Origin of the sequence: Lentzea sp. NPDC020367 (assembly GCF_044387305.1) — a bacterium.
Lineage (GTDB): Bacteria > Actinomycetota > Actinomycetes > Mycobacteriales > Pseudonocardiaceae > Lentzea.
On record NZ_JBIRVV010000024.1, the window covers coordinates 1 to 56,877 of the forward strand.

The 56,877-nt window shown below is 69.5% G+C and carries 51 protein-coding genes (1 of these 51 only partly in view); 18 read left to right on the top strand and 33 right to left on the bottom strand.

Translation table 11 applies throughout. The annotated features are described in order from the left end of the window. Window positions 1–440 precede the first annotated feature (440 nt). Window positions 441–1,763 carry a cell division protein FtsZ gene (gene ftsZ / locus ACH413_RS44570; RefSeq protein WP_360048120.1) on the bottom strand — a complete coding sequence of 441 codons (1,323 nt, stop codon included), beginning with the start codon at window positions 1,761–1,763 and terminating at the stop codon, window positions 441–443. 320 nt (window positions 1,764–2,083) lie between these two features. Here ftsZ and ACH413_RS44575 point away from each other — a divergent pair, with 320 nt between their 5' ends. Continuing rightward, entirely contained in the window at window positions 2,084–2,968 is an 885-nt protein-coding gene (locus ACH413_RS44575; RefSeq protein WP_360048119.1) for an RICIN domain-containing protein, read from the top strand. Window positions 2,969–2,971: 3 nt separating this feature from the next. On the opposite strand, the gene ACH413_RS44580 is transcribed toward ACH413_RS44575, so the two are convergent. After that, window positions 2,972–3,466 (bottom strand): DinB family protein, encoded by a 495-nt coding sequence (locus ACH413_RS44580; RefSeq protein ID WP_360048117.1) that lies wholly within the window; start codon window positions 3,464–3,466, stop codon window positions 2,972–2,974. A 21-nt stretch (window positions 3,467–3,487) separates the two neighbouring features. Next, complete coding sequence (gene crtI / locus ACH413_RS44585; protein ID WP_360048116.1) at window positions 3,488–4,909, bottom strand: phytoene desaturase family protein; 1,422 nt, start codon at window positions 4,907–4,909, stop codon at window positions 3,488–3,490. Window positions 4,910–5,003: 94 nt separating this feature from the next. Here crtI and ACH413_RS44590 point away from each other — a divergent pair, with 94 nt between their 5' ends. Together ACH413_RS44590 and ACH413_RS44595 are read left to right on the top strand one after the other, a co-directional pair. Further along, the gene (locus ACH413_RS44590; RefSeq protein WP_281251341.1) at window positions 5,004–5,129 is read left to right on the top strand and encodes a hypothetical protein; all 126 of its coding nucleotides are present in this window, start codon (window positions 5,004–5,006) and stop codon (window positions 5,127–5,129) included. Between the two features lie 154 nt (window positions 5,130–5,283). Beyond that, window positions 5,284–5,754 (top strand): hypothetical protein, encoded by a 471-nt coding sequence (locus ACH413_RS44595; RefSeq protein ID WP_360048115.1) that lies wholly within the window; start codon window positions 5,284–5,286, stop codon window positions 5,752–5,754. Between the two features lie 4 nt (window positions 5,755–5,758). Here the strand turns inward: ACH413_RS44595 and ACH413_RS44600 are convergent, their stop codons facing one another. The 8 genes from ACH413_RS44600 to ACH413_RS44635 form a co-directional block, all read right to left on the bottom strand. Then, window positions 5,759–6,421 (bottom strand): FtsQ-type POTRA domain-containing protein, encoded by a 663-nt coding sequence (locus ACH413_RS44600; protein ID WP_360048113.1) that lies wholly within the window; start codon window positions 6,419–6,421, stop codon window positions 5,759–5,761. An 83-nt stretch (window positions 6,422–6,504) separates the two neighbouring features. Then, entirely contained in the window at window positions 6,505–7,872 is a 1,368-nt protein-coding gene (gene murC / locus ACH413_RS44605; RefSeq protein WP_360048112.1) for a UDP-N-acetylmuramate--L-alanine ligase, read from the bottom strand. Then, window positions 7,869–8,972, bottom strand: coding sequence for an undecaprenyldiphospho-muramoylpentapeptide beta-N-acetylglucosaminyltransferase (murG, locus tag ACH413_RS44610; protein ID WP_360048110.1), 1,104 nt, complete (start codon window positions 8,970–8,972; stop codon window positions 7,869–7,871). The genes murC and murG overlap by 4 nt, the downstream gene beginning before the upstream one ends. Before the next feature lie 31 nt (window positions 8,973–9,003). Continuing rightward, the gene (gene ftsW, locus ACH413_RS44615; RefSeq protein WP_396426012.1) at window positions 9,004–10,467 is read right to left on the bottom strand and encodes a putative lipid II flippase FtsW; all 1,464 of its coding nucleotides are present in this window, start codon (window positions 10,465–10,467) and stop codon (window positions 9,004–9,006) included. Between the two features lie 89 nt (window positions 10,468–10,556). Further along, the gene (murD, locus tag ACH413_RS44620) at window positions 10,557–11,930 is read right to left on the bottom strand and encodes a UDP-N-acetylmuramoyl-L-alanine--D-glutamate ligase (protein ID WP_360048109.1); all 1,374 of its coding nucleotides are present in this window, start codon (window positions 11,928–11,930) and stop codon (window positions 10,557–10,559) included. A 4-nt stretch (window positions 11,931–11,934) separates the two neighbouring features. Continuing rightward, complete coding sequence (gene mraY, locus ACH413_RS44625; protein ID WP_319977341.1) at window positions 11,935–13,020, bottom strand: phospho-N-acetylmuramoyl-pentapeptide-transferase; 1,086 nt, start codon at window positions 13,018–13,020, stop codon at window positions 11,935–11,937. Then, window positions 13,017–14,477, bottom strand: a complete 1,461-nt coding sequence (murF, locus tag ACH413_RS44630) for a UDP-N-acetylmuramoyl-tripeptide--D-alanyl-D-alanine ligase (RefSeq protein WP_360048108.1) — start codon at window positions 14,475–14,477, stop codon at window positions 13,017–13,019. Before murF ends, mraY begins: the two co-directional genes overlap by 4 nt. After that, window positions 14,474–16,000 carry a UDP-N-acetylmuramoyl-L-alanyl-D-glutamate--2,6-diaminopimelate ligase gene (locus tag ACH413_RS44635; RefSeq protein ID WP_360048106.1) on the bottom strand — a complete coding sequence of 509 codons (1,527 nt, stop codon included), beginning with the start codon at window positions 15,998–16,000 and terminating at the stop codon, window positions 14,474–14,476. The genes murF and ACH413_RS44635 overlap by 4 nt, the downstream gene beginning before the upstream one ends. A 276-nt stretch (window positions 16,001–16,276) precedes the next feature. Between ACH413_RS44635 and ACH413_RS44640 the strand changes: the two genes are divergently transcribed. Continuing rightward, window positions 16,277–17,026, top strand: coding sequence for a universal stress protein (locus tag ACH413_RS44640; protein ID WP_360048104.1), 750 nt, complete (start codon window positions 16,277–16,279; stop codon window positions 17,024–17,026). Here the strand turns inward: ACH413_RS44640 and ACH413_RS44645 are convergent. From ACH413_RS44645 to mraZ, 5 genes are all read right to left on the bottom strand, one after another. Beyond that, window positions 17,023–18,123: a putative glycoside hydrolase gene (locus ACH413_RS44645; RefSeq protein ID WP_360048103.1), complete on the bottom strand. Its 1,101-nt coding sequence runs from the start codon at window positions 18,121–18,123 to the stop codon at window positions 17,023–17,025. The genes ACH413_RS44640 and ACH413_RS44645 overlap by 4 nt on opposite strands. 247 nt (window positions 18,124–18,370) lie before the next feature. Next, window positions 18,371–20,281 carry a penicillin-binding protein 2 gene (locus ACH413_RS44650; protein WP_360048101.1) on the bottom strand — a complete coding sequence of 637 codons (1,911 nt, stop codon included), beginning with the start codon at window positions 20,279–20,281 and terminating at the stop codon, window positions 18,371–18,373. Continuing rightward, complete coding sequence (locus ACH413_RS44655) at window positions 20,281–20,859, bottom strand: hypothetical protein (protein ID WP_360048100.1); 579 nt, start codon at window positions 20,857–20,859, stop codon at window positions 20,281–20,283. The genes ACH413_RS44650 and ACH413_RS44655 overlap by 1 nt, the downstream gene beginning before the upstream one ends. After that, a complete protein-coding gene (rsmH, locus tag ACH413_RS44660) occupies window positions 20,856–21,809 on the bottom strand; it encodes a 16S rRNA (cytosine(1402)-N(4))-methyltransferase RsmH (protein WP_319977350.1) in 954 nt (317 codons plus the stop codon). Before rsmH ends, ACH413_RS44655 begins: the two co-directional genes overlap by 4 nt. A 167-nt stretch (window positions 21,810–21,976) precedes the next feature. Further along, window positions 21,977–22,408: a division/cell wall cluster transcriptional repressor MraZ gene (mraZ, locus tag ACH413_RS44665; protein WP_360048099.1), complete on the bottom strand. Its 432-nt coding sequence runs from the start codon at window positions 22,406–22,408 to the stop codon at window positions 21,977–21,979. A gap of 405 nt (window positions 22,409–22,813) precedes the next feature. On the opposite strand from mraZ, the gene ACH413_RS44670 reads away from it, so the two are divergent. From ACH413_RS44670 to ACH413_RS44680, 3 genes are read left to right on the top strand one after another with little or no spacing between them, the layout of a single operon-like run. Further along, entirely contained in the window at window positions 22,814–23,866 is a 1,053-nt protein-coding gene (locus ACH413_RS44670) for an AAA family ATPase (protein ID WP_396426017.1), read from the top strand. Between the two features lie 2 nt (window positions 23,867–23,868). Then, a complete protein-coding gene (locus tag ACH413_RS44675) occupies window positions 23,869–25,134 on the top strand; it encodes a DUF58 domain-containing protein (RefSeq protein WP_360048097.1) in 1,266 nt (421 codons plus the stop codon). A 1-nt stretch (window position 25,135) separates the two neighbouring features. After that, a complete protein-coding gene (locus ACH413_RS44680) occupies window positions 25,136–27,613 on the top strand; it encodes a transglutaminaseTgpA domain-containing protein (protein WP_360048096.1) in 2,478 nt (825 codons plus the stop codon). Window positions 27,614–27,680: 67 nt separating this feature from the next. Here ACH413_RS44680 and ACH413_RS44685 read toward each other — a convergent pair whose 3' ends face one another. After that, window positions 27,681–28,076, bottom strand: coding sequence for a DUF3040 domain-containing protein (locus ACH413_RS44685; RefSeq protein ID WP_093597478.1), 396 nt, complete (start codon window positions 28,074–28,076; stop codon window positions 27,681–27,683). Between the two features lie 282 nt (window positions 28,077–28,358). Between ACH413_RS44685 and ACH413_RS44690 the strand changes: the two genes are divergently transcribed. Continuing rightward, on the top strand, window positions 28,359–28,865 hold the full coding sequence (locus ACH413_RS44690) for a hypothetical protein (protein WP_360048095.1): 507 nt from the start codon (window positions 28,359–28,361) through the stop codon (window positions 28,863–28,865). Next, window positions 28,865–30,403 (top strand): alkaline phosphatase D family protein, encoded by a 1,539-nt coding sequence (locus ACH413_RS44695; RefSeq protein WP_360048094.1) that lies wholly within the window; start codon window positions 28,865–28,867, stop codon window positions 30,401–30,403. The genes ACH413_RS44690 and ACH413_RS44695 overlap by 1 nt, the downstream gene beginning before the upstream one ends. Before the next feature lie 153 nt (window positions 30,404–30,556). Here ACH413_RS44695 and ACH413_RS44700 read toward each other — a convergent pair whose 3' ends face one another. Further along, entirely contained in the window at window positions 30,557–33,712 is a 3,156-nt protein-coding gene (locus ACH413_RS44700) for a S8 family serine peptidase (protein WP_360048092.1), read from the bottom strand. Window positions 33,713–33,982: 270 nt separating this feature from the next. Here ACH413_RS44700 and ACH413_RS44705 point away from each other — a divergent pair, with 270 nt between their 5' ends. Together ACH413_RS44705 and ACH413_RS44710 are read left to right on the top strand one after the other, a co-directional pair. Further along, window positions 33,983–35,488, top strand: a complete 1,506-nt coding sequence (locus tag ACH413_RS44705) for a M48 family metallopeptidase (protein ID WP_360048090.1) — start codon at window positions 33,983–33,985, stop codon at window positions 35,486–35,488. Window positions 35,489–35,506: 18 nt separating this feature from the next. After that, entirely contained in the window at window positions 35,507–36,607 is a 1,101-nt protein-coding gene (locus ACH413_RS44710; RefSeq protein WP_360048088.1) for a DUF4034 domain-containing protein, read from the top strand. Between the two features lie 680 nt (window positions 36,608–37,287). Here the strand turns inward: ACH413_RS44710 and ACH413_RS44715 are convergent. The 3 genes from ACH413_RS44715 to ACH413_RS44725 form a co-directional block, all read right to left on the bottom strand. Further along, window positions 37,288–37,947, bottom strand: coding sequence for a hypothetical protein (locus ACH413_RS44715; RefSeq protein ID WP_360048087.1), 660 nt, complete (start codon window positions 37,945–37,947; stop codon window positions 37,288–37,290). 85 nt (window positions 37,948–38,032) lie between these two features. Beyond that, window positions 38,033–39,307 (bottom strand): DNA polymerase IV, encoded by a 1,275-nt coding sequence (locus ACH413_RS44720; RefSeq protein ID WP_360048085.1) that lies wholly within the window; start codon window positions 39,305–39,307, stop codon window positions 38,033–38,035. A gap of 35 nt (window positions 39,308–39,342) precedes the next feature. Beyond that, the gene (locus ACH413_RS44725) at window positions 39,343–40,440 is read right to left on the bottom strand and encodes an amidohydrolase family protein (RefSeq protein WP_360048084.1); all 1,098 of its coding nucleotides are present in this window, start codon (window positions 40,438–40,440) and stop codon (window positions 39,343–39,345) included. Between the two features lie 12 nt (window positions 40,441–40,452). On the opposite strand from ACH413_RS44725, the gene ACH413_RS44730 reads away from it, so the two are divergent. Beyond that, window positions 40,453–41,763 carry a glutamine synthetase gene (locus tag ACH413_RS44730; RefSeq protein WP_360048082.1) on the top strand — a complete coding sequence of 437 codons (1,311 nt, stop codon included), beginning with the start codon at window positions 40,453–40,455 and terminating at the stop codon, window positions 41,761–41,763. Here the strand turns inward: ACH413_RS44730 and shbA are convergent. From shbA to ACH413_RS44760, 6 genes are all read right to left on the bottom strand, one after another. Further along, window positions 41,744–42,235: an RNA polymerase sigma factor ShbA gene (shbA, locus tag ACH413_RS44735; protein ID WP_360048125.1), complete on the bottom strand. Its 492-nt coding sequence runs from the start codon at window positions 42,233–42,235 to the stop codon at window positions 41,744–41,746. The two genes, ACH413_RS44730 and shbA, sit on opposite strands and share 20 nt — an antisense overlap. Before the next feature lie 233 nt (window positions 42,236–42,468). After that, on the bottom strand, window positions 42,469–43,146 hold the full coding sequence (locus tag ACH413_RS44740) for a sigma factor-like helix-turn-helix DNA-binding protein (RefSeq protein WP_360048081.1): 678 nt from the start codon (window positions 43,144–43,146) through the stop codon (window positions 42,469–42,471). A 103-nt stretch (window positions 43,147–43,249) separates the two neighbouring features. Next, window positions 43,250–43,816, bottom strand: a complete 567-nt coding sequence (locus ACH413_RS44745) for a sigma-70 family RNA polymerase sigma factor (protein ID WP_360048080.1) — start codon at window positions 43,814–43,816, stop codon at window positions 43,250–43,252. An 85-nt stretch (window positions 43,817–43,901) separates the two neighbouring features. After that, the gene (locus tag ACH413_RS44750; protein ID WP_360048079.1) at window positions 43,902–44,618 is read right to left on the bottom strand and encodes a class I SAM-dependent methyltransferase; all 717 of its coding nucleotides are present in this window, start codon (window positions 44,616–44,618) and stop codon (window positions 43,902–43,904) included. Then, the gene (locus ACH413_RS44755) at window positions 44,615–45,184 is read right to left on the bottom strand and encodes a sigma-70 family RNA polymerase sigma factor (protein WP_360048078.1); all 570 of its coding nucleotides are present in this window, start codon (window positions 45,182–45,184) and stop codon (window positions 44,615–44,617) included. The genes ACH413_RS44750 and ACH413_RS44755 overlap by 4 nt, the downstream gene beginning before the upstream one ends. A 100-nt stretch (window positions 45,185–45,284) precedes the next feature. After that, window positions 45,285–46,004 carry a class I SAM-dependent methyltransferase gene (locus tag ACH413_RS44760; protein WP_360048077.1) on the bottom strand — a complete coding sequence of 240 codons (720 nt, stop codon included), beginning with the start codon at window positions 46,002–46,004 and terminating at the stop codon, window positions 45,285–45,287. A 33-nt stretch (window positions 46,005–46,037) separates the two neighbouring features. On the opposite strand from ACH413_RS44760, the gene ACH413_RS44765 reads away from it, so the two are divergent. From ACH413_RS44765 to ACH413_RS44790, 6 genes are read left to right on the top strand one after another with little or no spacing between them, the layout of a single operon-like run. Further along, the gene (locus ACH413_RS44765; RefSeq protein ID WP_360048076.1) at window positions 46,038–46,883 is read left to right on the top strand and encodes a ParA family protein; all 846 of its coding nucleotides are present in this window, start codon (window positions 46,038–46,040) and stop codon (window positions 46,881–46,883) included. Then, window positions 46,876–47,637 carry a DNA-formamidopyrimidine glycosylase family protein gene (locus ACH413_RS44770; RefSeq protein WP_360048075.1) on the top strand — a complete coding sequence of 254 codons (762 nt, stop codon included), beginning with the start codon at window positions 46,876–46,878 and terminating at the stop codon, window positions 47,635–47,637. Before ACH413_RS44765 ends, ACH413_RS44770 begins: the two co-directional genes overlap by 8 nt. 32 nt (window positions 47,638–47,669) lie before the next feature. Beyond that, on the top strand, window positions 47,670–48,908 hold the full coding sequence (locus ACH413_RS44775; RefSeq protein ID WP_360048073.1) for a cytochrome P450: 1,239 nt from the start codon (window positions 47,670–47,672) through the stop codon (window positions 48,906–48,908). 42 nt (window positions 48,909–48,950) lie between these two features. Further along, window positions 48,951–49,508: an RNA polymerase sigma factor gene (locus tag ACH413_RS44780; protein WP_360048072.1), complete on the top strand. Its 558-nt coding sequence runs from the start codon at window positions 48,951–48,953 to the stop codon at window positions 49,506–49,508. Continuing rightward, the gene (locus ACH413_RS44785; RefSeq protein WP_360048070.1) at window positions 49,505–50,026 is read left to right on the top strand and encodes a hypothetical protein; all 522 of its coding nucleotides are present in this window, start codon (window positions 49,505–49,507) and stop codon (window positions 50,024–50,026) included. The genes ACH413_RS44780 and ACH413_RS44785 overlap by 4 nt, the downstream gene beginning before the upstream one ends. Window positions 50,027–50,070: 44 nt before the next feature. Continuing rightward, on the top strand, window positions 50,071–51,048 hold the full coding sequence (locus tag ACH413_RS44790) for a quinone-dependent dihydroorotate dehydrogenase (protein WP_360048069.1): 978 nt from the start codon (window positions 50,071–50,073) through the stop codon (window positions 51,046–51,048). On the opposite strand, the gene ACH413_RS44795 is transcribed toward ACH413_RS44790, so the two are convergent. The 6 genes from ACH413_RS44795 to ACH413_RS44820 all read right to left on the bottom strand — a co-directional run. After that, window positions 51,029–52,243, bottom strand: a complete 1,215-nt coding sequence (locus ACH413_RS44795; RefSeq protein ID WP_360048067.1) for a glycosyltransferase — start codon at window positions 52,241–52,243, stop codon at window positions 51,029–51,031. The two genes, ACH413_RS44790 and ACH413_RS44795, sit on opposite strands and share 20 nt — an antisense overlap. A 171-nt stretch (window positions 52,244–52,414) precedes the next feature. Continuing rightward, window positions 52,415–53,599, bottom strand: a complete 1,185-nt coding sequence (locus ACH413_RS44800; RefSeq protein WP_360048066.1) for a solute carrier family 23 protein — start codon at window positions 53,597–53,599, stop codon at window positions 52,415–52,417. 236 nt (window positions 53,600–53,835) lie between these two features. Further along, the gene (locus tag ACH413_RS44805) at window positions 53,836–54,657 is read right to left on the bottom strand and encodes a hypothetical protein (RefSeq protein ID WP_360048064.1); all 822 of its coding nucleotides are present in this window, start codon (window positions 54,655–54,657) and stop codon (window positions 53,836–53,838) included. 28 nt (window positions 54,658–54,685) lie between these two features. After that, window positions 54,686–55,537 carry a PspA/IM30 family protein gene (locus ACH413_RS44810; RefSeq protein WP_093597530.1) on the bottom strand — a complete coding sequence of 284 codons (852 nt, stop codon included), beginning with the start codon at window positions 55,535–55,537 and terminating at the stop codon, window positions 54,686–54,688. A 359-nt stretch (window positions 55,538–55,896) separates the two neighbouring features. Then, complete coding sequence (locus ACH413_RS44815) at window positions 55,897–56,319, bottom strand: helix-turn-helix transcriptional regulator (protein WP_360048063.1); 423 nt, start codon at window positions 56,317–56,319, stop codon at window positions 55,897–55,899. 102 nt (window positions 56,320–56,421) lie between these two features. Continuing rightward, window positions 56,422–56,877, bottom strand: the 3' portion of a protein-coding gene (locus ACH413_RS44820) for a CinA family protein (RefSeq protein WP_360048062.1). Its footprint extends 24 nt past the window's final position; only the last 456 of its 480 coding nucleotides appear in the window; the start codon falls outside the window, past its right edge; the stop codon is at window positions 56,422–56,424.

The following is a 56,877-nucleotide window of genomic DNA, read 5'->3' on the forward strand; positions in this document are numbered from 1 at the left end:
CCGCCCAACGCAACAGGCGTGCCATCTACCCGCAGGCGGCGCCACCCCCCGATCAGATTGCCGGGGGTCTGGGGGCAGAGCCCCCAGGGGAAGCAAGCAAGGCAACCAGGCCGCCCGCACGGTGACCCACCCGCAAGGTCGCGACCCACCAACTCAACGCAAGGTCGCCGTCCGCAAGGTGACCACCCGCTAGGCCACCACCTGCACGGCCACCACCCACAAGCCCGCACCCAGCCCAAGCTGACGCAGGCGTCCCCCAACAGGAAGACCCCCTGAGCCCAAACGCTACTCAGGGGGTCCGACAAGATCATCGCCACAAGTCAGGGACCACAGCTCACGCAGCCAAGACCACAAGCCCCGCAGCCAAGACCACAGTTCACGCGGCCACAAGTCCCGCAGCCACAAGCCCCGCAGCCACAACTACCGCAGCCGCGCCAAACTCACCGCCGCATGAACGGCGGAACATCCACCTCGTCATCCGGGTCCTCAGTGACCGGCACCGGCCGAGAGGGCAACGACCCGTTGGGCGAAAGCGACCGAGGCACCGAAGGCACGTACCCGTTCCCCTGAGCCGGCGAGGGCTGCGGCGGCACAGTGGTCGGAGGCTGCTGCGCAGGCGGAGCCTGCCGAACCTCAGGCTGGTGCTGGACGGGCTGGTGAACCGGCTGCTGAACCGGAGGCGCCTGCACAGGCGGCGGAGTCTGCGCCACCGGCTGCTGCACGTGCGTGGGCACCGCAGAAGCAGAAGCAATGGGCCCGGTGGCCGTCCGCGGCTGCGAGGACAGCGCCGTCGGCTCCAGCTTCTTGTGCGTGGGGCCGCCGCTGTCGAAGCCGGCCGCGATCACCGTGACCCGGACCTCGTCGCCCAGGGAGTCGTCGATGACCGTACCGAAGATGATGTTCGCGTCCGGGTGCGCGGCCTCCTGGACCAGCGATGCGGACTCGTTGATCTCGAAGAGGCCCAGGTCGGAGCCGCCGGCGATCGACAGCAGCACGCCGTGCGCGCCCTCCATCGAGGCTTCCAGCAGCGGCGAGTTGATGGCCTTCTGCGCGGCCTGCACCGCTCGGCCCTCGCCCCTGGCCGAGCCGATGCCCATCAACGCCGAGCCCGCGCCGGACATGACCGACTTGACGTCGGCGAAGTCCAGGTTGATCAGACCAGGGGTCGTGATCAGGTCGGTGATGCCCTGGACACCGGAGAGGAGCACCTCGTCCGCGGACCGGAAGGCGTCCATCAGGCTGACGCCGATGTCACCGAGCTGGAGCAGCCGGTCGTTGGGGATGACGATGAGCGTGTCGCACTCGTTGCGCAGGGCCTGGATGCCGTCTTCCGCCTGCTTGGCGCGGCGCTTGCCCTCGAACGAGAACGGGCGCGTCACCACGCCGATGGTCAGTGCGCCGAGCTTGCGGGCGATCGAGGCCACGACCGGCGCGCCGCCGGTGCCCGTGCCGCCGCCCTCACCTGCGGTCACGAAGACCATGTCGGCCCCCTTGAGGACCTCCTCGATCTCCTCGCGGTGGTCTTCGGCGGCCTTGTGCCCGACCTCGGGGTTCGCACCCGCGCCGAGGCCACGCGTCAACTCGCGGCCGATGTCGAGCTTGACGTCGGCATCAGACATCAGCAAGGCCTGGGCGTCGGTGTTCACCGCGATGAACTCGACGCCCTTCAGCCCGACCTCGATCATGCGGTTGACGGCGTTGACGCCGCCTCCACCGATGCCGACGACCTTGATCACCGCGAGATAGTTGTGCGGGGGCGTCATCGGATCCGCCTTCCTGATCGTGGTCCGCGCTGTGCTGGGTGAGATGCACCCGGATTGAAACTCTCAACCTCTCGTCGAGGTCCAGAGTTATGTCAACCCCATATGTTCCTGCTGGACGGTAAGCACCGGCGGTGCGTCGGTCCAGCAGCCACGCCGTAGGGTCCCAACACTGTGCGCTACTACTCCCCGGTCGTGCCGTCAAGTAGTTGCGTACGATCCTGAGGACGACGCACCGCAAGCCTAGTCGGACGTCGAATCGGAGATCGTCTCGCCCGTCCTATCGACGTTTTTCTGTCGGTGGTGCCCGCTAGCTTCGGCTCATGGGGATGAAATTGCTGAGCGTCGCGCTGGCCGCGATCGCTCTGGGGGCAGTGATGGTGGCGCCCGCGAGCGCCACGACCGGGAACAACATCGTCGAGATCAGGAGCATGGCGTACGGCGAGTGCCTGCAGGCGGGCACCGAGCCGCACGACACCCAGATCGTTGCCTGCACCGGTGCGGACGAGCAGCGCTGGGAGGTCGTTCTGGTGGACGGGAACAGGCACCTGCTCCGCAACCTCGCGAACAGGGAGTGCCTGAGCGAGACGTACGGCTTCTACTGGTGCGACGACGAGCTCGCGCACGGATTCGCCGTGTCGATGCCGGACGCGCCTGGTGCCGTGCGCATCAGGTTCGGCGACGGAGAGGCCTACCTCACGGCCTTGACCTGGCAAAACGGTGAACGGGACGTGTTGATCCAAAGCCCGACCGACCGGGCCGAGCAGCGTTGGCTGGTGCGCACCGTCGGGATGACGCAGCCCTTACCGGACACCTCGGGTCAGGTCGTGCGCATCCGCGCGGCCGATGGCGCCCGCTTCGGCTGCATCAGCCTGACGGGCTCCAGCCTGGTGCCGGCTCCGTGCACGGACTCGCCGGCGCAGAAGTTCCAGCGGATCGAGGCCACCGGGGGCAGGACGGCGTTGCGCAGCGTCGCCAACGGCAAGTGCGTCGCCGTCGCGTCGGCCGAAGCCGTCGTGCCCGAGGTGGTGTCGGACTGCGTGCCCGGCGAGGTCCTGCAGCAGTGGTCGATCGAGCCGACCAAGCTCGGTTCGGCACGCCTGCGGCAGGTGGCCGCCGGGAAGTTCCTCACGCCCGGCACCGGCTGGATGTTCCTGACCACGCACTGGAGCGACACCTGGCAGCAGTGGGAGCTGCAGCCCGCCTAGGTCCTAGTCGCCGACGGTTCCGTCCAGCAGTTCCCTGACCACGTCCAGCTGACCGGCGTGCCGGGCGGTCTCCTCGATGACGTGCGCGAGCACCCATCGGGCCGAGACCGTCCGGTCACCCCGGAACGGCACCTCAGCGTCGAGCTCCAGACCGGCGAGGATCTCCCGGCTCTCCGCGCTCTGCGCGCGGTAGTCCGCGAGGAACCCGGCGAGGGTCTCGCCCTCCTCGACGCGCCAGTCCGCGTCGGGGTCCTCCATCGTGTACGGGGCCCGCGACGCACGTCCCGCGAGCACCACCTCGAACCAGTGGTGCTCGACCCACCGCACGTGCTTCAGCACACCGGCCGCGGTCGTCAGCTTCGACGGCAGCACAGCCCGTGCCGCGTCGCCCTCGGCCAGGCCCTCGACCTTCAGCGCGATCGTGGCGCGCAGGTAGTCCAACAGGGCCGTGTACGTCGCGCGTTCATCGGCGACGAGTGGTGGTGCGGTGCGTGTCATGCGGCGCAGCCTGCATGAGCGTCAACGCGACCGCATCGCATTTATCCGCTGCGCCGCCAGCCGTCCGGAGATCAGCACCGGCGGCACACCGACACCCGGTGTGGTTCCCGCTCCCGCCAGCGCCACGTTCTCGGCTCCCCGCACGACGTTGCGCGGCCGGAACGGTCCCGTCTGCGCGAAGGTGTGCGAGAGCCCGAACGGCGTCCCCGCCGCGTTGCCCCAGTCCACCGGCGTCACGAGCACCTCGTCCCGCACCGCCGCGCCGAACCCGTCCAGCCCGCGCGCTTCCAGCGTCCGCACCAGTTCGTCGCGGTAGCGGGGCCCGACGCGCGCCCAGTCGATCGGCCCGGTCCGGAGGTTCGGGCACGGCGCCAGCACGTAGTGCAGCCCGTCCTGCGCGTGCGTGACGAGCAACGACGGGTCGGACATCAACCGTCCCTTGTGGACGATCTCGTCGAACGTGCCCCGCCACGCCGCCCCGAACAGGATGTTGTGGTGCCCGAGGTCCCACGTGCGGTCCGTCGCGGCGTGCAGCACCACCGCGGACGGCGACCACCGATGCGGCAGCACTCGCTGCGGCGCCTTGCCGAGCAACCGATAGGCGTCCGGCAGCTCACACGCCAAGACCACCGCGTCACACTCGATGCGCTCCTCGGCGGTGTGCACAGCCGCGACGCGCGCACCGCGCCACTCCAGCCGTGTGACCGTTGCGTCGTAACGGAACTCCGCACCGTGCTTCGTCGCAGCAGCAGCCAACGCCTGAGGCACCGCGTGCATCCCGCCACGTGGGTAGTACACGCCCGCGATGGTGTCCATGTACGCGATGACCGCGTACGCCGCGAGAGCCTGCTGTGGCGGCACACCGGCGTACAAAGCCTGGAACGAAAAGAGTCTGATCAGCCGTTCGTCCCGCAAGAACCGCCGCAACTGGGGTTCCAGCCGTCCGAACCCGCCCAGCGTCGCGAGCTTCACGAGCTCCGGCCGCAGCAGGTCGAGCGGCGAGTCGAAGTTCGCGCCGATGAAGTGCTCGCGCTGCACCGAGTACAGCTCCCCGAGCCACCGCCGCAGCTCCCGGTACCCGGCCGCTTCCCTTGCCCCGCAGACGGTGCGGACCTCGTCCTCCATCGCGGCGGCATCGGTGTGCACCGCGATGCCCGACCCGTCCGCGAACCGGGCGCGATAGGCGGGATCGACCCGGTCGAGCGTCAGCCAGTCCGAAAGCCGCTCCCCCACGGCGTCGAACGCCTCGTCCAGGTACTCGGGCATCGTCAGCACGGTCGGCCCGCTGTCCGCGGTGAACCCGCCGACGCGAACGGTGCCGGCACGACCACCTGGGGCATCGGCCTTCTCGAGCACGGTGACCCGGCGACCGGTTCCCTGCAGGTGCAACGCGGCCGACAGTCCGGCGAGACCGGCGCCCACCACCACGACGTGGCCCGGCATGAGTACTTCCTTCGGGTGACAACGATCATTCTGGCTAATACCGCGAGTGGCTGTCCGATGAGCACGTTAGTCGTTCATCACCAGGAGGCACGTCTTGGCACCCGCACCCGCGTCCGTGCGTTCGCTCGTCATCGAGGCGATCGTGTTGGAACTCGTCACGAGCAGGCTCGGCAGCCTCGTCGTACGGGTCGCGATGGCGCGGCTGAAGCCGAACGGCTAGCCGGCGACCCTCAGGAGAATCCCTTGTGCTCCCAGCCGATTCCTCGGTCCCCGATCCGCCGGCCGCGCCGGATCCCGACACCGTCACGGCCGCCGGCACCACGCCGGTAACGCCCTCGAATTCAAGGACCGCAGTGGAACCATTTCCACCAGTAGTGACCGTAGGACCCGAGTTACCGCCGAAACGCAGGCCACCGTGGCTGGCGATCGGATTCGCACTGGTGGCGCTGACCGCGGGCGGACTCGGCTTCGGGCTGGGCAGAGCCACCGGTCCCGACCTGCTGCGCTCCGCCGACACGAGTTCGGCCGCGCCGTCCACCTCGGCCTCGCCCAACGTGTTCACGGTCAGCGGCTCGATGACCGTGAACGGCGTCTGCGGTTCGGGCGGCTACGCCGACATCGCCCTCGGCGGCCAGGTCGAGATCGTCAACCAGGACAACGAGGTGCTCGGCGTCGGCACGCTGCAGAGCGGTGCGGGAGCCCGATGTTCGTTCAAGTTCACCGTGAGCGGCATTCCCGAGGGCGAGCGGCTCTACGGAGCGAAGATCGGCAACGCCAACCGCGGTGTCATCTGGCACTCCGAGCAGGACGCGAAGCACCAGGGCTTCCACCTGACGCTCGGCTGAAAGGTCAGGAAACCGTCGCCAGGTCAGGAGACGACACGTCGTAGGTCTTGCCTTCCCGTGTGAGCAGCACGAGCAGCACAGCCCCCTTGCGAGCCGTGTCGTCGGAGCTGCCCCACTTCACCACGCGATCCCCCGTGAGCGTCAGCTTCACGTCCGCACCGGTCGTCGCCGACACCGACACCACCTCGGGCCGCAGCTTCTCCGGCAACCCGTTCACGACCCCGACCACGGCGCGAGTGGCCGGGTCCGAGGACGAGGGCAGCGTGAGCACCAGTTCGGGAACGCCCGGTGCGGCGGCCGGGAGGACCGCGTAGTCCTTGCCGGTGGAGTCGACCAGGTGGAAGCCGTCGGGCAGCTTCACCGAGCCGACCGGGGCGCGTTCGGTGATCAGCAGCCGGACCGTGCCGGGGAGCTGGCGTTCGACCTCGACCGCGGCGACGCGCGGGATGCCCGCGACGCGGTCGTGGATCTCCTGGAGGTCCAGGCGCACCAACGGGGAGCCGGAGTCGATCGCCGCGACGGCGCGGACCTCGTCCTCGGTCAGCGCCACGTTGCCGCGGACGTCGACCTGGCGGACGCCCAGCAACGGCGTGAAGAACACGCAGTAGGCCAAGGCCAGCACGGAAAGCACGCACAACAGCGCCACCAGGCGGCGGCGCAGGATCACCCTGCGCCGCGCCCGGTACTCAGCACTCTTCGGTCTCCGGTTCGCGGAGCGAACTCGCGTGGACCTGCCGCGAACCGGTGCGCTCATGACAGCGCGCTGACGATCTCGGGGCCGAGCATCGTCACGTCACCCGCGCCCATGGTCACCACCAGGTCGCCCTCCCGCACCAGCGACGCCACCAGCGCCGGCACGCGGTCGAACGACGGCTCGTAGTGCACGGAAGCCGTGACCTGGTCCGCGATCAGCGCGCCGGTGATGCCGGGCTCCGGCTCCTCGCGGGCGCCGTAGACGTCCAGCACGACGACCTCGTCCGCCAGCGACAACGCGGCGGCGAACTCGGTCGCGAACGTACGGGTCCGGGAGTACAGGTGCGGCTGGAACACCACGATCACCCGGCCCGCGCCCGCGACCGGACGCGCGGCACGCAGCTGTGCGTCGACCTCGGTCGGGTGGTGCGCGTAGTCGTCGTAGACCGAGACGCCGTTGCCGCGGCCCTTGAACTCGAACCGCCGCCGCACGCCACCGAAGGCGGCCAGGCCTTCGAGCAGCCCGGCCTGGTCTGCACCGAGTTCCAGACCGGCCAGCAGCGCGGCGATCGCGTTCAACGCCATGTGCTCGCCCGGCACCGCGACCCGGACCTCGACCGCCGCGCCGTCGATCTCGACCGACGCCAGGCCACCGGACTCGAGCGGCTTGTAGTCGACGAGACGCGCATCGGTGGCCGAACGTCCGTACTCGCGCACACGGATCCCACGCGCACGAGCCTCGGTGATCAGCCGCGCCGCACCGGGATCGTCCACACAGGACACCAGCACGCCGCCGGGCACGATCCGTTCCAGGAACGAGTCGAACACGGCCGTGTAGGCCTCGACGGTGCCGTGGTGGTCGAGGTGGTCGGCTTCGACGTTCGTCACGACGGCGACGGACGGCGAGAAGAACAGGAACGAGCCGTCGGACTCGTCCGCCTCGGCCACGAACACGCCACCGGTGCCCTGGTGGGCGTTGGCGCCGGACTCGTTCAGGTCACCACCGATCGCGAACGACGGGTCGACACGGCAGTGCTGCAACGCGACGGTGAGCATCGACGTGGTCGACGTCTTGCCGTGCGTACCGGCGACACACACGACGCGATGGTCTTCCATCAACGCCGCGAGAGCCTCGGCGCGGCGCAGCACGGTGATGCCGCGCTCACGGGCCGCCGAGTACTCCGGGTTCGTGTCCTTGATCGCGGTCGACACCACGACCTCGGTCGGACCGCCGACGAGCTGGTCCAGGTTCGAGGCGTCGTGGCCGACGGCGATCCGCGCCCCCTGGGCGCGCAGGGCCAGCACGGTCCGCGAGTCCTTGGCGTCCGATCCGGACACCTGCACACCACGGGCCAGCAGGATCCGGGCGATGCCGCTCATGCCGGCACCACCGATGCCGACGAGGTGAACTCGTTCGAGACTCACTTCTTGATCACCTCCAGCACGGAGCGGGCCAGGATCTCGTCCGCCTCGCGACGGCCGGTGCCGAGCGTCGCCGCGGACATCTGCGCCAGCCGGTTGCGGTCCGCCATCAGCGGCACCACCAGCGACGCGACCTTCTGCGGCGTCAGTTCCGAGTCCGGCACCAGCAGGCCACCGCCCGCGGAGACGACCGGACCGGCGTTCAACGCCTGCTCACCGTTGCCGATCGGCAGCGGCACGAAGATCGCGGGCAGGCCGACGGCCGACACCTCGGCGACGGTCATCGCGCCCGAACGGCACAGCACGGCGTCCGCGGCGGCGTAGGCGAGGTCCATGCGCTCCAGGTACGGCACCGGCACGTACGCCGGAGCGCCCGGAACCTGTTGCACCGCAACGGAGTTCTTCGGGCCGTACGCGTGCAGCACGCCCACGCCGGCACGAGCGAACTCGGCGGCCACCGGCGCCACGGCCTCGTTGATCGAACGCGCGCCCTGCGAACCGCCGAACACCAGCAGCACCGGCGCGTGCGGGTCGAGACCGAAGAAGCGGCGGGCCTCGTCACGCAGCGCGGCGCGGTTCAGCGTCGTGATCGACTGGCGCAGCGGGATGCCGATGATCTGCGCGTCGGTCAGGCCGGAGTCCGGCACGGCCGCGGCGACGTGGTCGGCGAACTTGGCGCCGACCTTGTTCGCGAGGCCGGCCTTGGCGTTCGCCTCGTGCACGACGATCGGGATGCGGCCACGCGCGGCCAGGTACGCGGGCAGCGCCACGTAGCCGCCGAAGCCGACGACGACGTCCGCGCCGACGCGCTCCAGCACCTCACGGGTCTGCTTCACGGCGCCACGCACGTTCAGCGGCAGTTTCAGCAGGTCCAGCGTGGGCTTGCGCGGCATCGGCACCGGCGGGATCAGCTCCAGCGGGTAGCCGCGGGCCGGCACGATCTTGCTCTCGAGGCCGCGCGCGGTGCCGAGCGCGACGACGCGCGCGTCCGGCCGCAGCCGCATGACCGCGTCGGCCAGCGCCAGTGCCGGCTCGATGTGACCCGCGGTGCCACCACCTGCGACCACGACGCACGGACCACTGGGGGCAGGGTGCCCGGTCAAGACTTCTCCCAATTCGTCGGCGAAGAGATGATCAGTTGTATCGCCCGCGACCGCGGGTCGACCGGCCTTGCTCTGAACGGCCCTGTGTCCGCCGCGATTCGCGGCGACGGTACTCCGAAGGCGGAGCGGAGCGTCCAGCCATACGACGTTCGTCGACGACCGGGAGTTGCGCGGTGCGCCTGCCCGGTGCGCGCGGAGGCGTGGACGGGCGGACCGGCTTGCGCTTGGCGGGCGGCTTGTACGCCTCGGGCGCGGGCAGCCTGAGCAGCCCGCCGACCCGTCCGGGACCGAGCGAACGCAGCGCCGCCACGGCCTCGGGCTCGTGCCGGGCGCAGTTCGCGAGGATGCCGAACACGACCATGGTCGTCACGATCGAGGTGCCGCCGGAGGAGATCATCGGCAACGTGAGGCCCGTGACGGGCAGCAGCTGCACGACGTAGCCGATGTTGATCGCGGCCTGCGCGACCAGCCACACCGTCAGCGTCGCGGACACGATCCGGATCCACGGGTCGGTGTTGCGCGACGCGATCCGCAGCCCGACCCACGCGAGCATGCCGAACAGGACCAGCACCAGCGCGCAGCCGACGAACCCGAGCTCCTCGCCGATGACGGCGAAGATGAAGTCCGACTCGACGTTGGGCAGGTACCGCCACTGCGAGCTGCCCCGCGCGAGCCCCTTGCCGAACAGCCCGCCTTCGGCGAGCGCGAACATCGCCTGACGCGCCTGCAGACCGGCGCCGTCGGGGTCGGCGTCGGGGTTGAGGAACGACGTCACGCGCTGCAGCCGGTACGCGGCACCGATCGCGAGCACGACGGCACCCGCTATCGCGCCGCCGGCGATCACGCCGAACAACCGCATCGGCGCGCCGACGAACCAGAGCAGGCCGATCAGCACCACGCCGAGCGTGATCGTGCCGCCGAGGTCGGGCTGCAGCATGACCAGCGCGAACACCAGCATCGCGACCGGCACGACGGGCACCAGCAGGTGCCGGTACTGCGAGAGCAACGCCCGCTTGGTGACCAGGACGTGCGCGCCCCACAAAGCCAGCGCGAGCTTCACGGCCTCGATCGGCTGGAACGAGATCGGCCCGACGGTGAACCACGACCGGGCGCCACCGCGGACGTCGCCCAGCGGCGTCAGCACCAGCGCCAGCAGCACGACGCCGATGGCCATCGCGGCCGTCGAGAAGTGCCGGAGCTTGCGCAACGGGAACCGCAACATCACCCAGAACAGCACGGCGCCGATGCAGACGTAGATCAGCTGCTTCTGGAACACGCTGTACGCGGACACGCCCGACGCGACCTGTCCGGGAGCCGACGCGGACAGCACCATCACCAGGCCGAGCACGGTGAGCATGCCGAAGATCGCGAGCAACAGGTGGAAGTCCGCCAACGGCCGGCTCATCCACGACGTCAGACCGCTGCGCAACGAGGCGACGCGGCCCGCGGGACGAACCTTCCGCTTGCTTCTCGGCTTGTCGGCGACGACGGTCACCAGATCATCGTCTCCTGTGTCAAGCGCTCGAACGGGGATTCCTGGGGCGTGTCGTCCCTTTCGCTGAGACGTCTCACCCCTTTCGAACCCTACCGGCCACCCGTGAGGCGCTTCACGGCGTCCGTGAACGCCTGCCCGCGGTGCGCGTAGTCGCTGAACATGTCCATCGACGCCGCCGCCGGTGCGAGCAGCACCGTGTCACCGGACTGCGCGAACTCCTGCGCGGTGCGGACGATCTCGTGCATCGGGTCCTCGTCGTCGGCGACGTCGAGCACCCGCACCGGCACGTCCGGCGCGTGCTTCGCCAACGCGTCCGCGATGATCTGCCGGTCCGCGCCGATCAGCACGGCACCCCGCAGGCGATGGGCCTCGGTGCGGACCATGTCCTCGACCGACGCGCCCTTCAGCAGTCCGCCGGCGATCCAGACCACGCTGTCGAACGCCCGCAGGGAGGCCACGGCCGCGTGCGGGTTCGTCGCCTTCGAGTCGTTGACGTACTTGACGTCCGCCGCGTCGACCGTGACGAGCACGGCGCGGTGCGCGGCCGGTTCGAACGCCTCCAAGCCCTCGCGCACGGCCTCGGACGGCACGCCGTACGCGCGCGCCAGGGCCGTGGCGGCGAGAGCGTCCGCGATGCCGGGAGGGCCTGCCGGGCGGATCTTCGCGATCTCGACCAGTGCCTCGTCGTCGGCGAACGCGCGGTCGACCAGCCAGCCGTCGCGCACGCCGAGCTGACCGTCCTCCGGTTCGTCCAGGGTGAAGCCGATCCGGTCCCGCGCGGGCGAGGCCTCCAGCAGGTCGCCGACGAGTTCGTCGTCGAGCCAGCCGATCGCCACCTCGCCGGTGAGGATCTGGGCCTTGGCCTGCGCGTAGGCGTCCATGCCTCCGTGCCAGTCGAGGTGGTCCTCTGCGAGGTTGAGCAGCGCGCCCGCCTGCGGCCGCACCGACGGCGCCCAGTGCAGCTGGAAGCTCGACAGCTCCACCGCGAGCACCCGGCGGCCCGCCAGCAGTGCGTCCACGACCGGCAGGCCGACGTTTCCGCAGGCCACGGCATCCGCGCCGGCGGCGTGCAGGATCGACTCCAGCATGCCGACCGTCGTGGTCTTGCCGTTCGTGCCGGTCACCGCGAGCCACACCGGCGGGTCGGCGAGTTCGGTGCCCATCCGCCAGGCCAGCTCGACCTCGCCGATCACCTCGATGCCCGCCGACGAGGCGGCCGCGAGCAACGGGCTCGACGGCTGCCAGCCGGGGCTCGTGACGACCAGCGACGTCCCGGCGGGAGGCTCGACCAGTCCCGGCACCAGTTCGACGCCTTCGAGCATGGTCTCCAGTGCCGCCAGCCGTTCCGGCGACGAGTCCGTCACCACGACCTCGGCGCCCGCCGCGAGCAACGCCTCCGCCGCGGACCGGCCGGTCACTCCAGCACCGGCGACCAGCACCTTCGTTCCGGCCAGCTTGGTCATCGCTTTAGAACCCGCCCGTCAGCCACTCGCTGTAAAAGACACCGAGCCCGAACATGCAGCAGATGCCGCCCATCAACCAGAACCGGATGATGACAGTGGTTTCCGCCCAGCCCGCGAGCTCGAAGTGGTGGTGGAACGGTGCCATTCGGAACAGCCGCCGTCGTGAGGTGCGGAAGACCGCGACCTGCAACGCCACCGACAGGGCCTCGACCACGAACAGACCACCGATGACGATCATCAGCAGCTCGGTGCGGGTCGCGATCGCGAGACCGGCGACGAGGCCACCGAGCGCGAGCGAACCGGTGTCACCCATGAAGATCTTGGCCGGAGCGGCGTTCCACCAGAGGAAGCCGATGCAGCCCGCCATCGCGGCCGCGGCGATCACCGCGAGGTCCAGCGGGTCGCGCACGTCGTAGCAGCCGGCCACGGCGTAGCTGGAGCAGTTGTAGCGGAACTGCCAGAACGAGATCACGACGTACGTGCCGAACACCATCGCCGACGAACCGCCGGCGAGGCCGTCGAGGCCGTCGGTCAGGTTCACGGCGTTCGACCACGCGGCGACCATGCCGTAGCAGAAGACGATGAACCCGATGACGCCGAACGAGACCACGGTGATGTCGCGGACGAACGACAGGTTGACCGACGCGGGCGTCAGGCCGTCCTTGTTCGGGAACTGGAGCACCAGGATCGCGAACGTGATCGTCGCGATGAACTGGCCGACCAGCTTCGCCGTCTTGTTCAGGCCCAGGTTGCGGGCCTTGCGGATCTTGATGAAGTCGTCGAGGAAGCCGACGATGCCCAGCGACGTCGTCAGCATCAGCACGAGCAGGCCGGACGCCGTCGGGGTCTGCCCGGACGCCGAGGCCGACATCGAGTTCACCAGGTGCGTGCCGAGATAGCCGGCCCACATCGCGACCAGGATGGCGAGGCCACCCATGGTCGGCGTGCCGCGCTTGGTCTTGTGGTGCTGCGGACCGTCCTCACGGATCTCCTGGCCGAAACCCTGACGGGAGAAGATCTTGATCAGGTAGGGCGTCAGCAGGATCGACACTGCCAGTGCGATCGCTGCGGCGATCAGGATGCTCTTCACTTGGTTCCTGCCTCCAGCAGGGCCTCGGCAATGCGCCACAGGCGATAGGCGTTCGATGCCTTGACCAGCACGACGTCACCGGGCCGGACTTCCCCCTGGAGCAGCGCGATCGCCGCGTCCGCGTCCGGCACCCTGACGGATTCGTCTCCCCAAGATCCTTCCAGGTGCGCACCCTGGTGCATCGCGCGGGCCGCCTCACCGACGACGACCAGCTTGCTGATGTCCAGGCGCACCACCAGACGGCCGATCTCGTCGTGCTCGCGCACCGCGTCGTCGCCCAGTTCCGCCATCGGGCCGAGGACGGCCCAGCTGCGGCGGGCGGGCGTGGTGGCGCGCGAGATCGTCGCGAGCGCCTTCAACGCCGCCCGCACCGAGTCGGGGTTCGCGTTGTACGCGTCGTCGATGACGGTCACGCCATCTGCCCGGTCGGTGATGACCATGCGGTGCGCGGAGACCCGTTCGGCCGCCCCCAGTCGTTGCGCGACCTCGGCCGGCGTGGCGCCCAGTTCCAGGGCGATCGCGGCCGCGACCAGCGCGTTGCCCACGTGGTGCGGGCCGTTCAGCGACAGCTTGACCTGGGCGTCGCCCTGCGCGGTCTTCAGCGTGAAGCTCGCGCGGGCGTGCTCGTCCAGTTCGATGTTCACGGCGCGGACGTCCGCGTTCGGGCTCTCGCCGACCAGGACGACCTTGGCCTTCGTGCGGCTCGCCATGCCCGCGACCAGCTGGTCGTCGGCGTTCAGGATCGCGACGCCGTCCTCGGGCAACGACTCGACCAGCTCGCCCTTGCCCTGCGCGATGCCTTCACGCGAGCCGAACTCGCCGACGTGCGCGGTGCCGACGTTGAGCACGGCACCGATCTTCGGCGGGGCGATCTCGGTCAGGTTCGCGATGTGGCCGATGCCGCGGGCGGACAGCTCGAGCACGAGGAAGCGGGTGTCCTCGGTGGCGCGCAGCGCGGTCCACGGGTGGCCGAGCTCGTTGTTGAACGAACCGGGTGGCGCGATGGTCTCGCCGGTCGGGCTGAGCACCTGGGCGATGAGGTCCTTGGTGGACGTCTTGCCCGCCGAGCCGGTGATGCCGACGATCGTGAGGTCCTTCAGGCGGTCCGTGACGTGGCGGGCGAGCTTGGCCAGCGCCGCGAGCACCGCGGCGCCCTCACCGGTCTTGTCGCCGGCGAGCACGTAGGCGTTGGCGTGCTTGGTCTCCACCGGCGGCGCGATCACCGCGGGGGCGTCGACCTCGCGGCCGGCCAGCACACCGGCGGCGCCCGACGCCACGGCCTGCGCGGCGAAGTCGTGGCCGTCCACGCGCTCGCCGGGCAGTGCCAGGAAGAGGCCTCCCTCGGTGACCTTGCGGGTGTCGAACTCGATGGAGCCGGTGACCACCGGACTGCCATCGGTCGCGTGCAGGCGTCCGCCGACGATCTCAGCGATCTCGGCGAGCGTGAGTGCGATCAACGGTGCGCCTCTCTGATCGCGGCGGTCAGCGTCTCGACGTCCGAGAACGGTTGGATCACGCCGGCGATCTCTTGTCCCGTCTCATGTCCCTTGCCCGCCACGACGACGACGTCCCCCGGAAGTGCCAGCTCGACGGCCTTGCGGATCGCGAGCCTCCGGTCGCCGATCTCGAGCACCTCGCCCCGGTCCTGCGCGGCGAGGGCCCCTTCGAGCATGGCGGCCCGAATAGAGGACGCGTCTTCGCTCCTGGGGTTGTCATCGGTGATGATCAACACCTCGGCCCGTTGCGCGGCGGCCTCGCCCATCAACGGCCGCTTGGCCCGGTCCCGGTCGCCACCGCAGCCGAGCACGATGATCACCCGGCCGTCGGTCTTGGCGCGCACGGCGTCGAGCGCGAGCGCGACGGCGGCGGGCTTGTGCGAGTAGTCGACGACGGCCGTGAAGTCCTGGCCCTCGTCGACGCGCTGCATGCGGCCGGGCACCTGGACGTTCTTCAGGCCCTCCGCGATCGCCTCCGCGCCGATGCCCTCGACGTGCAGGCAGGCGATGGCGAGCAGGGCGTTCGCGATGTTGAAGCTGCCCGCGAGCGGGAGGTGGATGCGGATGTCGCCGTCCGGGCCGTGCGCGGTGAAGGTCTGCTCACCGGTCGGGCTCACCTCGACGTCGCTCGCGGTCCAGGTGGCGGGCTTGGTCGTGGCGACGGTGATGGTGCCGGGCTTGACGAGCCGCTCGCCCCACTCGCCGTCGACGCAGACGACCTCCTTGCGCGCGCGGCCGTCGAACAACTGCGCCTTGACCTGGAAGTACTCCTCCATGTCCGCGTGGAAGTCGAGGTGGTCCTGGCTCAGGTTCGTGAACGCGCCGATCTCGAACTCGGTGGCGGCGACGCGGCCCAGCTGCAGCGCGTGGCTCGACACCTCCATCGCCACGTCGGTGACGCCGCGCTCGGCCATCACCGCGAACAGCGCCTGCAGGTCCGGCGCCTCGGGCGTGGTGTGCGAGCTGGCGAGCTGCTCGGTGCCGATGCGGGTGCCGACCGTGCCGATCAGGCCCGTGTTCTTCCCGGCGGCGCGCAGCACCGACTCGATCATGTACGTGGTGGTGGTCTTGCCGGACGTGCCGGTGACCCCCCACAGCTTGATCTTGCTCGACGGCTGTCCGTAGACGTGCGCGGCGAGCAGGCCCACGACCTCGCGTGGGCGCGGGTGGATCAGCACGGGCACGTCTTTGAGAGCGTCGCGGGCGGCTCCGGCCTCGTCCGTCAGCACGGCGACGGCACCGTTCGCGATCGCCGTAGCGGCGAAGTCGGCGCCGTGCGCGTTGGCACCCGGCAGCGCGGCGTAGAGGTCTCCGGCGACCACGTGCTGTGCACGCAGAGTGACCCCCGACACCTGGACGTCGGCATGCGCCGGCCGGGTCAGGTGCACGTCGGCCACCGCGGCGAGAGCAGCCACGGAAGCAGGGCGAATGGCGTTGGGGCGGGGCGGGGCGGTCGCGACCTTGCCCTCGAGCTTGGCAGGCACGGGCAAGAGGCTACCGGCGTACACAGAGTGGCCGAGCGGCGCGTTGGCGTTCGGGTGATGATCAGCGGCTCTGGGCCGTTCGAGTGGCCTCCGCCGCTGGTCCTGTCCAGCGAGCCCGTCCGGCCGAACAAGTTCCTGCCCGCTTTGTGACTTAGGGCCCTGTGACCATAAGTGCGGCTGCGGTGAGGTAGGAACCGGCAGGAGGCGGCAATGAACACCAGCACGGCGGTGGAGCCCAGGAGATTTTCCTTCTGGGCGCCCGATTTCAGTCGTTCCGTGACAGTCGGAGTCGACACTTCCGAGTCCGCGTATCACGCTTTCGAGTGGGCCGCGCGGCACGCGTGGTCGCTCCGGACGGATCTTCAGGTCTACCTCGCGGACCCCGGCGACACCACGGTCCAGCGGGTCCTGGAACGACTCCCCATGCTCACCGCCCACTTCCGCCCGAGTGGAGACGACCCGGTGGCCGCACTGGTGAGGGCGTCGGACTCCAGCGCGACCTTGGTCTTGGGGTGCAAAGGCGAACAGCACCGCAGCCTGGGGCTGGGCTCCCTCGTCCTCCCGGTGTTGCGCCGCGCGCGGTGCGGCGTCGTGGTGGTGCGCGGACGCCCTGAGGCGATCCGCGGCGAACACGGCTGGATCACCGCTGCCGTCGGCGGGTGCGAGGACCCGGTCGTGCTGCGGCGCGCGGTCGAGCTCTGCCGCACCCGCCGAGCGCGGCTCCGCCTGCTGCACATCCACCTGCCGGCCCAGCACGGCGTCACGGTGCCGCGTGACGAGGCCACGATCCGCCGGGCCGTGCTGTTCCTGCGCACCACCGCTCCCGAGCTGACCCCCGAAGTCGTGGTGGAGTCACGGCATCCGCACGAGGCCTTGGCCGCGCTGGACTCCGACCTCGTGGTCGTGGGGCGGGGCGGGCAGCACGACGGGGTCGGGCTGGTCACGCGAGCGGCGCTCTACCACTCGTCCTGTCCGGTGCTGGTGGCCCGGCCGGAGCCGATGCAGGACGACCGCGCGAAGCTCTAGCAAGCCTTGCGCAGCACGGTTCCGGTGGTGCCCGGCAGGGCGACGAAGGTGACCGGGGCGTTGTGCTCGTTGAACTGCGTCTCGGCGAGCCGGAGGGTGACGGGAGCGCTGCCCGTCTTGTTCGCGTTGACGAGCACGGTGCCGCACTCGAAGTCGCGCTGGTGCACGTTCGCGGCCACCTCGTGGTGCTCATCCAGCGGCGCGCCGAGGTCCCAGTCGTACTCGGTGCGCCACTGCGACGGGTTGTCGTAGCGGTCGGTCTCCTCGATCTCGGAGATCGCCGCGTGCTCGCCCTTGGCCAGCAGGTAGCTCGCGAAGGCGTAGCGGAACGGCTGCTCGGCGCCGCTGTGGTGCGGCTGGACCCAGGTGATCTTGCCCTTGGCCTCGTTGGCGGTGATCTGGGCGATCTGCCGGCTCCAGCCCTGCGAGTACTCGGAGAGCAGGTCCTTGTCGCCGAAGGTCAGCCACCACTCGTCGAAGCCGCCGTCCAGGTGCTCGACGTAGGAGTCCCACGCGCCGTCGTGCAGGCGGGCGTTGGACATGTTCGCGACGGTCTTGAGGCCCGCGTCCACGAACTTCTGCCTGGTGTTGGCGAGCATCGAGCGGTAGGCCTCGCGCATCGACTCGTCGGTCGGGTACGCGGCCGGGCAGACGCCGTCGTGGTACGTGTCGCAGGCGAACAGGGCGTTGTCCATCAACACGCCGTCGAAGACCTTGGCCGAGGACGCGACCACGTTGTCGGCCCAGGCGTTCTGGTAGCCGGCGTTGCCGACGTCCATCTGCCAGTGGCCCGCGTAGCCGCCGTACTCGAGGCGCTTGCCGCCGGAGTCGACGAGGAACCACGACGGGTCGGCCGCGCAGTACCCGACGCCCGTGGGGAGATCGGCGTCGTCGCGACCACCGGAACAGGCATAGCTGCGCGTCGACGAAAGATCTTTGTAGACGAACGTCTGAATCTCCGGGTTCGCCTTCTTGAGCTTCGCGGCAAGATCGGTTTCCCAGGCGTTCAGCACGACGTACGAACGTCGGTTCGCCTCGATTTCGATCATTTCCTCGGAGATCGTCGTGCTGTTCATGTGCAGCCAGTACGACTTCACGTCAGGCCCGTCCTCAGGCGCTTGAACAGGGACGACGGGCGCCGTCCCCAGCAAGAACGCCAAGATCGAATATCCGATGGAACGCACGACGCACCTCATCTCGTTCAGCTCTCCGGTTTCGGAGAATTAAACGTGATGAAATGCGTCTCAACACGAAGAAGTTTTCACTGTCAAAACAACGGAATCACGCCTGCGCGCGCCGGTGCCCCTTGTGGATCCGGGGCGCGCCGCCCACAATGCACGCCCCTCACAGCTGCAGCTGCACGAACGGCGTCTGCTCGACCGACATCGGCACCTGGAACCGCTGGGTCAGGAACGTCGCGATGTCGTGGAACAGCGGCGCGGCCGAGGAGCTGAACTGGGTGCCGGTCGGCGCGTCGAGCATGATGCCGACGACGTAGCGCGGGTTGTCCGCCGGGAGGATGCCGGCGAACGTGATCCAGTACTGGGACTGGGAGTAGCACTTGCAGTTCTGGTCGATCTGCTGCGCCGTGCCGGTCTTGCCCGCAATCTGGTAGCCGGGAAGGGCTGCCTGCTTGCCGGTGCCGTTCTGGTTCGCGTCCTGCGGGTCGGACTGCGTGACCGAGCGGAACATCTGCCGGACGGTCTTCGCGGTCTCCGGCGACACCACCCGCACGCCGTCCGGGCGCTGCTTCTCCGAACGCGCGCCCTCCTCGCCGATCTCGGCGCGGATCAGCCGTGGCGGGACGCGCACACCGTCGTTGGCGATGGCCTGGTACATCCCGGTCATCTGCAGCAGCGTCATCGAGAGGCCCTGGCCGATCGGCAGGTTGCCGAAGGTCGAGCCGGACCACTGGTTGAGCGGCGGGACCTGGCCCGCCTCCTCGGCGGGGACACCGGAGTTCGTGCGGCGGCCGAGACCGAACTTCTGCAGCATCTCGGCGTAGCGCTCCTGGCCGACCTCCTGCGCGGCGAGCAGCGTGCCGACGTTGGAGGACTTCGCGAACACGCCGGTGAACGACATGGGCACGGTCGGGTGGTTCCACGCGTCCCTGATGGTCCGGTCGGCGACCTTGAGCGATCCCGGCACCTGCACGACGTCGTCCGGCTTGAACAGGCCGTACTCGACCGCGGCGGCGGCCGTGACGATCTTGTTCACGGAGCCGGGTTCGAAGCTGTAGGCGACCGCGGTGTTGCGCTTCTGGTCCTCGCTGGCCTTGCCGAAGTCCGTCGGGTCGTAGGTCTTGTCGTTGGCCATCGCGACGATCTCACCGGTGCGGCTGTCCAGCACGACGGCGGAGGCGTTCTTCGCGCCCGACTTCTTCGCGTAGTCGCCGACCATCTTCTGCACCGCGTACTGGGTGTCGATGTCGATCGTCAGCTCGAGGCTCTTGCCGGGCTGCGGCTTCACGAGTTCGCGCTCGGTGTTCGGGATGACGAGGGTGTCGTCGCCCGACATCGTGTCGACGACACGACGGCCCGTGCGGCCCGCGAGCACGTTGTCCTGGGCGTTCTCCAGCCCGAGGATGCCCTGGACGGTCGGCGGCTTCTCCTCCTGGCGCCAGTTCGCGGCGCCGATGATGTTCGCCGCCAGGTCGCCGTTGGGGTAGATGCGCTTGGAGCGGTACTCCGAGCCGATCTCCGCCGGGAACTTCTCGACGATCTTCGCGGCCTTGGCCGGCTCCGCCTCGCTGACCAGGACCTCGTAGGAGATGTCCTTGACGAGCTGCTGGTAGACGGTCTCCTCGTCGGTCTTCTCCCCGTTGACCTCCGGGCCCAGCGTCGACGAGATGAACTTGGCCATCTCTCGCGCGCGGTCCTCGTAGGTCCCCGGGTACTTCTTCTCGTCCTTCGCGTGCGCTTCGTCCCAGGCTTTACGCGCGCGCTGCGGAAGGATGTAGAGCGCGCGCACCTCGATCGAGAACGCGAGCTGGTTGCCGTTGCGGTCGAGGATCGACCCGCGCTCGGCGGGGATGTCGATGGGCGTCGTGCGCTGCTTCTGCGCCTGCTGCGACAGCTCGGCCGCCTGCAGGCCCTGCACCTGCACGAGCTTGACGCCCGCGATCAGCAGGGCGCCGATCAGCAGGATCCGGCCGACGCCGATGCGCAGCCTGCTGTTGCCGCCCAGGCGCGCGGCCGGGCGGGAGCCGCGCACCGACAACGGACGGCGCGGTCCCCTGGTCTGCGGACCGGGCATCAGCCACCCGCCGGAGGCGTCTGACCCGCCGGAGGGGTCTGGCTCGCGGGCGGTGCGGGCGTCTCGGACGACGGCGGGGGCGGAGGCGTCGACTTGGTGGGCGCGCTCGGCTTGCCGAACTCCTCGACGGAGCCGTCCGCGTTCTGCCGCAGCCGTGCCGGGTTGGACGGCTCGACCAGGCCCATCTCACCCGCGCGGCGCGCGAGGTCGGTCGGCGACTCGAGCAGCGCCACCTCGCGGCGCAGCTGCTCCATCTGCAACGTCAGCTTCTCGGCCTCGGCCCGCGCCTCCTGCAACCGGTAGGTGTCGGCGGCGGCCTGGGTGGAGAAGTACATGATCCCGGCGACGCCCGCGCCCAGCACGAGCATCACCAGCACGACGAACGGAGCCTTGGACACGGCCTTCTGCTGCGGGCTCGCGGAACCGCCGCGCAGGTTCGAGGCGCGCTGGGCCCGGCGCGCGTAGGCACGCTCGGCGCCGGCGGTCCGCCGCCGGGCCTTGTCCTTCTCCTGGACCTTGTCCTGCTTCGGGGAGGGGTCGCGGGGTGACGACCCACCGACCCGTGCGGGTGCCGTCATCTCGGCTCTCCGATCCGCTCCGCCGCCCGCAGGCGCACCGGCGCCGCACGCGGGTTGTCCTCGATTTCCTTCTCGTTCGCGAGTTCCGCGCCCCTGGTGAGCAACTTGACCTCGGGTCCGTGGCCGGGCAGCTCGACCGGCAGGCCAGGCGGCGTCTTGGACTTCGCCAGCTCCGCGATCGCCTGCTTCACCATCCGGTCCTCGAGGGACTGGTAGGACTCCACGACGATCCGGCCGCCGACGCGCAGCACGCCCAGCGCGGCGGGCAGTGCCAGCCGCAGCGACTCCAGCTCGCCGTTGACCTCGATCCGCAGCGCCTGGAACGTGCGCTTCGCCGGATGCCCGCCGGTGCGCCGCGAGGCCGCGGGCACGACGGCGTAGAGCAGCTCGACGAGCCTGCCGCTGTTGGTGAACGGCTCCTTCTCGCGTTCCCGCAGCACCGCGGACGCGATCTTGCCCGCGAACCGCTCCTCGCCGTAGGTGGAGAGGATCCGCGCGAGGTCGCCGTGCCCGTACGTGTTCAGCACGTCCGCCGCCGTCATGCCGGTGCCCTTGGACATCCGCATGTCGAGCGGGGCGTCCTTCGAGTACGCGAACCCGCGCTCCTCCTCGTCCAGCTGCAACGAGGACACGCCGAGGTCCATCAGCACACCGTCCACACGCGAGTAGCCGAGGTCTTCCACGGCTTCGTCGATGTGGTCGTAGGTGACGTTGACGAGATGAACGCGGTCACCGTGGCGAGCGAGGCGCTTGCCGGCCATCTCGATGGCCTGCGGGTCGCGGTCGAGCCCGATGAGCGTGAGTTCGGGGTGGGCGCTCAACAGCGCGTCGGAGTGGCCGCCCATGCCGAGCGTCGTGTCGACGACGACGGCGGGCTTGCCGGAGAGCGCTGGAGCGAAGAGTTCCAGGACGCGGTCCAGCAGCACCGGAACGTGCCGCGGCTGATCCATCGTCCCTCTACTCCCCTGATGCGCGTTTCGGGTGACGTCAGGTCCCCGCCCGCCCGTCGAACCTGGCGCCGGGGAAGGTGCGCCAGGGCCGATTCTCGAGCGGACCGAGGCCTCACGGCACCCGAATCGCGTGTGGAACATCCGGCCTGTTGCTCGGCTGACCGCCATCAGAAGACGCCCGGAATGACCTCCTCGCGAGCGGTGGCGTAGCCGTCCTCGTGCTCGTCGAGATAGGTCTGCCAGGCCGCCGCGTCCCAGATCTCCATCCTGGTGAACGCGCCGACGACCACGCACTCCTTGGTCAGCCCGGCATACCGGCGCAGTTCCGGTGCGATCAGGACGCGGCCCTGACCGTCCGGACGCTGCTCGTCCGTACCTGCGAACAGATAACGCTGATAGGCGCGTACGGCGTCGTTGGTGAACGGCGCCTCGGCGACTTTCTTCGCCATCAGTTCGAACTCAGCCCGGGGAAACACGTACAGGCAGTGGTCCTGGCCCTTGGTGACCATGAGACCTCCCGCCAGTTCGTCCCGGAACTTCGCAGGCAGTGTCAGCCGACCCTTGTCGTCCAGGCGCGGGTAGTGAGTGCCGAGGAACATCGGCAGCCACCTCCCTCACCGGGCGACGGACCGGCAGCGGAGCCCCCGTCTGCCCCACCGGCCGCCACAGTACCCCACTTTTCACCACAGTCAACGTTGAAACAGGTGTCCACACAGCATGTCGTGACACATTTTCCCAGGTAGACGCCGTGGGGCAGCGTGGGGGGACGGTGGGGGAGCTGGTCAGTCACCACCTTCGCGGGTGAGGGTTCAGCCCGGATTTAGCACTCGAACGGCCTAGAAATTTCCGCCAAAACCGAGAGTTGCGGCGAGTTGGTGGGGGAAGGTGGATGCTGGTGGAGCGAACCCGATGTAGCCCGCAGGTGTAGGGCACTTAGCCGTGGTTTGACACACTGCGTGAAACGCTCACACGTCCGTGTTCCGGACACGGCTGCTGGAGGTTTAGTGACGCCGGGAAGCCCAAGCGCGAACAGTCATGCGCCGGTCGATCAGATTCTGGGAGAGTTGCACGGCGCGGTCCAGCGGATCGCCGCCAACGTCGAGCGGGTGCTCGTCGGTAAACCAGACGTGGTCCGCCTTGCGCTCGTGACGCTGCTCGCCGAGGGGCACCTGCTGGTCGAGGACGTGCCGGGTGTCGGCAAGACCTCGCTGGCGAAAGCGCTTGCCCGTTCGATCGACTGCACCGTGAGCCGAGTGCAGTTCACGCCCGACCTGTTGCCGAGCGACATCACCGGCTCCTCCATCTACAACCGGCAGGAGAACGACTTCGAGTTCCGGCCTGGACCGATCTTCGCGAACATCGTCGTCGGCGACGAGATCAACCGCGCCTCCCCCAAGACGCAGTCCGCGCTGCTGGAGTGCATGGAGGAGCACCAGGTCACGGTCGACGGCAACACGTACCCGCTGGGCTCGCCGTTCATGGTGATCGCGACGCAGAACCCGATCGAGATGGAGGGCACCTACGCCCTTCCGGAGGCGCAGCGCGACAGGTTCACCGCGCGCGTGTCGATCGGGTACCCGGACCCGCAGGCCGAGCTGGCGATGGTCGACGAGCACGCGGGTCACAACCCGCTCGACGACCTGAGGCCCGTCTCGGACGCCGCGCAGATCCTGCGGCTGGTCGAGGCCGTGCGCCGGGTGCACCTGTCCCCCGAGGTCCGCCGGTACGCAGTCGAGCTGGTCTCGGCGACGCGCCGTCTGCCGGAACTGCGACTCGGTGCCTCGCCGCGGTCCACGTTGCACCTCGTCCGCGCCGCACGCGCGCAAGCCGCGCTGGCCGGTCGTGACTTCGTGGTGCCGGACGACATCCACGCGATCGCGATCCCGGTGCTGGCCCACCGGCTGGTGCTCACGGCAGAGGCGCAGGCCGCTCGCCGGTCCCCCGCCGAGTTGATCAGGGCGCTGCTGCAGCGGGTGCCGGTGCCGACGGCGGCACTCGACCCGAGCGCGGCGTTCGTCCGCAGCATGAACAACAACAACGCAGGGACGCCACGCTAACGATGCGCACCGCACTCTCCGGTCTGACCACACGCGGAAGATGCTTGCTGGCCGCGGGGTTCGCCGCCGGAGTGTGCGCCGCCGTGCTGAACGAACGCGACCTGTTGCGGGTCGCCGCGTTCGTGATCGCGCTGCCCCTGCTGGCCGCGTGGCTCGCGACGAGGGCTCGGGTGGGGTTGCACGCCGCCCGGTTCCTCGCCCCGAGCCGGGTGCCGGTGGGTGCGGCGTCCGAGGTGAAGCTCGACCTGCGCAGCACCGGCCGGCTGCCCACGGGCGGGCTGATGCTGGAGGACACGGTGCCGTACGCCCTGGGCGCGCGACCGCGGTTCCTGGTGGAGCGGTTGCCCCGCAACACGCCGACGACGTTGCGCTACCCGCTCAAGCCGGTGATGCGCGGCGTCCAGCAGGTCGGCCCGCTGATGGCGCGGATCACCGACCCGTTCGGACTGGCCGAGTTCGACCGCGAACTCGCGGGCCGGTCGCGGCTGGTCGTGGTGCCGCGGGTCGTGCGGCTGTCTGGTCTGCCCGGCGGTTCCGGCATGGGCGCCGGCGACGACGGCTCGGTGCGGCTGCGGGCCGGACAGGGCGAGGACGACGCGGTCGTGCGGCCGTACCGGCAGGGCGACGACCTGAGGAAGGTCCACTGGCGGTCCACGGCCCGGCGCGACGAGCTGATGGTGCGCGTCGAGGAACGTCCGTGGCGCGGCGGCACGACCGTGCTGCTGGACCACCGGGTGCACGCGCACCGCGGTAGCGGGCCCACGGCCTCACTGGAGTGGGCCATCTCGTTCGCGGCGTCGATCTGCCTGCACCTGCACCACTTCGGCCACCAGGTGCGCCTGGTCTCCGAGGACGGGCGGGTGCTCGCGGGCGGGTCGTCCGAGGGCGGGCACAGCGACCACGTGGTGCTGGACTCGCTCGCCGCGTTGCAGGGCTCGCACCGCCGTGAGCTCACCGGCGGGATGGACCCCGGCGCGGGCCAGGAGGTCATCGCGGTGCTCGGCGGACTCTCGCCGGCGTCGGCGGAGGAGCTGATCCGGTACCGGCCGCGCGGTATGCGCAGCATGGCCGTGTTGCTGGACGTGAACGCGTGGGCGGGCGGCACGGACCCGTCCGCTCCCGAACCCGAGGACGCCCGGCGGTTGCTGAACGGCGCGGGCTGGGGCGTGGCGATCGCGAAGCCGTCCGCGTCGATGCAGCAGGTGTGGCAGGAGTTGTGCGCCTCGGCCGGTAACCGGGGTCCGTCGGTGCGCTCGGAGGTGGGCTGAGATGGGGACCCGTTCCGCTCCGGCGACGAGAGGCACCGAACCCGAGTGGTTCACCTCGGCGACGCCGTGGATCGCCGCGCTGGCCGTGCTCTGCGCGTCCACCGCGCTCTCCGGTGTGATCGAGGGCGACCTGTGGCTGGCGCGGATCGGCGTGGTGATCGTGGCGATCACCGTGACCGGCGCGTTCCTGCGAGCGACCCGGCTGACTCCGCCGCTGGTCGCGATCGCCCAGGTGTTCGTGCTGTTGTGCCTGCTCACCGCGTTGCACACGCGGTCGGGCATCTTCCTGTTCATCCCCGGCCCCGAGGCGTTGGGCGAGCTCGGCGACGTGCTCGCGGACTCGGTCGCGCAGGTGCAGACCGGGGTTCCGCCGGTGCACGCGTCGCCGGCGATCCAGGCACTCGTGGTACTGGCGATCGGCCTGGTCGCGGTGCTGGTCGACACGCTGGCCGTGGCCGCGGCGGCTCCGGCGGCGTCCGGGCTGGTGCTGCTCTGCGTGTTCGCGGTGCCCGCGTCGCTGGCCGACGAGATGCTGCCGTTCTGGACGTTCATCCTGGGTGCGGCGGCGTTCGCGATGCTGCTCGCGGTCGACGGCCAGCACCGGCACGAGGCGTGGCGCGGCCGGCTCGGTTCCGGGTCGGCGAGCGGGTCCGGCGGGTCCGCGACGTCGGTGGCGGCGATCGCGATGGTGATCGCGCTGATCGTCGGCGCGGGTTTCACGCTCGTCGGCACGGTCGGCAGGCTGCCCGGCAGCGGTGCCGGTGGCGGTGGCAAGGGCGGCATCGGCCTGAGCGAGATGACGTCGCTGCGCGGCATGCTCAACCGCGGCCGGACGGCCGAGGTGTTCTACGTGCGCGGCATGACCGACCCGATGTACATGCGGGCGTCCACGCTGGCCCAGTACGTGCCGAACAAGGGCTGGGAACGCGGCAGTCCTCCCGGCGGCCAGCCCGCGCGCGGTGAGCTTCCGCCGCAGCCGGGCGACCGCGGCGAGGGCAAGACCACCAGGATCAACATCGAGCCGCGCGACTGGCGGAGCTTCTGGCTGCCGACCTACGGCGCCGTCCGCCGCATCGACACCCCGGACGACGACTACCAGTTCGACCCGAAGAAGGGCGTGATCTACACCCAGCGGGAGCGCGAACCGGAGTCGTACGAGATCGACACGGTGATGTCGACGCCGACGAAGCAGGCGCTGCGGCTGGCTCCGACCCAGGCCAACGCGGTCGATCGCGAGTACTACAAGTTCGACGGTGTCGAGCAGGAGGTCGTGGACCTCGCCAAGAAGACCGTCGAGGGCGCCACCAACGACTTCGACAAGGCCGCCGCGCTGACGGCGTTCTTCAACAGCCCCACCAGCAACTTCAAGTACCAGCTCGAGACCAAGGGCGACGTCACGACGGACGCGCTGAGCGACTTCGTGCTGCGGAGCAAGGTCGGCTACTGCGAGCAGTTCGCGTCCGCGATGGCCGTGATGGCCCGCGTCGTGGGCCTGCCGTCGCGGGTGGCGATCGGCTTCACCGCCGGCGTGCCGTCCGCGGACAACGCGTACCGCGTGATCAGCACCGACGACGCGCACGCGTGGGTCGAGATCTTCTTCCCGAACTACGGCTGGATGACCTTCGACCCGACCCCGGTCTCCGACGGCCGCGGCATCGTCCCGCCGTACCTGCGCGAGACCGCGCCTGGCCAGGAGGAGCAGCCGACCGCCGAGACGACGGCGCCGTCGGTGGCGCCGTCCGCGACCGGTTCGGCCCAGGCCTCCACCTCGCCCGACGGCACCGACGGCGACCAGGGACTGCCGCAGGCGGGTTCCGAGGGCCCGCAGCCGTGGCACCTGTGGGCGCTGGGCGTGGTGCTGGTGCTGGCGGCGTTGCTGTCGATCTTCCTGGTCCTCGCGCTGCTCGGTGTGGTCGGCGCGGGCCTGATGGGCGCGGCGTGGGCGCGCAAGCTGCTGATTCCGGCCGCCGCCGCGTTGTGGCTGATCGGTGTGGGGCTCGCGGCGGCGTTGCTCTCGTGGTGGCTCGCGGTGGTGCTCGTGATCGCCGGGGTCGTGTTCACGCCGTTGCTGGTGCGTGCCGTGCGACGGCGCAACCGCCTGCACGCGGTGACGGCACTCGGTCCGGGCGCGGCCACGGCTGCGTGGAGCGAGCTCATGGCGGAGTCGATCGACCGCGGCGCGCCGGTGCCGGCCGCCGAGACGATCAGGCTCGCCGCCCGCCGGTTGGCGCGCGAGCACAACCTGGACGACGCGGGCAAGGACGGGCTGCGGCTGGTGATCGGCGCGATCGAGCGGTCCTGGTACAGCCCGAACCCGGCCGCCGACCCGGCGTTGCCCGGTGCGCTGGCCGCGGTGCGACAGTCGTTGCGACAGAACGCCCCGCTGTCGTTGCGGGCGAAGCTGTTCCCGAAGTCGGTGCTCAAGCCGACGCCCGCGCCGATCGCCGAGACGCCCGACCGGGAGCCGGTCGGGGTGTAGGTCCGTGGCATGACGATGGGCCCGCTCCCCGTTCGGGGGCGGGCCCATCGCTGTGAGGCTTGGTCGGTTACTGCTCTTCGTCGAAGCGGCGGCGGAAGCGCTCTTCCATCCGTTCGGAGAACGAGCTGCGGCTGCGCGCGGGCTTGCCGTCCTCCTGCGCTCCTTCGGCGACCTGGTCACCGCGACGCAGCGTCGTCAGGGTGATGAGCACACCGAAGAACATGAGCAGGAAGCCGAAGACGCTCACCACGGGGATGCTGGCGATCGCGAGCTGCGGGAGCATCACGCCGGTGATGAGCGCGGCCACGCCGACCACGAACAACACGATGCCCTGCACACGGCGTCGCTTGGACGGCCGCCGCAACTTGGCGCCCCGTACGGTAGATGCGAACTTCGGGTCCTCGGCGTAGAGCGCGCGCTCGATCTGGTCGAGCAGTCGCTGCTCGTGCTCGGAGAGTGGCATCGTTCCTCCTCCGGCACAGCGGTCGCGGGCGCCGGGTGTTTTCGGTTTCCGCCGAACCCGGCGGACGACCCACCCTGGGGACGTCACCTTCCAGGATACGATCCGCGCGCCCCGGCGACTACCCAGTCGGCCTTCTCATACGGTCTGATCTGTCACCATCATCCTCCTGGGGCAGCGGTGAGGCCTTCGTGAGGCTCTCTCAAGCCCCTTGTGGCCTTCCGTTCACACGTCGTTCGGCCTCGTGATCCGTCCGGGACAGCCCCGCTTGCTCGGATCAGTGCCATGACCGAACTCATCGTCAACGGCGCCGCCGAGCAGGGCCTGACCGGCTGGCTCGTCGTCGCGGGCGCCCCCGTCGTGCTGCGGTACGACACGGGCCAGGGGTATCCGGGGCCCGGTGATCCCGGTCCGGCGCGGCGCGGCTCGTCGTTCTTCGGCGGCGGCGACACGCCACTGAGCACACTGCGACAGAGCGTGACATTGCCGCGCAGGCCGTCTCAGTTCGCCGTGTCCTGCTGGCTCGGCGGCTACGCCGCGCAGCAGGACGGGGCCCGGCTGTCGGTCGAGTTCCTCGATTCGGGCGGCACACCGCGCGGCCTCGTGGTGCTCGGACCGGTGACGGCGGAGGAGCGCGCCGGCCGCACCGGCCTGGTCGAGCGTTCCGTTCGAGGCGCGGTGCCGCCGGGGAGCCGGACGGCGGTCGTGACGCTGCAGATGACCCGATCCGGTGGTGGTACGTCGAACGACGGCTACGCGGACAACATCTCGTTCACGGTGGAGGCCCGCTGATGCTGAACCGACGTGATCTCCTCCGTGCCGCGGCCGCCGCAGGCGCTCTCGGCACCGTGTGGCCGCTGTCGGCCGGTCTGTCCCCCGCGCAGGCGCACGCCGCCGCTCTCGATCTGGGCGCCTCGTGGGATCCCGCCCCGTTCACGCTGGGCGTCGGATCCGGGGACCCGTTGCCGGACAGCGTGATCCTGTGGACGCGGCTCGCTCCCGAACCGCTGGCGTTCGAGCAGCCGCTGCCCGAGATCGTCGAGGTCGAGTGGTCGGTAGCGCTGGATCGCACGATGCGTTCGCGTGTCGCGTGCGGGACTGTCGCGGCGTCGAACCTGTTGGGGCACAGCGTGCACGTGCCCGTGCACGGCCTCCGTCCCGGCCGCACCTACTACTACCAGTTCTCGGCTTTGGGCAAGCGTTCTCGCGTCGGCCGCACGCGCACGGCCCCGGTCGGCCCGGTGTCGAAGGTCCGTTTCGCGACGGCGAACTGCCAGGCGTTCCACGACGGCTTCTACGCGGCACATCGCGGAATCGCGGCCGAGAACCTGGACTTCGTCGTGCACCTGGGCGACTACATCTACGAACACGGCCAGGTCGGCGGCACGCACGTGCGTGATCACGAGGGCCCCGCCGTGCTGTCCCTTGCGGACTACCGGCGCCGCCACGCCTTGTACAAGGGTGATCCGTCACTGCGCGACGCCCACGCCGCCCACCCGTTCTTCCTCACCTGGGACGATCACGAGGTCGCCAACGACTACAGCGGCACCGACGGCTCCGCGCCGTTCGTGAAGCGCCGTGCCGCCGCCTACCAGGCCTGGTACGAGCACCTGCCGATCCGCGCTGGGAGCGCTCTCGAACCGCAGATCTACCGCAACCGCCAGTGGGGTTCCCTGCTCGATCTGACGGTGCTGGACCTGCGGCAGTACCGGTCCGCGCAGAACCTCGCCGGCGGCACGATCCTGGGCGCCGAGCAGAAGAAGTGGCTGCTGGACGGCATTTCTTCTGCTCGAGAAGCCTGGCAGGTGTGGATCAACTCGATCATGCTGTCGCAGCTCGCCCGCACCGGCGGCGGCTACTACTTCACCGACCAGTGGGACGGGTTCCTGGCCGAACGCCGCGAGGTGCTCGGCCACGTCGCCTCGGAAGGCCTGAAGGACCTCGTCGTGCTGACCGGCGACTGGCACTCGGCGTTCGTGGACGACATCAGGCCGGACTTCGACGACCTCTCGTCGCCGGTGATCGGGACGGAGTTCACCGCGCACTCGGTCACCTCCGGCGCCTACTCGCCGGAGTGGAACGCGGTGAACGGGCCGGTGATGGGGGCGGCGAACCCGCACCTGAAGTACTTCGAGGGCAACAGGTACGGCTACGACGTGTACGAGGTGACGCCAGAGCGGTTCACCACGCACATGAAGGTGATCGGGGACCGGCGGGACGCGGCGTCGCCGGTGTCGACGCTGACCACGTTCCACGTCGATCGGGGGAAAGCAGGGAGCTACGAGGACCCGGCGACCGCCGGCTCGCCCGCGCAGTACCGGCGGCCGTGAGCCTGCTCCTGAAAAGTGTCAGACCCGCTGAGTAAGCTCGGATTCGGGGGATCCCAGGCCCTGTGAGGCCGGAGGGTGGATCCCCCGAATCCGATGCTAGTCAGCGGGTCTGACAGTTCTGGCCCGTCAGAACTGATCGGCCAGAACGGTCGGTCAGCTCGCGATCTTGTAGGCGTGGATGATCGTCACCTCGCCGGTGTTGCCCGCCGCGTCCATGGTCTTGGCGCGCAGCGAGGCGAACTTGGCGTTCTTCGGGTGGTGCACGATCGCCTTGTCGCCGGCGACCTGCACCTGCTTCCAGGTCGCGCCGTCGTCGAAGGACACCTCGACGGTGACGCGCTTGACCTTCGGCGTGTTCTGCGCCTGCTCGACCTTGAGCGGGACGAGCTGCACCCGGCCGTGCGCGGTGTCCTTGTCGTCGAGCTTGGGCAGGAAGCGGACCACCGTGAGCGGGAGGTGCGTGATGTCGGTGGTGTGCTTGGCCTTGAAGGTCCAGGCGCCGCTCACCTTGTTCGACAGCTCCGCGTCACGGCTGTGTGCCATCTCGGCCCGGTAGGTGCCTTCCGCCGCCGGGACGTCGAAGATCGCGGTCGGACGGTCCTGCTCGCCGAGCTTGGTTCCGTTGTGGAACAACGAGGTCTTCGCCGTTCCGCCGTTGAACCTGCCCGCACCGCCGTTGCTGTCGGTGAAGAGCGGCACCCTGACGGCGATCTGGTCCTCGAACCTCGCGAGGCCGAAGCCGGGCGCGGACGGAACGGACGGGCCGAAGACCGCGGCACCGAACGTCTGCGAGTACTTCTTGCCTCCCTTGAAGGAACGCGTGGGCGTCTCGGTCGAGTACTCGTTGTTGTTGTCCGGGCCGACCCGGTCGTAGATCCAGTTCCACGTGCCGGTACCGGTCGAGACGAGGTCGATCGCGCGGCCGCCCTCCGGCACCCGCGTGAACCAGCCGAAGCCGCCGCTGCCGTCGACCGGGTTCGGCATGACGGCGACGCCGTGCTGGCGGCCCTCACCGGCGTAGCGGAAGCCCGTCGTCATCTCGGCGAGCTCGTTCGCCTTGGCGGTGCGCTCGTAGCCGGTCGGCATCGCGTTCTCGGTGTACATCAGGCGATAGCTGACCGGGGTCTTCTCGTCGCGTGGTGTGCCCTGGAGCTGCTCGGCGATCGTGACGGAGAAGCCCGGCGCGGCCGAACCGATCTGCGCGGTCGACACCTGGCCCGCCAGTCCGTCGAAGAACGCCCAGCCGTGGCCGAAGGTCCTGCCCGCGATCTGGGTGGAGTAGCCGATGGTGCCGATCATGCCCTTGGCGGCGGCGTCGGGGGTCTTGAGCGCGACCGGCTTGGCGTTGCGCGCGTCGATCGTGATCGACCCCTTGCCGGTCACCTGGAACTTCGGCTGCACCTGGAACGCGACCTTGAAGTCCGGGGTGATGACGGCGCTGTCCACGAGGTACTCGCCCTTGGGCAGGCGGACGTTCTTGGCCAGTCCCGGATAGACCTTGCCGGTCGTGGTGTTGACGAAGACCGTGCTCTGCGACTCGGCCGGGTTGCCGTCGCTGCCGAGCACCGCGACGGCGGTGTCGTAGCTCTCGACCTCGCGGTTGACGCTCACGAGCGTGCGCAGGCCGTTCGACGCGACGATCGCGCCGCTGTAGGCACCGTCCGGCGCGTTCGCCTTGGTGTCAGCCGTGATCGTGGCCTTGGCCTCGCCGCCGGCGGGGATCGTGACCTTCGCGGGAGACACGGTGAAGAGACCGGCGGGCGAGGGCTTGCCGTCCGGTCCCTTGACGTCCACGCTCAGGTCGAGCGTGACGGGCTCCGTGCCGGGGTTGCGGTAGGTGACGTCGCGGACGACCTTCTGGTCGTCGTCGTGCGGCCACTGCTGCACACCGAAGTTGATGTTCGCCGGATCGGCGATCACCTGCTGTGCCAGCATCTTCGGCACGTCCACGCGCCCGGTGCCCTGGTCGAACGCCGTCAGCGACGGGTTCGCCTTGGCCGACGCCATGATGGTCGCCTTGAGCCGCGCACCGCTCCAGTCCGGGTGCTGCTGCTTGAGCAGCGCGACGACACCCGCCACGTGCGGCGTCGCCATCGACGTACCGGACATCGAGACGTGGCCCTGCGTACCGGCTTCGGCCGCCACGATGTCGACGCCGGGCGCGGTGACGTCCGGCTTCACCGCACCGTCCGCGGCCGGGCCACGGCTGGAGAACGGCGCGATGCCGTCGTTGCGGTCCACGGCGCCCACGGTCAGCGCGGACTCGGCGCTACCGGGCGAGCCGATCGTCTCCGGGGCCCCTGAGTTGCCCGCCGCGATGACGAACAGCGCGCCGGTCTCCCGGGAGATCCGGTTGACGGCCTCCTCGATCGGGTCGATCTCCGGGGTGTCACCTCCGCCCAGGCTCATGTTGATGACACTCGCGCCCTGCTCGGCCGCCCACTGCATGCCGCCGAGGATCGCCGACTCGCTGCAGCCGCCGGGCTGGCAGACCTTGCCGTCGAGGATCTCCGCGTCCGGCGCGACACCGCGGTACTGCTCGCCCTTGCTGGCGATGGTCGACGCGACGTGCGTGCCGTGCCCGACCTCGTCGGTGTTGTCCGGCGACTCGGTGAAGTTCTTCTCGGCGATCTGCTTGCCCTGCAGATCCGGGTGCTTCTCGTCGACGCCCGTGTCGAGCACCGCGACCTTCACGCCCTTGCCGGTGACACCGGCCTGCCACGCCGCCGGCGCACCGATCTGCTTGGTGCTGCGGTCGAGCGACACCTTGCGGACGCCGTCCAGCCACACCTTCTCGACCGCGCCACCGCGCAGCGACTCCCAGGCGCTGCCCGACTTCTCGACCGTGCCGGTCACCAGCCCGTTGACCGATCCCTTGGCCGCCAACGCCGTGACGCCCGATCGTGCGCCCGCCGCCGGCCGCACGATCACAGGGACGGTGGTGCGCCGCGAGTCGTCGTAGCCGAACTCGGCCAACGACGTCACGTCGAACAACCTCGGGTCGAGCTTTCCGCTGTCCACCAACGCGATCGCGTCCGCGGGCACCACGTGCTGATGCCCGTCCCGCGTGAAGGTGCGCACCGGGAGCCTGCCCCGGCCCGGACCCGGCACGACCCGCACGACGCGGTCTCCCGCCAGCTCCACCCGGTCACCGGTGATCAGCGTGACGCTCCGGTCCCCCTGCCCCGATGACTGCTCACCCGCGTGCGCGACGGCCGTCGTCCCCGTGATCGTTCCGGTGGTGACGAGGCCTGCCGACAACGCGAGCGCGGTGATCCCCCGACGGGCACCTCGCTGTCCTGCTCTCACTGGTCTACCTCCAGCGCTAGATGAGGTGCTGCGTCAGTGACCGTAGGGACACCGAGCGTTACCCCACCTCCATCTGAAGGCCGGAGCTGCACCTGCGGATGTCATCCCGCAGAGGTACGCGGACTGGCCGATCGGCTGGTTGACACACCTCCTGTCGTTTCGGGCCGACCGTCTTTTCGGGATTGAGTCGTGACCGTGCTTTCGTGCACACTTCGTGCTGCCGTCATCTGGGGGCGGCGCCGGGGGCTTTGGGGGAAGGTCGCTCTACTCATGCGTGTTTCGTTGCGTGCTGCCATCTCGGTGGCACTGCTCGTCGGTTTCTACGTCCTCGCCTTCGGGTTGATCGGCGGCCTGCTCGCGCTGGAGACCTACGCCCTGATCGAGCGGCCGTTCGTCGGCGTGAAGCTGGCACTGTTCGTCGTTCCGGCGGTGTACGCGCTGGCCAAGGGCCTGATCTCGCTGGAGCGCCGCGAGCGCGACGAGGTGCCCGGCATCCTCGTCACTCCCGAGGAGCAGCCCGCGCTCTGGGACCTCGTCCGCCGCCTGGCCGCCGACGCGGGCACCCGCCCGCCGGACGAGATCCGGATCCTCGCCGCGGTGAACGCCGGTGTCGCCGAGGACACCCGTTTCCTGGGCCTGCGCGTGCTCCGGCGCAGGATGTTCATCGGTGCACCGTTGCTCACCTCCTTGACCGAGAAGCAACTCATCGCCGTGCTCGCCCACGAACTCGGGCACTACGCCAACAAGGACACGCGCCTCGCCGGCGTCGTCGTCTCGGGCCGTGACGCCATGCTGCGCGCCGGTTCCCACATGAACGCCGAGCAGTGGTTCCAGCGCATGATCGCCAAGCTGTTCCGCGGCTACGCCAAGCTGTACCTCCGTGTCTCCCAGGCGATCAGCCGGCGCCAGGAGTTCGCCGCCGACCGCCTCGCCGCCACCCTCGCGGGTTCGTCCGCCGCCGCGTCCGCACTGCGCGAACTGCCGGTGATCGACGCCGCGTGGGACCTCTTCACCAACCGCCACCTGACCGTCGCGTGGGAGCTCGGCTACCTGCCCACGACGTTCTTCGACGGCTTCGCCCGCCTGCGCACCTCCCCAGAACTCCACGAGGAGCTGGAGGAGATCCGCCAGCACCCGCACGACCCGGACCGCGGCCCGTACGACTCGCACCCGCCACTGCGGGACCGCGTCGCCGCGATCGAGGCGCTCGGCCTCGAACCGGAGTCGGGCTGGGGCGACCGCCCGGCACTGGAACTGCTGACCGACCCGATGCCGTTGCTGGACGCGGCCGTGCTCAGCACCCTGGTGTCCGACGCCGCCGAGAAAGAACGCGTCGACTGGGCCACGCTCGGCCACATCGGCGCCCGAGCCCGCGTCGTGCGCGGCACCCAGCGGCTGCTGGAGGCGTCCGCGGTCAAGATGAACCAGCGTCCGTCACTGACCACGGTGCTCGACGCGCTGGACGCCGGCCACCTCGCCGACCTCGGCACTCACCGGCCGGGCAACTCCGCCGCCGGCGCCCGAGCCCGCCGCGAGATGGCCCGCGGCGAAGTTCTGCCCGAGCTGTCCGCACTGGTGGCACTGGCCTTCTCCGACGCGGGCCTCGCCCGCTGGGAGCTCGACTGGCTGGGACGGACCACCTTCGTCACCTCCTCCCACGACTTCGACATGGCCGAACACCTGGACGCCGCGGTCGCCGACCACGGCAGCACCGAAGGCCTGCGCGCCGCGCTGGCCACAGCCGGTGTGGCCCCCGACTACCGCCCCGCGCACTGAACGTTCAGGAGAAACCCCGTGGTGCTCTCACTTCTCTTCAAGCCCAAGGAACTCATCACCGTCATCCGCCTCATGCGCGAAGCGAAGCGGCTGGGCGTGGAGATCGACGACCTCCCTGCCGACGTGGTGGCGACACACGTCCTGCCCAAGACGCACCCCGAGCGCTACGGCCTCGTCCCCGACGCCGAGGTGACGACCACCTCGCCGATCGAGGACCTGGCCCTCGCCGCGGTGAAGGACGACGTCCGCGCCGGCAACTGGGAGAACGCCGCCGACCTGGTCACCGCCACCCACGGCGACTGGGACCGCCGCCAGCGCGTGGTGTGGGCCCTGGCCGACCTCGCCGCCAAGGACGACGCCTGGATGGACGCCTGGCAGACCGCCCGCCCAGGTGACCCGCACTGGATCGTGGTGCACGCGATGTCGCTGGTCGCCCTGGCCTGGGACATCCGCGGCAGCGCCACCTCCTCCGAGACCACCCGCGAACAGTTCGACGGCTTCCACCGCGTCCTGTTCGAGGCGCGCGAGGCCGCCGGCATCGCCGCCAGGGTGATGCCGGACGACCCGACCCCGTGGAACACGATGCTGACGCTCGCCCGCGGCCTGCAGGTGGACCACGACGAGTTCCGCGCGATCTGGGCCGAACTCGTGTCGCGCGATCCCTTGCACCACAACGGACACTCGCAGGCCCTGCAGTACTGGTGCCGCAAGTGGCACGGCTCCGACGAGGAGGCCTTGGCGTTCGCCCTCGAGGCGGCGGCCAAGTCGCCCAAGTTCCTGTCGCTTCCGCTGCACGCCGCCTACGAGGCGGAGAGCACCTCGCCGGACATGTGGAAGTCGCCTGCGGTCGTGGGGGCCCTGGACGCGCTGCTGGCACGGCTCGCGGACGAGGGTGCCGACACATACGCACTTCGGGATGACCGCGGGTATGCGATCTACGCTTTGCTTGAGCTGCAGCGGTTCGAGGAAGCCGTGGGGCAGTTCCGGGCTTTGGGGGCGATGGCGGACGCGGGGCCTTGGGACTACTTCTCGGACCCTCGGTTGAAGTTCCTGAGTCTGCGGGGGATCGCGGTCAAGGCCGCCGCCAAGGGCAAGGGCGTCAAGGCTCCGGTTCGGTAGGGATGGCTTGGGTCCTTTCGGTTGGGGCGACTGGGATTTGCGCCGGGTCGGGGGCTGGGTTCGGGCCTGATCGGGATGGTCGGCTGACGCTCGCGAGGGGTGGGCCGCACGGTGCGGTCCGTTAGCTGGCGGGCGAGCAAGGCCGCAGGTCCGAGGTGACGATCAAGCTTGCAAGGCCGGGCATGACTGGCGACTGACACTTGGCATCGTGTTGGTGCGGATCGAGTTGATGAGCGGACGACCGGCGGCCCGGCTGGCCGGAGCGGACATACGGGTCAGCCGACGCTCGCGAAGAGCGGGCCACACGGGTGCGGTCTGTCGGTCGGCGGGCGAGCAAGTCCGCAGGGGTGACGATCAAGCTTGCGAGACCGGGCATGACTGGTGGCGCAAGCGAAGGTGAGCCCACGCCAGGTCTGGTCCGGCGGCTGGTGGACGGGCAGGGTTGCGGGTTGAAGGGGCTGGCAGGCCTGCGAATTGGTCGGCTGGTTGGGGTTTCTGGGATCGTTGGTCGACGGCGACGTTCGGCGGCGAGTGCGTGGGCAGGTGGGCAGCGCTCGGGCCCGCGGACTGGTTGCCGCCGGCCGAGCAGGGTGACGGCCGCCGGGGCGGCTGCGCGCGGACTGGTTGGGCCGTGCGCCGCCGGGGGCAGGGCCGGTGCGAACGCCTTGTGGGCGGGCGCGTCAGCCGATCGGTAGCGGGGTTCGGGCCTGCGGGACCGCGAGCGGGCGGCGGTCCATCACGGCCAGTTCCAGTTGGCGGGCCGGGGAGTCGCCCAGCAGTTTGCGGGCCAGGGTGGTGCCCTTGCGCGGGGCCAGGGCCAGCTCGGCTCGCAGGGCTTGGACGCCGACGTAGTGCGACACCTCGTCGAGGATGGCTCTGGTGTCCGGGATCGAGCGGGTGCGGCGGATCGCGTCGACGGCGGCGCGTTCCAGCGGCGCCACGTGGAAGCCCCTGCGCAGGGCCGGTTTGGGGAGGCGGTCCGTTCGTTCCAGGTGCAGGGTGGCGTGGCCCCAGGCTCTGGAGTGGCGCGGGGCCAGGACGTGGATCGCGTCCGCCGCCGGCAGGACGGATCTCATGCCGTGCAGGTAGAGGGCGTCGAACGCGGTGAGCATCGCGCCCTCACCCGCGTAGAGGAGGGCGGCCTGCACCAGCTGCTCGCGGGACGGGCCTGCCCTGGACAGCAGGAAGATGGTCGGGAACAGGCGTTGCCAGGGGCCGCCGGGGCGGGAGCGCTGGTCGATCAGGGACGAGGACAGTCCTATGTGGATCAGGGCTGCGACCGGGGCTACTCGGTGGACGAAGAGGGTGCCCAGGGCTTCCAGGTCGATGGGGTGGCGCATGGGTCAATGGTGCGGCCGGGACGGGACCGGAAGTCACGGACAGGGGCAACCTGTGGACAACTTCGGGGTTGTGGACAAGTCGCGATCACTCGGGCTTCGGTTCGAACTCCGCTGTCCTTTCCGGACTCTCGCGTAGCAGTGAGGCAGGCCGGACGGCCAGTGAGCCGAAGCGGGAACGGGCCTGGTCAGCGGCCTGCTCGGCTTCGCGCCAGCCGCGTTCCGGCGCGTCGAAGATCAGCTGCTGGGCGGAGTCGGCGTTGTCAAGACCCTCTATCCGGACGCCGATCAGACGGACCGCGCCGGGCGGGGTCTGGGTGTCCAGCAGCTCGGTGGCGACCCGGTAGACCTCCTGGGTCACGTCGGTCGCCACCGGCAGCGTGCGCGAGCGGGTGATCGTCGTGAAGTCGGAGAAGCGGACTTTGATCGACACCGTGCGGCCGAGCAATCCCTTGGCGCGCAACGAACCCGTCGAACGCTCGGAGAGCCGCAGCAGTTCGCGGCGCAGCAACGCGCGGTCCGTGACGTCGACCTCGAAGGTCTCCTCGGCGCCGATCGACTTCTCCCGTGACACCGGCACCACCGCACGGTCGTCGACCCCGGCGGCCAACGCGTACAGGTGCTCGGCCAACGCCACGCCGATCTTGCGGCGCAGGCGGGGAAGAGGCATCGCGGCCACGTCGGCGACGGTGTCCAGGCCCAGTTCCTCCAGGCGCGCAGCGGTTTTCGCGCCGACACCCCACAACGCGGAGACCGGCAACGGGTGCAGGAAGTCCAAGGACGCGGAATGAGGCACGACCATCATGCCGTCGGGCTTGCACATTCCGGAGGCGAGCTTCGCGAGGAACTTCGTCGAGGCGACACCGACAGAACAACTCACGCCGTGATCCGCGAACACGCGGGACCTGATCAACTCCCCCACGCCACCGGGTGTCAGGCCGAGCCGGCGAAGCGCACCGCCGACGTCGAGAAACGCCTCGTCCAACGACAAAGGCTCCACCAGCGGCGTGATGTCGCGGAAGATCGCCATGACCCCGCGCGAGGTCTCCTGGTAGAGATCGAACTGCGGCGGCAGGTACACGGCGTGAGGCGCCAAACGGCGAGCATGCGCGGTGGGCATCGCGGAACGCACACCGTACTCACGCGCGAGGTAGTTGGCGGAACACACGACACCACGCCCGCCGACACCGCCGACCACGACCGGCACGGTCGCGAGCTCAGGACGTTCGCGGATCTCCACCGACGCGTAGAAGGCGTCCATGTCGACGTGCAGCATCCGGCAGCCCGTGTCGTCAGGCCAGACGCCGTCACGCGCACGGAACCGGTCGACCAGGCCGCGTGGCAGGTTCGCACTGCGACCCATGAACACCCCTCTCGAACGTCAGTTCGAGGCAAATCCTACAGTTTGTACACACGCGCCGCGTTCTCCGACGCGATGAGCCGTGCGATCCGATGCGCGTCCTCCTCGGCGAAAGCATCGCTCCGCAGCCCATCAGCCAGGAAGTCCGACAACGCGCGCCTGAACAGCAACGCGCCGAGGTAGTACAACTCAGGCAGAGCGAACGCGTCGGACGAGAACAGGAACTTCCCGTACGGCACGATCTCCAACGCCTCCGCGAACACCCGCGACGCCTGATGCCCCAGCCCGTGCGTCGCCAGCCCGAGGTCGCAGAACACGTGCGGGAACACCTGCGCGAGATACCCGGCCTGCCGGTGGAACGGGTAGTTGTGCAGCAGCAACACCGGCACGCCCAACCCCGCGGTCGCCCGCAGGAACGGCGTCAGCAACGACGGATCGCACCGGTGCAGATCGATGTCCGAGTCGCCGTAGCCGACGTGGAACTGCAACGGCAGCCCGGCGTCCAACGCCTCCCACGCCAGCCACGTGATCACCACCGGGTCCTCCAACCGCCCCGCCGGCCACGCCGACACCGCCCGCTCCACGTCCGCGTCGGCAGGCCGCACGCCCGGAAGCCCCAGCCCGATCCGGTAGGCCGCGACGGACTTCGCCCCCACCGCCGAGGACGACGCGAGCCGGGACCGAACAGCCGCCAGAAACTCCGAGGGCGACACGGAAGGCCTCAAAGACTCCGCCAGCGTCTCCAGCCGCACGATCTCGTGCGCGACACCCCCGCCCAGCCCGGCCAGCTCCTCCGCCGACAACAACCGCTCCGGCTGGAACCCGCCGTCCACCAGGAACGTGTGGATCCCGGACGCCATCAGGAACGTCCGCGACACCTCGGCGATGTGCAGCGAGTTCCGCCGTTCGAGGTACTCCTCGGCCGGCGCGTGCCGGGGCAGGTCCAGCAACGGGGCACACCACCTGCGCACCGCGAACCCGATCGCCGAGTCGAAGAACGATCCACCCAGCGGAGACACCGCATCGGCCTCCAGCAACAGCGACTCGAACTCCGCACGCGTGCTGTCGACCCGCAGCACGCCGTGGCAGTGGTGATCTATCAGCCCGAGTTCGGCGACGAACGGCAAGATGCCCATAACCTTAGGATCGTGGACTCTGCGGAGCGGGACCAGCGGTTCGAGCGGGCGACGGAACTCTTCGACGGGCTCAACGCGCGCAACGTGAGCGTCGTGGCGCTCACCTGGGTCGACAACAGCGGCATCACCCGAACCAAGTCCGTCCCCCTGCGCAGGCTCGCCCACGCGGCGGCGCACGGCGTGGGCGCGTCACCGGTGTTCGACGTGTTCCTGTTCGACGACTGGATCATCCAGGGCCGGTTCGCCGGCGGACCGGTCGGCGACCTCCGTCTGCACCCGGACCTCGACCGCCTCACGGTGCTCGCGGGTCAGCCGGGCTGGGCCTGGGCGCCCGCCGACCGCCACTTTCAGAGCGGCGTCCCCTATCCGATGGACCAGCGTCTGCAAGCGCGCAAGGCAGAACAGAACCTCGCCGCCCAAGGCCTCACCGCCCAGGCCGGTTTCGAGATCGAGTGGTGCGTCGGCAAGTCCGGCACCGACGACTGGGCCCCCGCGACCACCGGATCCGCGTACGGCCACGCCCGTCAGGTCGAGCTGTCCGACTACTGCGTCGACCTGCTCAACGCACTCGACCAGCAGGACGTCGAGGTCCTCCAGTTCCACCCCGAGTACGCCGCCGGCCAGTTCGAGGTCTCCACCGCACCGGAAGGCCTGGTCGCGGCGGCCGACACCGCCGTGCTCGTCAAGGAGACCATCCGCGCCATCACTATCCGGCACGGCCTGCGCCCGTCGTTCTCCCCCAAGGTCGTCAACGGCGGCGTCGGCAACGGCGGCCACCTGCACCTGAGCCTCTGGCGCGACGGCACGAACCTGTTCGACGGCTTCCAGGACGAGGCCAGGCGGTTCAGCGCGGGCGTCCTCACCCACCTCCGCGCGTTGTGCGCGGTCGGCTGTCCCTCTCTCGCGAGCTACCTCAGGCTCGTGCCGAACACGTGGGCCGCACCGTTCGTGGCGTGGGGCGAGGAGAACCGCGAAACGGCCCTGCGCCTGATCAAGGACAACCTCGAGATCAAGTGCTTCGACCTGACCGCGAACCCGTACCTGGTCGTCGCGGGTGTGGTCGCGGCCGGCCTGGACGGCATCACGACCGAGGCCGTGCTCCCGGACGGCCTCAACGTCGACCCGGCGCTGCTCGGTGACGTCCAGCGGCTGCCCACGTCGTTGAAGGAGGCTGTGGACGAGTTCGAGAAGGACACCGTGCTCACCGAGGCGTTCGGCCTGGAACTGGCGGGCACGCTCGCCGACGTGCGGCGCGGCGAGATGGAGCGCTACAAGGACGCGAGCCCGCAGGGCATCGCCAACGTCACTCGCTGGCGCTATTGAGCTCCTTGCGCAGCCGCGTCAGCGCACGGTGCTGAGCCACCCGCACGGCACCGGGCGTCGAACCGACCGCCTCGGCCGTCTCCTCCGCTGACAACCCCACCATCACGCGCAGCACGACGATCTCGCGCTGCTTCTCGGGCAGCACGCGCAGAAGCGTCGCCATCTGCTCGGAGAGCTCTCCCTGCATCGCCCGCTGCTCGGGTCCGGCCGCCGTGTCCATCGACTCCGGCAGCTCCGGCACCGCCTCGGCGCGGTTGCGCGAGAAGCTGCGGAACGAGTCCGCCACCTTGTGCGCCGCGATCCCGTAGACGAACGCCAGGAACGGACGCCCCTGGTCGCGGTACGACGGCAGCGAGGTCAGCACGGCCAGGCACACGTCCTGCGCCACGTCGTCCGCCGACGCGAACGACCCAACGCGCGCACGGCAGTACCTGACGACCAACGGCCGGATGGTGCTGAGCAGCCGTTCGATGGCGGCACGATCACCGGCGACAGCGCGCGCGACGTGGTCGTCAGCCTTCTCGGGACGACCCGTGTAGTAAGACGGCGACGGCGGGTCGACCGGCTCTTTCTCCCCTGCGGCTGTCCGCTCCACCAGAGCGTCGACAACGCCTGAGGGTGCGGAGACCGGCCCACCGACGGAAGAGCCCTTGACGGCTTCCGCGGGCACCTTGCGGTGCAGGCCGGGTGTGAACTCCACGCAGATCACCGTTCCTCTTCTGGACGCCGGCGCACCGCGAGACGCGCCCGCCGGATCCGTCCTTCGACCGCGCGCGGGGTGAGTCGCACCAACTCGGCGATCTCCGCATGCGAATAGCCCTGGTCATGAAGGAAGAGCAACCGCCTGCCGTCCTCGCTCAGCGTCGCGAACGCGGCGTTCGCGGCCTGCTGTTCGATGACCGCGTCCTCAGGGGTTCCCTCGGCCACGACGTGTTCGAGCGAGGCCAGGGTGTCCACGAGCCGCACGTCCTGCCAGCCGTGCGCCTGCGTCTGCCAGCGCCGGTAGACGTTCGGGAACGCGAGCACGCACGCGTTGACGAAGTACTCGTTCAACGGCTGACCGCGCTCGACCGACCACTCCCTGCCGAGCAAGCCCCGGTCGCGGAAGTAGACGAAGCCCTCGTAGACCGCGTCGCTGGCCAGTTCCTCGGCCTCCTGCAGCGGGATCTCCTGCTGGTGCAGGTAGCGGCCGTGCCTCCCGCAGCGGGAGAACATGGCCCCGGACCGCACGAGCTTGGTAACGAACGTGAGGCCGTACCCGAGAAGCTGGCGGTGGAACTGGTCCCAGCGTGGCCCGGAAAGCCCCGACTCGCGGAAGTGCTGCACGAGCACTCCGTCGATGCGCAGCCGGTCGGCGGCAAGCGCTGAGTCCGAACTTCCCATGCCCCCTGGTCCCTATGTCGGTGTCTTCCTGCCCTCTAGGTATGTCGTTTGGGTGCGTCCACCCCACGCACTCGCCACGAATCGTCACAAATGCAAACGAATGTCACCCGATCGGGACAGCCAATGCGGCAATTTCCTTGCGAAGGCGACCGAGCGCGCGGTGCTGGGCAACGCGCACGGCGCCCGGTGTCGACCCCACGGCTTCCGCGGTCTCCTCGGCGGACAGCCCCACCACGACGCGCAGCACGAGGATCTCGCGCTGCTTGTCCGGCAGGAGGTGCAGCAGCCGTCCCAGGGTGCCGTTCAGCTCGTCGCGGAGGACGAACTCCTCCGGTCCGGCGCCGCGCACCTCCTGATCGGGCACCTCGGCCACCGGCTCCGCACGGTTACGAGACAGAGCCCGATGCGCGTCGGCGACCTTGTGCGCGGCGATGCCGTAGACGAACGCGAGGAACGGCCGGCCCTGCTCCCGATAGTTCGGAAGAGCCGTCAGCACGGCCAGGCAGACCTCCTGCGCGACGTCGTCCGCAGTTGTCGCGGAACGTCCGACGCGCGCACGACAGTACTTCACCACCAGCGGTCGCAAGTAGCGAAGTAGCTGGTCAGCAGCCCTGCGATCGCCTCGCACGGCCAGGCTCACCAGTTCTGCGGATAATGCCGAACTCTCCATCCGAAGCGTCCCCTCGTCGACGTCCCGTGGAGGAGACGTGCGACGCGTCACTCCTTATGCGGAAAGTAGGGAGAAACTTCAAACGTCACCCGTTTGCAGCAACGAAGAGCGGTTGGTAATAGGCGTGGAGCGACCACTCCGCGTAATCGAAACCAGCTCGTTCCGCCAATTCAGTGATTTCATGACGAGTAATCGCCCAATACCGTGCCTTGCCCACCACGACGCGCCACGAGTCGGTTTCGTGCAGCCGGAACATCTCCAGTTCGTACTGGTCGCCGTCCCAATGCCAGAGCTGGAACCACACGACCCGCCCAGGTCCGACGGACGGACGGGTCGACAACGGCCGTTCGGCGCGGATCGCGTCGTAGTCGCGCGTCGAGAGGACGAGGCGGCCGCCGGGACGGAGCACGCGCCGCATCTCCCGCAACGCCGCCAGCACGTCCTGGGCGGTCAGCAGGTGCGGCAGCGCGTTGTCCGCGGCCAGCACGACGTCGAACGAGGCGTCGGCGAACGGCAGTGAGCGCATGTCCGCGGCGAACGCGGGCAACGTGACGCCACGCGCAGAGGCCTCCACCACGGCCCGAGAGGCCGCCTTAGGGCTCAGATCAGTGCCCACGACCTCATAGCCGCGCAGAGCCAGACCGATCGCCTGCGTGCCGATGCCACACGCACAGTCGAGAACGCGCGCGCCCTGCGGGATGAACTCCGCGAGCTGCGACGCCTGCCGGGCCATCGACGCGTCCCAGTCCGGGAACATCAGGTCGTACGTCCCGGCCAGTCCGTCGTAGAAGGCGCCGGTCAAATCAGCTCCTCGACCCCCACGGTCGTCCTCAGCTTGGCCAGCGCACGGTGCTGAGCCACCCGCACGGCACCCGGCGTCGAACCGGTCGCCTCGGCCGTCTCCTCCGCCGTCAGCCCGACGACCACGCGCAGCAGCAGGATCTCGCGCTGCTTGTCCGGCAGCCCGCGCAGCAGCTGGCCCAGCCGCACCGAGAGCGAGCCGAGCAGCGCGTTCTCCTCGGGGTCGATGGTCAGCGACGGGCCGTCCGGCACCTCGGCGACGGGCTCGGAACGGTTGCGGGCCGAGACCCGATGCGCGTCCGCGACCTTGTGCGCGGCAATGCCGTAGACGAACGCCAGGAACGGTCTTCCCTGCTCACGATAGGTGGGCAGGGCCGTCAGCACCGCCAGGCAGACTTCCTGCGCCACGTCGTCCGCCGACGCGTACGCCCTTTCATTGCGACCGACGCGCGCACGGCAGTACCGCGCCACGAGTGGTCGCACGGAGGCCAGCAGCCGTTCGACGGCATGCCGGTCACCCGCTACGGCCTCGTTGACCAATGAGGCCAGCAGGTCGGAACTTTCCATCGCGTTGGTCCCTACGTCGGCGGCGGAGGCCATTATCTTTCGCCGCCGCCTTGTTTGGGACCACTCATCAGGGTCATAAAAGTCCCGAATGCAAAAGTTTTCAGGCTGTGCGGCGGGCGAACACATGCAGCCGGGCGGCGACGTCCCGGAGCGGAGACCGCGTGGCAGCGGCCAGTTCCAGCTCGGCGAGCGCGTCGGCGGCACCCGGATTCGCGTCCAGCACCACACCGGGCACGAGGTCGGAAACAATGCCATGGCCTTGCAGGAGCTCGACAGAAAGCCCCGCCTCGAGAACCAGTTTCTCAAGACCCGGGACGTCGAACCGGCGCTGCAACGGGTCACGCGTGCCCGCGAGCTGACCGGCGTCGTCGTCCAGCAACCTTCGCGCGTCGACGATACGGCCGGCGATCGCGCGGTGCAGGATCGCCGCGAACCGGTTCGCGACCAGCACCGACACCGCGCCACCGGGTGCGACCGCGGCGGCCAGCGAGGCGAGCGCGGCCGGGGCGTCGTCGACGACCTCCAGCAGCCCGTGCGCCAGCACCAGATCGGCTTCACCAGCGGGAACGCCCAACGAGTCCGTGTCGCCCTGGACCGCGTTGATCGTCACACCGGCCTCGCGCGCACGGGTGTTCAGCGTGGCCAGTGCGTTCGGTGAGGGCTCCACGACCGTGACCGCGCATCCCGCTGCGGCTAGGGGCACGGCCCAGACACCGCTGCCGCCTCCAACGTCGAGCACGCGGGGCGGTTCTCCACCCCTGCGCTCGCGTGCGGCGGCCAATTCGGCGTCGAGCACCCTCTGTACGGCGTCCGGTCGCATGTCCAACAGAGTAGGAGACCCTAGAGTAGGTCTGTGCATACGGTGTCCGTGCTCAGCCTCAAGGGAGGCGTCGGCAAGACGACGGTGGTGCTCGGCCTGGCCTCTGCCGCCCTCCGCCGTGGCGTCCGCACGCTCGTGATCGATCTCGATCCGCAGTGCAACGCCACGTCGACGCTGGAGCCAGAGGAGTCCAAGGCCAGCATCTACGACGTCCTGCAAGACCCGTCCGAGGAGAACGTCGAGCAGGCGATCCGCCCGAGCAGGTGGGGCGACGGCATCGACGTGTTGTCCGGGTCCGAGGACGCGGAGCTGCTCAACCACCCGGATCCGAACGAGTCCCGGCTGCATCGTCTGAAAGACGCGTTGCGCACGTTGCGCGACATGTACGACGAGTTCCCGTACCAGCTCGTGCTGCTCGACTGCCCGCCGTCGCTGGGCCAGCTGACCCGGTCGGCGCTGGTGGCGGCCGACCGCGCGCTGCTGGTCACCGAACCGACGATGTTCGCGGTGGCGGGCGTGCAGCGGGCGTTCGAGGCGGTGCAGAACGAGCGGGAGAGCAACAACGCCGACCTGCAGCCGCTGGGCGTCGTCGTGAACCGCGTGCGGCCGCGCTCGCACGAGCACCAGTTCCGCATCGAGGAGCTGCGCGACATCTTCGGTCCGTTGGTGATGCCGGTGGCGTTGCCGGACCGTCTCGCCGTGCAGCAGGCACAGGGCGCGTGCATGCCGATCCACGAGTGGGGCACGCCGGGCGCGCGTGAGGTGGCGCTGGCGTTCAACCTGCTGCTCGCCCGCATCCAGCGCATCTCGCGGAGCCGGCGCCGGGCCGTGCACCACGACTTCAACGACGACGAGATCCAGGAAGCGGTGGATGCCTGAGGGGGACACCGTCTTCCTGGCCGGCCATCGCATGCACGAGGCGCTGGCCGGGAAGACGCTGCGGCGCGGCGAACTGCGCCACCCCCGGCTGTCCACGCTGCAGCTGACCGGGCTGGACGTGCTCGGCGTGCGCACGTACGGCAAGCACATGTTCACCCGGTTCTCCGACGGCAACAGCCTGCGCAGCCACTTCCGCATGGACGGCGCGTGGCACCTCTACCGGCCCGGCGAGCGCTGGCGCCGGCCCGCGCACCAGGCCCGTGCGGTGTTCGAGGTCGACGACCGGCAGGCCATCGGATTCGCGTTGCACGACATGGAGTTCCTGCCGACCTCGGACGAGGATCGGCTCATCTCACATCTCGGACCTGATCTTCTAGCATCTGATTTCGACGCCGCTGAGGCCGTTCAGCGGTTGACCGCCGATCCTTCACGGCCCATCGGCCTCGCATTGTTGGATCAACGGATCATGGCCGGCGTCGGCAATCTCTACCGCGCGGAAGTTTGTTTCCTGTTGCGCGTCCTGCCGACGACTCCGGTGTCATCTGTGGACGCCTCACGTGCGGTTGCGTTGTCACGCAAGCTCTTGCAGGCCAACCAGTGGCGGCCCGAGCAGAGCACCACCGGCGACCTGCGCGTGCAGCACTACGTTTTCGAGCGGACCGGCAAACCCTGTTTGCGTTGTCGCACAAGAGTCCGATCGGACGAGATCGACGGCAGATTTGTGTACTTCTGCCCAAAATGCCAGTCCGATTGAACCGAGCCGCTCTCCCGGCCGTGTCCCCCAATATGGCGGTAAATCTGGATGAGCTGCGCCCCGGCTTCACCGACGACCCGTACGCCGTGCTGAAGAGCCTGCGCGACGCAGGCCCCGTGCACCGGGTCGAGACCTTCGGCGTGCCGATGTGGCTCGTGACCCGCTATCCCGACGTGCGCGCCGCGTTGGACAACCCGCTGCTGTCCTCGCACGGCTCGGCGCTCACCGAACCCCTGCGCGGCCATCCGCACTTCGCGTCGTGGTGGTTCGGCGATCTGTCCGAGCACATGATGAACAGCGACGAGCCTGATCACACCCGTCTGCGCCGTGCGGTGTCGAGCCAGCTCACGCCCCGCCGCATCGCCGCGCTGCGTCCCCGGATCGAGCAGGTGGCCACCCAGCTGGCCGACGGCTTCGCGGACTCGGGCCGCTGCGACCTGATCGCGGACTTCGCGGCGCCGCTGCCGATCACCGTGATCATGGAACTGCTCGGCGTTCCCGCCGTCGACCAGGAGAACTTCCGCTACTGGGCGGACGTGGTCACCGGGCTGGCGGACGGGGACGCGACCTCGGCCCGTGAGGAGACCTCCGGCTACCTGCGCGACCTCGTGACGCACAAGCGGACGTCCGGCGACGACGACCTGATCGGCGGCCTTGCCCGCGCGACCGGCGAATCCGCGCTGTCCGACAGCGAACTGGCCTCCCTGGCGTTCCTGCTGCTCGTGGCGGGCTACACGACCGCCGTCGACCTCGTCGGCAACGGCGCGCTGGCGTTGCTGCGCAACCCCGAGCAGCTCGAACTGCTGCAGCGCTCGTCGTCCCTGCTGCCCGGCGCCGTCGAGGAGTTCCTGCGGTTCGACGGCCCGACCTCGCACCTGCTGCGGTTCGCCACGAAGCCGCTCACGATCGGCGGCGCACAGATCGCGGCGGGCGACGTCGTGCTGCTCTCGCTGGCCTCGGCCGAGCACGACCAGACCCGCTATCCGCGGGCCGACCAGCTCAACATCGAACGGGCCGACCGGCAGCACCTGGCGTTCGGGCACGGCATCCACTTCTGCCTGGGCGCGCCGCTGGCCCGGCTGGAGGGCGAGGTGGCGTTCCGGACGCTGCTGGGGCGCTGCGCCGGGCTGGCGCTGGACACCTCGCAGCCGCTGGGGTGGCGGGTGTCGCTGGGGAGCCGCGGGTTGCGGGGGCTGCCGGTGACGTTCCGGACGAAGCCGCGGATTCCGCTGGACGAGCAGGCGACGCTCAAGGTGCCCAAGCCGATGTAACGGCGTGGCTGGAAGTCGGCAACCATTAGCGTGAGTCAGCCGATGACAGCTCCACGACATCCACCACCGCCGTCTCCCACCCGCGCAGCGCGTGCGTTCGAGGAGATCTACGAGGCCGAGTTCGACGTGGTCACCTCGTACTTCGCGCGGCGCACCGCGGACCCGCAGACGACCGCCGATCTGACCGCGGACACGTTCGTCGCGGCCATCACGTCGTTCGCCACGTTCGACCGCAACCGAGGCACGGCGCGAGGCTGGGTTCTCGGCATCGCACGGCGGGTGTTCGCGCAGCACTGCGAGGCCGTCACCCGCGGCCGGAACGTGGTCGCGCGCATCCACGGCCGGCGCGTGCTCGACACCGACGAGATCGCCGACCTGGTCACGCGCATCGACGCGGAACGGGAAGGCCGTGAGCTCATCGCCGCGATGGCGGCACTCAGCCCCGCCGACCGCGAGGTGATCGAACTCGTCGATCTGGTCGGGATGGCACCGAAGGACGCGGCGAAGGTGCTGGGCATGTCGTCCGGCGCGCTGCGGATCAGGCTCTTCCGGGTGCGCGGCAAGGTCCGCGACCTGGCATCGAACGGGGGACAGCGATGACGACGTTCAAGGACAACCTGCTCGACGACCTGATGCGCGAGCACGGTCAGACGGTCGAAGAGGCGCCAGAACAGCGCAGGAGGCCCGCACGGCCGTTGCTGGTGGCTGCCGGTGCGCTCGCCATCGCCGGTGCGGCCACCGTCGCGATCACGAGCAACAGCAGCGAGGCCTACGCCGTCACCAAGAACGCCGACGGCAGCGTCACGGTCACCATCCGGGACATCAAAGGGGTCGACGCGGCCAACGCGAAGCTGCGCGAGTACGGGATCGGCGCGAAGGCCGTGCCGATGTCACGGGACTGCGCGGACCTGGACGAGACCAAGATGGACCTCCTCGGCGGCTACGTGCTTCCGCGCGTCTCCGACGACGGCTCGGTCACGATGAGCCCCGGTGACATCCCGGCCGGGTACTCGGTGCTGCTCGGCGTCTCGAACCTGCCCAACCGCAACACCGGGCTGGGCTTCACCGGCCCCATCCGCAACCCCGCGCCGGACTGCCTGGCGGAAGTCGGGAACTGACAGGGCTGCGCGCCCACCCTGAGCTGGCGTTATAGGGTGGGCGCGTGGTTTACAAGCAGGTGGTTCGCAAGGCGTTGTTCAACATGCACGGCGGCGACGCGGAGCGGGTCCACGAGACCACGCTCAACGTCATGGCCAAGCTGAGCCCGGTGGCGAGGTTCGCCCGCAACCAGAACAACCCGCGGACCGTCTTCGGTGTCCGCTTCCCGAACCCGGTGGGTCTCGCGGCGGGCCTGGACAAGGACGGGCGCGCGCTGCCGGCGTGGGCCGCGCTGGGGTTCGGGTTCGTCGAGGTCGGCACCGTCACGTGGCACGCGCAGCCGGGCAACCCGAAGCCGCGCCTGTTCCGGCTCCGCGAGGACGAGGCGATCATCAACCGGATGGGCTTCAACAACGCGGGTGCGCAAGCGCTTGCCGCGAAGCTCGACAGGACGCCGCTGAAGGCGCCGCTGGGCATCAGCCTCGGCAAGTCCAAGATCACGCCGGTCGAGGACGCCGTACAGGACTATCTGAACTCGCTGAACGCCCTGCAAGACCACGGCGACTACTACGCCATCAACGTCAGCTCGCCGAACACACCCGGTCTGCGCAGCCTGCAGGACAAGGGCGCGCTCACCGAACTCGTCCAGACCCTCACGCGGGCCACGGACAAGCCGATGCTGGTCAAGATCGCGCCGGACCTCACCGAGGACGCCATCGCCGAGGTCATCCAGGTGTGCGTCGACAACGGCATCAAGGGCCTCATCGCCACGAACACCACGCTGAGCCGTGAGGGCCTCACGAGCGCACACGCGTCAGAGACCGGCGGCCTGAGCGGCAGGCCGCTCACCCAGCGCGCGAACGACGTGGTCCGGTTCATCACGAAGAACAGCGACCTGCCGGTCATCGGCGTCGGCGGCATCGCGACCGCCGACGACGCCAAGCGCATGATCGACGCCGGCGCGAGCCTGGTGCAGATCTACACCGGGTTCATCTACGAGGGCCCCGGGCTCGTGTCGAGGATCAACCGGGCACTGAGGTGAGCGTGCGTTCGACGTGCTCCCAGCGGCCGACCGGACGGTAGCCGCGCAGCACGGTGAACAACGAGCGCAGCACCGCGACGAAGTCCACGAACACGATCACCATCAGCAGTGGGTAGGCCAACGGCGCCAAGGCCAGCAACGGCGCCTTGGCCCGCCACGGTTCAGAGATGTCGCCGACGATCGTGAACAACGCGACACCCGTGTAGACCGCACACAGCAGGAGAATGCCGGTGAACCAGCCCGTCTGGAACGTCGCGGTGACGACGACGTAGATGAACACCGGCTCGAACAGCACGAGGACCTCCCCCGCCGCCGTGTACGGCAGGTGCACCCACGAGAGAAGACGCGTGCACGAGCGGCCGAAGAAGAGCGAGCGGTGCTTGTAGAACGCCTGCAGCCGTCCGAACTTCCATCGGAACCGTTGCCGCAAAAGACCTTTGAGCGATGGAACGGCCTGGGTATACGCGATCGCGTCGGCCGCGAAGATGATGCGCCAGTCGAAATTGCCGCGCACGGACAGGATCTTCATCGAGAAGTCGATGTCCTCCGTCATCGTGTCGGTGTCGAAGTAGCCGCACGCGCGCACGATCGACGTCCGGAACATCGAGCCGACACCGCCGATGACGTACTCGCAGTTGAACACCGTGTAGCCCTGCTTGAGCCGGTGCACCACCGCGTACTCCAGGCGCTGCACCCAGCCCAGCACACCGCGCTGGTCGGCGATCTTCACGTTCGCCGCCGCCGCGAGCACCATCGGGTCGGCGAAGTGCGCGACCATCTGCGAGACTGCGGTGCGGGACAACGACGAGTCGGCGTCCAGCACCATCACCAGGCCGTCGCCGACGAGGTGCATGCCGGCGTTGATGGCCGCCGCCTTGCCCGTGTTCTCCTGCGAGACAACGTGAACACGTGAGCCGAAGTGCCGCAACGCGGCCACCGTGCCGTCGACCGAGCCGTCGTCGACCACGACCACCGACACGTCCGCGTAATCACTGTCCAAAACGGACTGCACTGCGCGGGCGACGCACAACTCCTCGTTGTAGGCCGGGATGACGACCCACACCGTTGGCGCGTAAGGCAACGGACGTGAGCGGCACAACGAGAGGTCGTAGAGGTCGGCCGCCACCAGAACGACGCACACGCGGACGACACCGATCATCGCCAGCGGAACCATGAGCCATGCGAGCGACGTCATCGGCGATGGCGCAGCAGTCGGATGCGGGTCGCGGCCAAGCTGCCCGCGATGATCGCGCAGGCCATGAACAGCACCACGAAGTACGCGGCGACCATGGTGATTCTCCCTCCCTGGACCGGAAACTGGATCGGTCCGAATTGGAGGGACGAAAACCACACAAACGTGTGTCGGTCAGTTACGGCGCGCAGCCCTGAGCCAGCGCATGATCGGGTGCAGGATCACGACGAGCAGCGAGCCCCACACCATGCCGCCCATCTCCAGGTCGCCGATCTCGATGGTCAGGTCGCCGACGCCCGCCACCAGCGCGGCCCCGCCGACCATCGCGTTCGCCGGGTTGGCCAGGTCGACGCCGCGGTCCATCCAGATCCGCACGCCGATCAGCACGATCAGGCCGTAGAGCACGAGGGTGCAGCCGCCGAGCACGCCCGGCGGGATGGTGCCGAACAGCGCGATGGCCTTCGGGGAGAACGCCAGCAGCGTGGCGAACACACCGGCGAACGCGAACGCCGCAGTCGTGTACACGCGGGTCACGGCCATCACGCCGATGTTCTCGGAATACGTCGTCGTCCCGGCGCCACCGCCCAGACCGGACAACGCGGTCGACAGGCCGTTCGCGATGATCGCGTCACCCGCGCTGCCGTCGAGGTTGCGCCCGGTCAGCGCCGCGACCGCCTTGACGTGCCCGACGACCTCGGCGACCAGCACGATCACCACGGGCAGCATCAGCAGCACGACGGACGGCCGCAGCTCGGGCTGGTACAGCTTCGGCAGGCCCACCCAGGCCGCGTCGCGCAGTGCGGCGATCCGCTCGGACGACACGGCGCCGAACGCCAGGCCGCCCATCCAGATCGCCACGAAGCCGATCAGGATCGAGAACCGGAACACCAGGCCGCGGCCGAGCACGCCGGCCAGCAGGATCACGAGCGTGGTCAGGCCGGCGATCAGCGGCTGCTCACCGAAGTTCGAGGTGGCCTGGTGCGAGAGGTTCAGGCCGATGATGATCACGACGGCGCCGGTGACGACCGGCGGCATGACCGACTCCAGCAGCCGCACGCCGAGCGCCTTGACCGCGATGCCGACGACGATCACCAGCAGACCCGCGGCGACGACACCGCCGAGCTGCGCGGAGATGCCCTGCTCGCGTGCGGCCACCAGCGGCGCCACGAAGGCGAAGGACGAGCCGAGGTAGCTCGGGACGCGGTTCTTGGTGATCACCAGGAACAGCAGCGTGCCCAGGCCGGAGAACATCAGGGTGGTGGCGACGGGCAGACCGGTGGCGGTGGGAACGATCACCGTCGCGCCGAACATGGCGACCAGGTGCTGCACTCCGAACCCGATGGTGAGCGGCCAGCTCACCCTCTCCTGGGGCGCGACGGTTTCACTGTCGGTGATCCGACCGTCCCCGTGCACGGTCCACAACGCCAACGCACTGCCTCCCGGCAATTCAGCCGGACTTCCCGCAGACCGGCCCCGGAATCCTGCCACGCCATGTAGCGGCTACGGCTAGATAACGGTCCGATAATCACACGATTGCCCTAAAGATCTCCAGAGAGAACCGCCGAATAGGCGCACGTGACTACGGAGCGTCACATTCAGTGCGCTGAATAGCCTGACACGTCTCGCATCGCGGACGCGAGACCGGCCATGTGGTCCGTGGCGTCGTCCAGCACCTCGCCCGGATTCTGGAACAGCGTGCTCGCCGCCAGGGCCTTGCCCGCCTCGGCCACCAACGCACAGTAGCGGTCCACGCCGTCCGCCAGTTGCATCCTGAGCACCCGCACGCCCTCGACCAACGGCGCGCGCTCCAGCGGCGGCGCGGTGTCCCGAGCGCGTTCGACGGCCTGGAGCTGTGCGGAGACCGCGCGGATCGCCGAGGAGGCCTCCTGGGCGGTCTGCCGGGCGTGCTGGACGGACTCGGTGGGCATCGACGTGAGCGCGGGCGAGTCGAGCTGCACGAGCAGCTGGGTCATCGTGTCCTCGGCGCCGTGCAGCTTCTCCATCGGAACGCGCGCGGACGAGATGTGCGCCGGCAGCGGCGGCCTGGGCGGTGGCGGCGGCGACAACGCGAGCCGTTGCCGGGCGACCCCCAGCTCACGCAGCTTGAACCCGCTGCGCACGGCGAGGACGGCGGGCACCGCGGCGCCGATCGAGCCGGTGACGGCGGCCCACGTGCCGAGCACGCCGGTGAAGCCCAGCACCGCGAGGGTGCCGAGCATCGAGATGACGATCAGCCAGAACGTCAGCACGGCGTTCGTGCGCTTGCGCTTGCGTTCGAGCTTGGCGCGCGGGTCGTTCCACTTCTGCATGCGGTAGCGCGCCTGCTCGGCCAGCGGGTGGCCCTGGAGCGACGCACCCAACTCGTTGACGACCTTGCGGACGATCTCGTTGTTGGGACGGTTTCTCCAGGGCTCCATGATCACCTGCTGGCTCCTTACGTCCCGCTCAGTTCTGAGCCGGCGGGACCTGCTGCTGCGTGGTCTTCTGCTCCTGCTGGACGCGCTGCGCGATCTCGGCCTGGATCTGCGCGGCCGCGCTGTTGCCCGCCGTCACCTGCGCCGGCGTGTTCGCCTGACCGCCGTGCATGGACGCGCGGATCTGCTCGAGACGCGACGAACCGGCCATCTGGGTGGTCGAGGCCTGCACCTCGAGCATCCGGCCCTGCACCGAGTTCTGAGCGAGCTCGGCGGATCCGATCGCGGTCGCGTAGCGCTTCTCGATCTTGTCGCGAACCTCTTCCAGCGACGGCACGTTGCCCGGCGCGGCGAGTTCGCTCATCTGGGTCAGCGACGCGGAGACCTGCTCCTGCATCTTGGCCTGCTCCAGCTGGCTGAGGAGCTTGGTGCGCTCGGCCAGCTTCTGCTGCAGCATCATCGAGTTGCGCTCGACCGCCTGCTTGGCCTGTGCGGCGGCCTGCAGCGACTGGTCGTGCAGCGTCTTGAGGTCCTCGATGCCCTGCTCCGCGGTGACGAGCTGGGTGGCGAAGCTCTGCGCCGCGTTCTCGAACTGCGTCGCCTTCTGCTCGTCGCCCTTGGAGCGCGCCTCGTCGGCGAGCACGAGGGCCTGACGGGCGGAGGCCTGCAGCTTCTCGACGTCGCCCAGCTGGCGGTTCAGCTTCATCTCCAGCTGGCGCTGGTTGCCGATGACGGCCGCAGCCTGCTGAGAGAGGGCCTGGTGCTGCCGCTGCGCCTCCTCGATGGCCTGCTGGATCTGCACCTTCGGGTCAGCGTGCTCGTCGATCTTCGACGAGAACGACGCCATCAGGTACTTCCAGAACTTCACGAACGGACTGGCCATCTCCTACGCCTGCCTTCTCGGTGCCGGTGTTGGATCCATCGTCTCAATTGTGCGTCGGCGTATCCACCGACACGGGGAGATATCCGGGAACACCCTGACCCACCCCGGGACTTAGGAGTACACGCCTGACGACGTGCCAATCCTGCCCTCACCCGCGCCCCAGGACGCGGTGACCCAGCGTGCTGATGCCAAGCCGTTGCCTGCCGTTCAGCCCGAAGCGCCGTTGCCCTGTTGAACGTCCGAAGACGCAATCTTGTTGCAGACCGTCACGTGGCGGGGACCACAGTCGGTGACACGTCACCCGAATGCAGGCGACCCCGCTCGCCATCGGGGCGAGCGGGGTCGTGGATGACATGGGACTACGCCGCGACGACTGCCTTCGGCGTCTCGCCGATCTTGCTCGTGAGCCTGTGACTGAGCATGGGCTGCAGGCGCAGATCGGACAGGTCGTCCGAGAGCGTGGACGGCAGCACACGGCCACCTTCCAGCTTGCCCCGGTCCGAACGTCCGTTCGGGACGGTGTCGGGAACCGTGTCCGGCGTCTGCTGGACGGCGCCGATGTCGGAGGCGACGTGGTGCAGCAACTCGGACAAGGGCAGTTCTAACGCGTCACATATGGCCGCGAGGAGCTCGCTGGACGCCTCTTTGCGGCCGCGCTCCACCTCGGACAGGTACCCCAGGCTCACGCGGGCGGTCCGAGAGACCTCGCGCAGCGTGCGGCGTTGGTTGGTGCGGGCATGGCGAAGTCGATCACCGATCGCCTCGCGTAGCAGCACGGTCATCGCGCGCCTCCTTCCGGCCGGCCGTGTCCCTACGTTACCGATCGACACCGACAACGGGCACTGACTTCCGAACACGTCCGCCAAGGGCGAACGAACGCGGAGTCATCGTTTGTTCCCGGGATCGGTCACCAGCAGGTAATCCGAGAGCAGGACCAGCGCTTTCTCCACGGCGGCCGAACGGACCGCTCTGCGGTCGCCACTCACCGTGATTGTCCGCACTGTGGACACTCCAGGGCCACTCAAGCCGATGTGGACCGTCCCCGGAGCGACTCCGTCCTGCGGATCGGGGCCGGCCACCCCGGTGAGCCCGATTCCCCAGTCCGATTTGCACCTTTTCTTGGCGCCTTCGGCCAGTTGGATCGCGACCTCGGGATGCACGGCTCCGTGCTCGTCGAGCAACCGCTGGTCCACGCCCGCGAGCTCGTGTTTGAGCTCGGTGGCGTAGACGATCAACCCACCGCGGACCACGGCACTCGCCCCCGGTGTGTCGACGATCGTCGCGCACAGCAGACCCGCGGTCAGCGACTCGGCCGTGGCGACGGTCTGGTTCTTCGCTTT

Excerpts from the sequence above, each read along its gene's own strand:
- ACH413_RS44575 (WP_360048119.1), top strand. The coding sequence starts at position 2,084 with ATGGGGATGAAATTGCTGAGCGTCGCGCTGGCCGCGATCGCTCTGGGG.
- ACH413_RS44760 (WP_360048077.1), bottom strand. The coding sequence starts at position 46,004 with ATGCGACCGGACGCCGTACAGAGGGTGCTCGACGCCGAATTGGCCGCC.
- ACH413_RS44675 (WP_360048097.1), top strand. The coding sequence starts at position 23,869 with ATGCGCACCGCACTCTCCGGTCTGACCACACGCGGAAGATGCTTGCTG.
- ACH413_RS44705 (WP_360048090.1), top strand. The coding sequence starts at position 33,983 with ATGCGTGTTTCGTTGCGTGCTGCCATCTCGGTGGCACTGCTCGTCGGT.
- rsmH (WP_319977350.1), bottom strand. The coding sequence starts at position 21,809 with ATGGATCAGCCGCGGCACGTTCCGGTGCTGCTGGACCGCGTCCTGGAA.
- ACH413_RS44740 (WP_360048081.1), bottom strand. The coding sequence starts at position 43,146 with ATGGGAAGTTCGGACTCAGCGCTTGCCGCCGACCGGCTGCGCATCGAC.
- ACH413_RS44785 (WP_360048070.1), top strand. The coding sequence starts at position 49,505 with ATGACGACGTTCAAGGACAACCTGCTCGACGACCTGATGCGCGAGCAC.
- ACH413_RS44580 (WP_360048117.1), bottom strand. The coding sequence starts at position 3,466 with ATGACACGCACCGCACCACCACTCGTCGCCGATGAACGCGCGACGTAC.
- ACH413_RS44655 (WP_360048100.1), bottom strand. The coding sequence starts at position 20,859 with ATGACGGCACCCGCACGGGTCGGTGGGTCGTCACCCCGCGACCCCTCC.
- ACH413_RS44680 (WP_360048096.1), top strand. The coding sequence starts at position 25,136 with ATGGGGACCCGTTCCGCTCCGGCGACGAGAGGCACCGAACCCGAGTGG.
- ACH413_RS44780 (WP_360048072.1), top strand. The coding sequence starts at position 48,951 with ATGACAGCTCCACGACATCCACCACCGCCGTCTCCCACCCGCGCAGCG.
- crtI (WP_360048116.1), bottom strand. The coding sequence starts at position 4,909 with ATGCCGGGCCACGTCGTGGTGGTGGGCGCCGGTCTCGCCGGACTGTCG.
- ACH413_RS44775 (WP_360048073.1), top strand. The coding sequence starts at position 47,670 with ATGGCGGTAAATCTGGATGAGCTGCGCCCCGGCTTCACCGACGACCCG.
- ACH413_RS44755 (WP_360048078.1), bottom strand. The coding sequence starts at position 45,184 with ATGGAAAGTTCCGACCTGCTGGCCTCATTGGTCAACGAGGCCGTAGCG.
- ACH413_RS44795 (WP_360048067.1), bottom strand. The coding sequence starts at position 52,243 with ATGACGTCGCTCGCATGGCTCATGGTTCCGCTGGCGATGATCGGTGTC.
- ACH413_RS44715 (WP_360048087.1), bottom strand. The coding sequence starts at position 37,947 with ATGCGCCACCCCATCGACCTGGAAGCCCTGGGCACCCTCTTCGTCCAC.
- mraZ (WP_360048099.1), bottom strand. The coding sequence starts at position 22,408 with ATGTTCCTCGGCACTCACTACCCGCGCCTGGACGACAAGGGTCGGCTG.
- ACH413_RS44690 (WP_360048095.1), top strand. The coding sequence starts at position 28,359 with ATGACCGAACTCATCGTCAACGGCGCCGCCGAGCAGGGCCTGACCGGC.
- ACH413_RS44805 (WP_360048064.1), bottom strand. The coding sequence starts at position 54,657 with ATGGAGCCCTGGAGAAACCGTCCCAACAACGAGATCGTCCGCAAGGTC.
- ACH413_RS44810 (WP_093597530.1), bottom strand. The coding sequence starts at position 55,537 with ATGGCCAGTCCGTTCGTGAAGTTCTGGAAGTACCTGATGGCGTCGTTC.
- ACH413_RS44725 (WP_360048084.1), bottom strand. The coding sequence starts at position 40,440 with ATGGGCATCTTGCCGTTCGTCGCCGAACTCGGGCTGATAGATCACCAC.
- ACH413_RS44650 (WP_360048101.1), bottom strand. The coding sequence starts at position 20,281 with ATGCCCGGTCCGCAGACCAGGGGACCGCGCCGTCCGTTGTCGGTGCGC.
- ACH413_RS44720 (WP_360048085.1), bottom strand. The coding sequence starts at position 39,307 with ATGGGTCGCAGTGCGAACCTGCCACGCGGCCTGGTCGACCGGTTCCGT.
- ACH413_RS44685 (WP_093597478.1), bottom strand. The coding sequence starts at position 28,076 with ATGCCACTCTCCGAGCACGAGCAGCGACTGCTCGACCAGATCGAGCGC.
- ACH413_RS44770 (WP_360048075.1), top strand. The coding sequence starts at position 46,876 with ATGCCTGAGGGGGACACCGTCTTCCTGGCCGGCCATCGCATGCACGAG.
- ftsZ (WP_360048120.1), bottom strand. The coding sequence starts at position 1,763 with ATGACGCCCCCGCACAACTATCTCGCGGTGATCAAGGTCGTCGGCATC.
- ACH413_RS44745 (WP_360048080.1), bottom strand. The coding sequence starts at position 43,816 with ATGGAGAGTTCGGCATTATCCGCAGAACTGGTGAGCCTGGCCGTGCGA.
- ACH413_RS44815 (WP_360048063.1), bottom strand. The coding sequence starts at position 56,319 with ATGACCGTGCTGCTACGCGAGGCGATCGGTGATCGACTTCGCCATGCC.
- murD (WP_360048109.1), bottom strand. The coding sequence starts at position 11,930 with ATGACCAAGCTGGCCGGAACGAAGGTGCTGGTCGCCGGTGCTGGAGTG.
- ACH413_RS44695 (WP_360048094.1), top strand. The coding sequence starts at position 28,865 with ATGCTGAACCGACGTGATCTCCTCCGTGCCGCGGCCGCCGCAGGCGCT.